The following is a 57,229-nucleotide window of genomic DNA, read 5'->3' on the forward strand; positions in this document are numbered from 1 at the left end:
CGTGCAGGGGCAGGGTTTTCTGCTCCTTTTCGCGGCCGATAAAGCGGTCGATCTTGCCGTCGCAGTCGCAGGTGATGTCGGCGATGATGGCCGAGCGGGTCGGCGCCTCATCCAGGCGATGGATCGGCAGCAGCGGAAACACCTGATCGATGGCCCACATATCGGGGATCGACTGGAATACGCTCACATTGGCGTAGTAGATGTCCGACAGCACTTCCGGCAGGGCTTCAAGGTCTGCCGGTACTTCCTCCGCCTCATCCAGAAGCGCGCGAATTTCCTGGGCGCCCTGCAGGAACAGGTTCTCCGCATTGGCGCGCTCGCGCAGGCTCACCTGGCCGTGCAGATAGAGGGAGCGCACTTCGTCGCGATAGTAGAGGGCGTCGTTGTAGCTCTCCTGCAGGTTTTTGGGGGTGATATTGCGCACCGCGTCCTGCAGATTGAGCAGCATCTGGTGGTCACCTTCGCTGATCTTGGTGTGCTCCAGCTCTACTGGTTCGAAGCGGGTGGTGTCGAGTACATCGAACAGCAGCACCGAGGAGTAAGCTACGGTGGCGCGGCCGGATTCGGTGATGATGACCGGGTGCGCCACGTCCTCGCTGTCGAGGGTGCCCATAATGGCTTCCACCACATCCACGCAATACTCGTCCAGGGAGTAGTTCTTGGAGTGGGTGTAGTTGCTCTTGGTGCCGTCGTAGTCCACTGCCAGGCCGCCGCCCAGATCCAGATAGCCCATGGGTGCGCCTTCTTCCACCAGGTCGGCGTAGTAGCGGCAGGCTTCCAGCACGCCGGTGCGGATATCGCGAATATTCGGCACCTGCGAGCCCAGGTGGTAGTGCAGCAGCTTGAGGCAGTCGAGCATATCGTGGCTGCGCAGCTGGTCGACCATGGCGATCAGGTCGTTACTGCCCAGGCCAAAAATACTGCGGTCGCCACTGGTGGCATTCCAGTAGCCGCCCACTTTAGAGGCGAGTTTTACCCGCGCGCCGATATTGGGGCGCACCTGTTCGCGCTCCGCGCAGCGGATAATGGTCTCCACTTCCGAGGGCGTTTCCACCACGAAGAAAACCTGTACGCCCAGGCGCTGTGCCTGCAGGCCGAGGTTGATAAATTCCTCGTCCTTGTAGCCGTTGCACACAATCAGGGATTCGGTGTTATCCAGAATGGACAGCGCAGCAATCAGCTCGGCTTTACTGCCGGCTTCCAGGCCGTGGTTAAAGCGGCGGCCGGCACTGGCGATCTCTTCGATCACCTGGCACTGCTGGTTGACCTTGATGGGGAAAACACCGCGGAATACGTTGCCGTAGCCACAACCTTCGATGGCGCGGGCAAAGGATTCATTAATTCGGGCGATCTGGGCATCGAGCAGATTTTCGATGCGCAGCAATAGCGGCATACCGAGGCCGCGCTCGGTAGCGCCGCGGGCGATTTCCATTAAAGAGACACTGTGGGATTCGCCGTTGGGGCCCTCTGTGAGGACAGAGACTTCACCGTTTTCATTTAAATCGAAATAGCCGGCGCCCCAGTTGCGGATGCCGTAGAGCTCGGCCGAATCTTCGCAGGTCCAGTTTTTTACTTGTTGCTGTTTCATGGCGCCTTTCCGTTGATCTGTGGCGGGCGCGAATCTTGGGCCCAGCAGTGCCGGAAAGCAATAACTATAGATAAAAAAACGCTATTTTTTCCCGGCTAAAAACTAAATATTTATTCGGTTTTCGCAGATTTTAGTGCTTTTTGCAATGAAGGTTTTCAGTGCCGATTTTGGGGAGAATTAAAAAAGCGGTCCTGAGACCGCTGAAGCTAGGGGGGGATGGAAGAGGGGGGTAGGGTTAAAACAATCCGGGGTTGGGCACAACACGGTAGCCGCGTCGCAAATCATCCCACCGGTAGTAGGTGTCGTACGCTACGTAGTAGTTGTAGCCACCGAGAACCACCGTGAGCGCGGAAGCCGGCAAACTGTGTACTATGGCACCGTGGGGCGGGCGGGTTACCACGTAGCCGTGGGAAGCCGGGCGGTAAAAAATCCCATCGCTATAGTAGAAGCCGGCGGCGCCTATGCTGACACTGACAAAATTATGGGGCAGGTGGCGCCAGCGATAGCCGTAGCCATAGTGCGCTGGACGCCAGTGTGGGCGGTGCCCACGATGGCCGCGGCGATAGTGAGGCCTGTGTGTCGCACGGTGCTCATGTTTGTGCCCCTTGCGATGGCCGCGGCTGTAACCATCGGCATAGCCGTCTTTATAGGCATGGCGAACTTCGCGGCGATGTCTGCGTTCTTCTCTGCGCTGTTTACGTGCTTCCCTGCGCTGTTTACGCTCTTCTCGACGGTGTTCTCTCTCGTGCTTGCGACTGTGATGCTTATCGTGATGTCTGTCGTGGCCGCGCTCCATGTGACGTTGTTCGCGATGGGCTCTACCCTGTCCGTGGTGATCCTGCTCCATTGCCCGCTGATGTTCCCGGTGCACTTCAGATAAGGCCGGGGTTGCTAACAACAGCAGGCCCGCGGTGGCGATGGCAGTAGTGAGGTGTCTCATGGCAGCGCTCCCGAGCACGGATGGCTCTTTCGATGTCGTTAAAGTCTTTTGTGAATCTTGGCGGGCAGTTTGCCCTGGCGGGTATGAACACTTCCTGAACTCTGCGGGACAGCTTGAGTCGGGATAAAAGGGGGCTGTGATGGGGTGTTGGAGCTGACTGGCAATCCGGCTTGTGAGACTTGAATAAGGGGTTATAGCCTGCCGTAGTTGCCGAAGGAAAAACCTGAAGATAGCGGCACTTTCACTATGTTGAGACGCCCCGTCTCAGCGAGTATGATGCCGCGCTGATTCATAGTGAGCCGTATAGAGATGCAAGTCTTTCACCACGTAGCCAGCCTGCGCGAGGCATTGGCCAAAGCCCGTGCAGACGGCAAGACCGTGGGCTTCGTGCCCACCATGGGCAATCTGCACGATGCCCATATCGAACTGGTCAAGTTGGCCCAACAGCACTGTGACCTGGTAGTGGTGTCTATCTTCGTCAACCGTCTTCAGTTCGGTCTGAACGAAGACTGGGACAAGTACCCGCGCACTATGGAGCGGGATATGGCCAGGCTGCGTGAGGCCGAGTGCGATTTTCTATTCCACCCGGATGAGAATGAAATTTACCCCAACGGTATGGATCAGCAGACCCGTGTGGTTTGCCCGGCCATGACCGATGTGCTCTGTGGCGCTAGCCGCCCCGGTCACTTCGAGGGGGTTACAACGGTGGTATCCAAGTTGTTCAATATTGTGCAGCCTGATAAGGCCATCTTCGGTATCAAGGATTTCCAGCAGTTGGCAGTTATCCGCCGTATGGTGGAGGACTTGTGCATGCCGGTGGAGATCGTGGCCGCGCCGGTACATCGCGAAAACGATGGCCTGGCGATGAGTTCGCGCAACGGTTATATCACTGCCGATGAGCGCCCCAAGGTGGCGGTACTCAACCAGTCACTGAATTGGGTTAAAGATGAAATTGTGGCTGGGCGCCGGGATTTTGCCGAGCTGGAAAAAGAGGCGAGTCAGCGCATCGAAGAGACTGGTTTTCGCGTTGACTACTTCTCCATCTGCTACAGCAAGGATCTACAGCCGGCGGCCGATGACGATAAACAAATTACGATTCTGGGCGCGATGTACACCAGCGCGGCGCGCCTGATCGACAACGTATCCCTGGAACTCTGAGGGGCATCCAACCATGCAAATTGAAATGTTGAAGTGCAAACTGCATATGGCCGCGGTGACCCAGGCCGAACTCTGGTATGACGGCTCCTGCGCGATTGACCAAGACCTGGTGGAGCTGGCCGGTCTGCGCGAATTTGAAAAAATTGATATTTACAATGTGAGCAATGGCGAGCGTTTTCACACCTATGTGATCCTGGCCGAGCGCGGCTCCGGTATTATCTCCATGAACGGTGCCGCTGCCCGCCGTGTACAGGTCGGTGACCGTATTATTATCGCCTCCTATGCACAGATGACTGAGGCCGAGGCTGATAATCACAAGCCCAAGCTGGTCTACCTGGATGAAAATAATAAGGTGGAACGCAGCACCAATACCATTCCTGTGCAGCTCGCTGAAGCTTAATTTCCCGGCTACAGGGCTTATAGCCCTGTAGTATTCTGCCCACCTAATGAATTTTCATGCCTCTGCGTTTTCACTCTAATGCTAGAAAAGCTTTCAGTAGATTATTGATCCGAGAGTAATAACACTTCCTGCTGGAATCTTTTTTCCAGGTACGATTCATCTAGCGTGTAGTGCCACAAGCCCTGCTTTTGCCCATTATGAAATGCGATTTCTCCGATTCTGCCCGGGTTGTATTTGAGCGGTTGGGGGAGTTGGTATTGGGCGATGGGATCCTGATAGGCTTCTTCTAGAGAGATTATCTCCCACCCTCCTTGCCTTAAGCGTTGCACTAAATCCCCGATAAAAAGCGCGGAAATATCCATCTCGTGCAAGAGCAATATATGTTTGGGCGAGCGATCAAGATGCTTGATTGCCAGCTCGTCATAATAATTGATGCTCTGCATCAGCACATCCACATACATTTCAGCAAGCTTTTGTAGGTTAACGGGTTTATCTTCTTTTAAAGCCTTCTGGAATAGCTCTTCGATATACCAGTCGTAATTATTCAGCGTTATATAGGCATTTTGGTACTTATTTTCTTTTAGCAGATTTCTTAGACCGTCCCGTTTTTCGACGGTTTCCCCTTCACGCAGGTAGGGAAAGCGAAAGTAGGGCTTAAAGTTGTCAAATTGCTGAAGTAATTGGTGTGCCTGTAAAAACTCCTGCTGGTACGTGGATAGCTCTGTTTCAAGGAAGTTTGGGTGGCTGTGGGTGTGGTTTCCAATAATGTGCCCGGCTTCGTCGTAGAGTCGCATCCTTTCCAGTCCTTCCTGGTCCAGAAATTGTGTGGTCGAAAAGAACGCTACCTGGCCAATCTGATGTTTTTCCAGGTTCTCAATGAGTGTTTTGGCTCGGGTTGGCCCATCAAAATAACCGGCGGCTTCATGGAGAGCATCATCAAAAGTAATGGCCAGTTGTTTGGCATTAAGCGCGGGGCTGATAATCAGGCAGATGATCAAAAGCAATATTGAAAGTCGCATTGTTTCTGTCTCGAATAAGTTTATTTATGGATTTCTCGGTATGCCTGGGGAATCTGTCCCGTGATCCCGACTTTCTGACTTAATTCGTTTTTCATGCAAGCCGAAAAACTGTGTATTGTGAATTTCAATGATCCATGAACTTGTTATCCTATTGTGTCCATTTTAGGTGAAGGTGTATATGGCAAAAATATTGGTAAGCTCATGTCTTCTGGGATGTGCGGTGCGCTATAACGGTAGCGATGTTGAGGTTAATAGCCAAGATTTTAATTGGCTTGTGGATACCCAGGAGATTGTTCCCCTCTGTCCAGAGGTGTCGGCAGGTTTACCTATCCCCAGGGCGCCGGCAGAGATTTGCGGCGGTAGCGGAACTGAGGTTTTAGCGGGCACGGCCAGAGTTATAGGAAGCGACAGGGAGGATCTAACTGATCAATTTATATTGGGAGCGGATTTAGCCCTGCGCCTGTGTCGTGATCAGGATATCAAGTTCGCGGTACTTACAGAAAACAGCCCCTCCTGTGGCTCGAATTTTATTTACGATGGCAGTTTTTCTGGAGTGAAGAAAAAAGGGATTGGAATAGTGGCTGCCCGTTTAAGAGAGTCGGGAGTGTTGGTTTTTAGCCAGCATAGGGTTGGAAGGCTCAGAGACTTAGTTGAGATTTCACGCTCGATATAGTTTTCAACTTGTAAGTGCTTTTTTGGCTTGGGAGAAAAGGATTAGGTAATGAGTTATAAAGTTATTAATTTCAGAGAAAAGCTAGCAAAGTGCTCGGGCCATTGGTCTCCTAAGGTCGTCGCGGAGATGAATGATTACCAGTTCAAGCTGGTCAAGATACAAGGAGAGTTTACCTGGCATGATCATCCCGATACGGATGAGGTTTTTATCGTTGTCTCAGGACAAATGGAAATTGAGTTTCGGGATAACACGATCTGTTTGGGCCCTGGGGAGATGACTGTGGTGCCCAAAGGCGTGGAGCACAAGCCAAGGGCTGAGCAGGAGTGCGAGATTTTATTGGTCGAGCCCAGAGGTGTTGTGAATACTGGTGATGCCGGGGGTGAACTGACCGCGGATAATAATATCTGGATTTAATACCCGGTAAATTGCCCGGCGCTTATTCGATAATTTTTGTTGTTAATTAACCCTCTGGCATTTTGTTGTTTCAGCCGTCTCCGGTGAAAAAGGGATAGGCGAATGTTCTTGTACTGGTGTGAACTTTTCCTAGTTTTCAGCTCTGCCAGAGGTGGGGGGATTGTTTCACCTCGGCAATACTATAAAGTGAGCCAAATAAAGCCAAATAAAGCCTAATAAGCTCAGATTTCTCTAGGCCACCATGCCACGCTAATAATAAAGGAGAAGAAGATGTCAGAAGTGCATACCCGCCCCATACCCGCTGAGTTTGCCGCCAATGCCCTGATTGGCGCAGAAGATTACGAGAGAATGTATCATCAGTCGGTGCAAAACCCGGAGGCCTTCTGGGCGCAACAGGCAAAGGATTTTCTGCAGTGGGAAAAACCCTTTACCCAAGTGCTGGAGGAGGATATGCACCGAGGGCATACGGCCTGGTTTGTCGATGGTCAGCTCAATGTCACGGTGAACTGTATCGATCGACACCTGGCTAGCCGCAGTGATCAAACAGCTATCTTATGGGAGGGGGACGACCCGGCGGATAGTGTGGCAATCACCTACCGCACCCTGTATGACAATGTATGTCGCCTGGGAAACCTGCTGAAATCCCGCGGGGTTAAAAAAGGGGATCGGGTTTGTATTTATATGCCTATGATTCCCGAGGCGGCCTACGCCATGCTGGCCTGCGCTCGCATTGGCGCGGTGCACTCGGTGGTGTTTGGCGGCTTCTCTCCGAGCTCACTGAAGGATCGCATACTCGATTCCGATTGCCGCCTGGTGATCACTGCCGATGAGGCAATTCGCGGTGGCAAGCACATCCCTCTCAAAGCCAATGTGGACAAGGCCTTGTCCGAGTGTCCCAACGTACACACGGCCATTGTGGTGAAACATATCGGTGCCCCGGTGGACTGGGATAGTAAGCGCGATATCTGGTATGCGGATTCCATTGCGGAAATGGATGGCGAATGTGAGCCGGAAATCGTCAACGCCGAGGACCCACTATTTATCCTCTATACCTCCGGTTCCACCGGCAAGCCCAAGGGTGTACTGCATACCACAGCAGGCTACCTGCTCATGGCCACCATGACCTTCAAGTATGTGTTCGATTACCGCGAGGGCGAGGTTTTCTGGTGTACCGCCGATGTCGGTTGGGTTACCGGACACAGTTATATCGTTTACGGCCCCCTGGCCGCAGGGGCTACCACGCTGATGTTTGAAGGTGTGCCGACTTATCCCGATGCCTCGCGTTTCTGGCAGGTTGTGGATAAACACCAGGTCAACAGCTTCTACACCGCACCCACGGCAATCCGCGCGTTAATGGGAGCCGGAGATGAGTTTGTCACAGGTACTGAGCGCAGCTCCCTGCGACTGTTGGGAACAGTGGGTGAGCCGATTAACCCGGAAGCCTGGGAGTGGTATTACAAGGTGGTTGGCGAGGAGCGCTGCCCGATCGTGGATACCTGGTGGCAGACAGAAACCGGCGCCCACATGATTACCCCGTTGCCCGGTGCAATGGCACTTAAACCGGGTTCCGCAACAAAACCCTTCTTTGGTGTGCAGCCGGTATTACTGGATAGTGATGGCAAAGAAATTGAGGGGCCGGGAGAAGGCTCGCTTGCGATTAAGCGGAGCTGGCCGTCGATGATTCGCGGAGTTTACGGTGACCAGCAGCGCATGATTGATACCTATTTCTCCACCTATCCCGGTTATTACTTTACTGGCGATGGTGCGCGTAGGGATGCTGATGGTTATTACTGGATTACCGGACGTATCGACGATGTACTGAATGTTTCTGGCCATCGCCTCGGCACCGCGGAGATTGAAAGCGCCCTGGTGTCGCACCCGGATACCGCGGAAGCTGCTGTGGTGGGTTATCCCCACGACATTAAGGGGCAGGGCATCTATGCGTTTGTCACTCTCAAAACAGGGCGCGAGCCCAGTGACACATTGCGGCAGGAGTTGATTGGACTCTGCGCCAACGAGATAGGACCTATCGCCAAACCCGATGTGATTCAGTGGGCGCCGGGCCTGCCTAAAACTCGCTCCGGAAAAATCATGCGGCGTATCCTGCGCAAGATAGCTTGTAACGATTTGGACAACCTCGGGGATACTTCCACTTTAGCGGACCCTGCGGTGGTTGACGACCTGCTGGCACATCGCGAAAATCGCTGACCTGAATTTAGCGCAGTAACTTTTTCCTCGATCGTGTGATTATCGAGGCCATAGAGAAGCCGGGCATTGCCCGGCTTTTTTACTGCTATTTGAATCTCAGCGTTGTTATTTCAGGTAAATAAACTGACTCAAGGAGAATGAGCTTGGAGCAGGTAAAGTATCTTTGTGAGCACTATCGCTTCGCCGCTGACCAGCGTCTCAAAGTGTTTAATTTCTTTGTGATTCTGACCATGTTTGTGGAGGGGGGAATTTTTACCGCGGTAGAGAAAAATTTTCACCCGCTGATACTGGCTTTGCTCGGCGGTTTTGTAATGATTCTGGTAACCGTTTTTTGGCTGATGGATATACGTAGCCGGGAGCTGCTCAGATTGGCGGTGCCTGCCCTGCAAAACCTGGAGCAGGAATTTCCCGAAGAGGCCCGCATTTTTTCCAACGATGCTATCCGCCGTGGAGAAATAGCACGTTACACTTTTGCCTACCGTGTACTGTTGATCGGCCAGCTAGCCTTTGGTTTTGGTGTGGCGACTTATGGATTGTATCACTGGTATATAGGCCCCTAACCGCGTAGCTTCTCGAATGGCAGCCCGGCAACAGGCTTTGCAGGGCTGTCATTCCCTCTAACTTTCTTTGTGTCTCCTCGCGCAGTAAATCCCGTCACGATTCTTCCTCTATCAAGGCCGAACGCTCTCCCCTGAGCTATCTTGCAAGTTGGCGGTGAAGCCACCAAGAGAGAGGAAAGACTTGCCCATGTTGGATCACATCAGAATACCGGTAGGGGATTTTGCCCGCTCCCGTGAATTTTATCGCCAAGCCCTGGCGTGTCTCGGATATGAACTGGTGATGGAGTTTGATCATTCGGCAGGATTTGGCTGGGCGGACAAGCCGGAGTTCTGGATTAGCGATGACGGTCCAAGCAATGCCCAGCTGCATATCGCCTTTCGCGCGGAAGAGCGTGAGGTGGTGAGAGATTTCTATCGAGCCGCGCTGGCGGCGGGCGGTACCGATAATGGCGTACCGGATATTTATGAAGAGTATCACCCAGATTACTACGCCGCCTATGTACTGGACCCCGATGGCAATAATCTAGAGGTGGTCTGTCACTTACCGGGTGATTTACAAGAATAATTCAATCCGCCGGCCCGCAGATAAATGTGAGAGAACACTATGGATGATATTGCCCGCGCTAAGTACCTACCTATTGCTCTGGTTGCTGTCGGCTTGATATTTATTTTTGCGATCTACCCGATGATGATGTGGGTGTGGCCTTCAGGTTGGGGCTGGTCACCACGTCAGCCTGAATATGAACAAATGATTATGGGGATCTACGCCACTTTGGGAGTCTTCCTGATTCGTGCGGCAAAAAATCCCGTGGCAAATGCCAGCTTAATTTGGTTTACCGTTTGGTCCAGCCTGGTGCATGCCACCATTATGCTGTTACAGGCACTTTATGATCACACCGAAAGAGCCAATTTGATGGGGGATATTCCAGCCCTTTATTTTGTGGCGCTATTGCTTTGGTATCTGATGCCAAAACATCAATTCAAAAAAAATGATAACGCCTGAGTATGAATGTCACTACTGGTGAAACTCATTAATCCGAACGATCATTAATCCCGACTATAACAGCGATAATAAGGTCTAATTTCCCGCTGATTACACACGTCTATAAGCTCTGCCCCTGTAATAGAAACAGTTGTAGGGGCGAACTTGCCGATGAAATATCTTCCTTTATTTGCATTAACTATTGGCCTGATAGGCGGCGCCAATGCCGAGACATTGACTCGCGATAATGGTGCACCGGTGGGCGATAATCAAAACGCGCAAACTGCAGGGGAAAATGGTGGGAATCTTCTGCAGGATGTGCATTTGATTCAGAAATTGCAGCGCTTCGCCCGTGAACGTATTCCCGAGCGGGTAGTGCATGCGCGCGGTACCGGTGTTCACGGCGAATTTATAGCCACTGAAGATATCAGTGATCTGACCCGTGCGGCGGTATTTGAGCCGGGCAGTAAGACGCCGGTCTTCGTGCGCTTTTCAACCGTAATTCACTCTAAGGGCTCGCCAGAAACTCTGCGCGACCCCCGTGGTTTTGCCACCAAATTTTATACTGATGAGGGCAATTGGGACCTGGTGGGCAACAACCTGCCGGTATTTTTTATTCGTGATGCCATTAAATTTCCGGATATGGTGCATTCCCTGAAACCCTCTCCGGTAACCAATCAACAGGACCCGAATCGCTTCTTCGATTTCTTTAGCCATGTCCCGGAAGCGACCCATATGCTGAGCTGGGTTTACTCCGATTACGGTACCCCGGCGAATCTGCGTCAGATGGATGGTTGGGGAGTGCACGCCTACAAGTTGATCAACGATAAGGGCGAAGTGCACTACGTGAAATTCCATTGGAAAACGCGTCAGGGTATTAAAAACCTGACTGCGGAGGAAGCGGCGAAAATCCAGTCGAAAGATTTCAGCCATGCGACGCGAGATATGTACGCGGCCATTGAGAAAGGCGATTACCCCCAGTGGGATTTATATATCAAGGCACTGAAACCTTCTCAGCTGGATGGCTTTAATTACAACCCACTCGACGCGACTAAAATGTGGCTGGATGTGGAGGAAACCAAAATTGGCACCATGACGCTCAACCGTGTGCCCACTAATTTCTTCCAGGAAACTGAGCAGTCCGCATTTGCTCCAGCCAATATTGTGCCCGGCATTGAACCGTCTGAAGACCGTCTGCTGCAGGGCCGTGTTTTCTCCTACTCCGATACGCAAATGTATCGCCTGGGTGCGAATCACCAGCAGCTGCCGATCAATCGCCCCCGCGCAGTAGTGAATAACTGGAACCAAGATGGAGCCGCTAATTACGGCCAGCAGACTTCCGATGTGAACTATCAGCCGAGCCGTATCGATGCGCGCAGCGAAGATCCCAAAGGTCTGTACAGCAGTAAGCCGCTCACTGGCAGTACCCAGCAAAAGGCGATTGAGAAGAAGCTGCCGTTTGCACAGGCCGGTGTTTTCTACCGCAGCTTGAGTTCGGAAGAGCGTCAGAACCTGATCGAAAACCTAGCCGGTGACTTGGGTAAGGTGCGCGATGACAACACCAAGCACATTATGCTGAGCTACTTCTACCAGGCCGATAAAGACTATGGCCAGCGCCTGACCAAAGCGGTTGGTGGCAACCTGAGGCGAGTGAAAAAACTGGCCCAGTAATATTGAACTGTAGGTGGAGGTGGGCGGCAGCTGCCGTCCACCCAACTGAATAATAGGTGAACTCATGAGATCAATGCTGTTTGCAATCGTCCTTCTCGCCCAAGGGCTCACCCTGATGGCTCAGGCTGGGGAACCGGAAAAAAACGACTCTGACTTTACCGAACTCTCCCAGTATTTTTTTGCCGCGGCCAGGGTGGGAGATACCGAGGTATTACGAGAATTTTCGCAGGCGGGTTTTCCCTTGGATATCCACAACCCAAAAGGTTATACGGCGCTGATGATTGCCACTTATCACGGCAATACGGAGGCGGTGAATTACCTGTTGCAAAAGGGGGCCAATGCTTGCGCCCAGGATCGCCGTGGCAACACCGCGTTGATGGCGGCTATTTTCCGCGGTGAATTTGCTCTGGCAAGGACCCTGTTAAAATCGGATTGTGACACGCAACAGGTCAATAAAGCCGGCCACACGGCGGAGGATTTCGCCAGGGTATTTGGCCGCGACCAGGTGGTTCAGCTCTTACAGCAACAGCGCTCAAGTGGCGGCTAATCCTTTCGACAGAGTAGTTGGCTCTGGTTAGAGCCAACTACTCTCCTTTTCTCTCCTGCTGTTTTTGCCGTCGCCGCTGCACCCGTAGTCTTATTCTGTGTTTGTCCCGGCCCCTGCGAGCGCGTTAGCATAGCCAACAGATATTCAGTTGGTACCCGCTATGACCCAGAACCATCATCCCTATGAAGCCCTCACGCCGGACGTGGTGATTGACTGTGTCGAGAGCACCGGGCTTATTTCTGATGCGCGTATTTTCCCTTTAAACAGCTATGAAAACCGGGTCTACCAGGTGGGTATTGAGGGCGCCGAGCCGCTGATTGCCAAGTTTTACCGACCCGGTCGCTGGACTGATGAACAAATTCTGGAGGAGCACCGCTTCACCCTGGAACTGGCCGAGGCGGAGATTCCAGTGGTGGCACCGCTGGTGTTCGATGAACGGACCCTGATGGAATCAGCGGGCTTTCGCTTTGCCCTGTTTCCCCGCCGCGGTGGTCGCCAGTTGGAGCTGGATAATTTTGATCACCTGGAACAGGTGGGCACTATGCTCGGGCGCATCCACGCTGTAGGTGGCGCCAAGCCCTTTCTCCATCGCCCGACCCTGACGCTGCAGCACTTCGCGATCGACAGTCGCGAATTTATTCTCGACGGTGATTTTTTACCGAGGGAAAACCGCGAGGCCTATGCCTCGGTCACCGGGCATATCATTGAGCAGATTGCGCCGCTGTTTGAGCGGGATTGGGAGCTGCTGCGCCTGCACGGTGATTGTCACAGTGGCAACTTCCTCTGGCGTGATGAGACGCCCTGGTTTGTGGATCTGGACGACTGTCTAATGGGGCCGGCCATTCAGGATATCTGGATGCTGATCTCCGGTAATCGCGCCGAGCAAACCGCCTACCTGGATGCGGTGATCGAAGGCTACGAAACCTTCTATAGTTTTGATCCCCAGCAGTTGCAGCTGGTGGAGCCATTGCGCTGTTTACGCCAGATGCATCACGCCGCCTGGCTGGCGCGCCGCTGGCAGGACCCGGCTTTTCCCCAGGCATTCCCCTGGTTTAATACCCCCCGCTATTGGGCGGAACATATACTGGCATTGCGCGAGCAGCAATCGGCACTATTGGAGCCACCTCTGACACTGGGAGCGGTTTGAAATGGAAAAATCCATCCTGAATGCCTCAAGCACCGAGGCAAATTCGGATTTATTGTGGGAGAGAATCCGCATCGAAGTGGCGCAGCAGGTCGAGCGCGAGCCGATTCTGGCCAGCTTCCTGCACGCCACTATTCTCAACCACAGTTCGCTGGAGGCGGCGCTCAGTTTTCATCTGGCCAATAAGCTGGACAACGCGGTGGCACCGGCACTGCTCATTCGCGAGGTAATCGATGAAGCATTGGCTGCGGACCCCAGCATCGGCCACGCTGCGCGCGCGGATCTGAATGCCACTTACCTGCGCGATTCCGCCTGCAACTCCATGCATGAGCCCTTCCTGTATTTCAAAGGGTTTCACGCCCTGCAGGTGCACCGGGTGGCGCACTGGTTGTGGCAGCAACAGCGCCGCTCGTTGGCCATGTTTTTACAGCACCGGGTCTCGGTAGTCTTCAGTGTGGATATTCACCCCGCGGCAAAAGTGGGGGAGGGCATTTTGCTGGATCACGCCACCGGCATTGTGATTGGTGAGACCGCGGTGGTGGAGGACAATGTTTCCATTATGCAGTCGGTAACCCTGGGGGGAACCGGTAAGGAGAGTGGCGACCGCCACCCCAAGATTCGCTGTGGGGTTTTGATCGGTGCCGGCAGCAAGGTGTTGGGTAATATCGAAGTGGGCGAGTGCGCTCAAGTGGCCTCCGGCAGTGTGGTGTTAAAGCCGGTGCCGGCAAAGACCCTGGTGGCCGGCGTACCGGCCAAAGTGGTGGGACCGGCGACCTGCGCCCAGCCGGCAATGTCTATGGATCAATGCGCGCTTTCGCAAGTGGAAAAGTAGTGACCGCGACCCCGCCGTGTGCGGGGTTTTTCGTTCTTTAGGGAGTTGGATAAACGGAACTATCCTTGTACCCATGAAATACAGTCTCAGCGCCAAAAACCTTGTCTGTCGCAATCTAGAGGCTCACGCCAGTTATTGCGCGGGCCTGCTCAACCCCAATCACACCAAAGAGATCACTGGCATTGTGCGCAGTGATACCGGCCTTTTGTCGGGCCGCCTCAACCAGGCGGTTTCCAATACGGTGATGCCGCCGCGCATACTGCAGCGCTTCGCGCTGGATTATTTCGCCGAGCGCCACAGCCCTTTTACTCTGTGGCACAGTGCCTCCAAGCCCCTCGATGACGAGGCACTGGCGCAGCTGGGCTTGCAGCGTAAGCAGTCATTGGTGGCTATGGCCGCAGAAATAGAGCGCCTGGCAGTGCAGGGTGCCGCGCAGACTGTGGATGATCTGGTGGTGTCTACGGTCAATAAAGAGGCGCTGTCCGATTATGCCAAAGTGCAGGCAGCGGAGTGCGGCAGTGCCTTGGAGGCTGCGGAGTTGCAAAAGTTTTATATGGCATTGGCGGAGATTCCCGAGCAACGGCGTGCACGGCTCAGGTTTTTTTTGGCGCGTCTAAAGGGTACCCCGGTGGCGGCGGGTTGCCTGTTTGCCTCCGCCGATGCCCTGGGCCTCTACGATCTGGTGACTCTGCAGGAGTACCGGGGGCGTGGAATTGGCCGGGCACTATTTCACCACCTGCTGGAGCAGGCCCAGGCCAGCCATCACCGCAGCCTGGTGGCACTGGTGCCGGCGGAGCGCCAGCAGTTGCCACTGGATTGTGGCTTCTTTGCAGTGGGTGAGGTGGCGCGCTATGTCTACACGCCTTGAGCGGGGCTGACTTACAAATTGCCCCAACGATTCAGGAATCAAGCGCGCTCAATAGGAAAGGCGATCACCTCTTCAATCGTTTTATAGCCTCCGGCCAACATCAATAAACGATCTATTCCCAGTGCCACACCGGCGCACTCCGGCATACCCATCCGAAGTGCCTCCACCAATCGCTCCTCATAGGGATAGAGGTTGAGGCCGTGTTTTTGGCGGTAGGTGTGATCTGCCTGGAAGCGGCGCAGCTGCTCCGCGCTATCGGTCAGTTCCCAATAACCGTTGGCCAGCTCCAGTCCGCCTACATAGGCTTCGAAGCGTCGTGCCACCGGAGTACCGCTGTCGTCGGGCAGTACCTTGGCGAGCGCCGCCTGGTCCGCGGGAAAATCGTACAGCAGCGTAATCCCTTCACCCATGGTGGGTTCCAAGCGGTGGCTCATCAATAAGTCCAAACACTCGCTGCGATCAGCGGGGCTAAAAGCCAGGTCTATCTCTTTTTCGACACAACGAAGTAAGTCACTGTCGCTGGCGCTGTGAGGATCGAGCTGTAATTCGCGCTGGAACAAATCCCTATAGCTGAGTGACTGCACCTGCTGGATCTTCAGTATTCCGCTGAGTAGGTCAGCCACCTCTTTCATCAGGCGGCGATCATCCCAGCTGCAGCGGTACCACTCCAGCATGGTGAATTCCGGGTTGTGGCGGCTACCCGCTTCGCCCTGGCGGAATGCCTTACCCAGGTAGTAGCAGTCACCGAGACCCGCGGCTAACAGGCGCTTGAGACCAAACTCCGGGCTGGTGGCCAGGTAGGCGCTGTCACCGCCGCACTGTACAGGGATAGATTCGATATGCGGGTCGCTAGTGGCGCGGCGGGAAAGCACCGGCACTTCGGTTTCCAACACCTGGCGCTGGGTGAAGAACTGGCGGATTTCAGCCAGTAAAGCGGCGCGATGGCGCAGGGCTTCAATGGTGGCGCTAGGGCGCCAGAGATCAGTGGTCATGGGATGGGCTCAGGCTGTGGGCGGCCGGCGGCCGCCCACTTGAGGAGGGTAATCAGTCTTCTTTGGCGCGGCCCAGGTATTCACCGGTGCGGGTGTCGACCTTGATGGTCTCGCCGATTTCCAGGAACAGGGGCACTTTTACTACGGCGCCGGTCACTAGGGTGGCGGGCTTGGTGCCGCCCTGGGCGGTGTCGCCACGCAGACCCGGGTCTGTGTCAGTGATTTCCAGGATCACATGGTTGGGCGGGGTAACTGCCAGAGGAGAACCGTTATACAGAGTTACGGTGCAGAGGTCTTGTTCTTTCAGCCACTTGGCGGCATCGCCGACCGCATCGGTACTGGCCTGGTGCTGCTCGAAAGTTTCAGGCTCCATAAAGTGGAAGAACTCACCGTCGTTGTAGAGATATTCCATCTCGCGGTCCATCACGTCTGCGCCTTCCAGGCTTTCGCCGGAGCGGAAGGTACGCTCCCATACGCGGCCGGTTTTCAGGTTGCGCAGTTTGACTCGGTTGAACGCCTGGCCCTTGCCAGGTTTGACGAACTCGTTTTCCACGATAGAGCAGGGATCGCCGTCGAGCATTACCTTGAGGCCGCCCTTGAATTCGTTGGTAGAGTAATTAGCCATAGCAATTAGAGCCCTTATAAGTCATGTATCTCTATGATATTTAACGAGTTTTTCCCGCGCATACAACCGGCCTTGGCCCGGCTCAACCCAGGGAATCCCGTGCGCTTCCGCTAAAACTGGTAGCTGCAAACGACTCGTTTGGCCGCGGCGCAGAGACTTTACCGGCGACCCTGAAATGTTGGGGCGGGATTATACAGGAGGGCGGCGCCCTGAACGACTCCACGCGGGTATTTGTACCGCTGTAACGAGCGGTTGCGAAGGGCCTGGCTGGGGCTGGGTGCGGTCAAGCAGCAGTTCGCGGGCATCGGGCCCGCGAACTGATAAAAGTGGCGGTGACTGTGTCTCAGCCCAGGGGGTTATCGATGGTGTTATCGATATCCCGCAGCAGACGCCTGGCGTAGTAGGCAAAGGTGGCCTGGCTGCGCTTTTCCTGCAAGATCCAGTCGTGGGCCTCGCGGCCGAGTTCCGGTTTGATGTCCTGAATGGTGCCGGAGGATTCCGCCAGCATTTGCAAATGCGCGGCGCGCTCGCATTGCAGGGCCATGGAGCAGGCCTCTTCTACGGAACGGCAGGCGATGATCAGGCCGTGATGGGCGAGCAGAATCGCGCGCTTGTCACCGATCGCCTCGGCAATGAGTTCGCCCTCATTGTTGCCCACTGGTACACCGGGCCATTCCTTGAGGAAGGCGATATCGTCGTACAACATGCAGGCGTCCATATGGGAAATCTTCAGCGGGCGCTCCAGCATGGACAGGGCGGAAATATGAATTGGGTGAGAATGCACGATGCATTTTACATCCGGGCGTGCGCGGTAAATCCAGGTGTGAAAGCGGTTGGCCGGGTTGGCCATACCCTCTCCGGATATGACTTCCAGATCTTCGTTAACTTCCAGCAGGTTGGACGCGGTAATTTCATCAAACCCCAGCCCCAGGCGCTGGGTGTAATAATTTCCGGGTGTTTCCGCGCGGGCGGTAATTTGCCCGGCCAGACCGGAATCGTGTCCGTGGGCAAAAAGAATGCGGCAGGTCAGTGCGAGTTTTTCCCGTAGAGACCAGTCGGGCACACCCAGGTGCTCTTTCATGGATTCGCTGGCGCGCTCAATCAGCTCGCCTTTGTTCATTGATAGTGTTTCAGCCATATTTGACTCCATGACTTACGAAAGGAAGTTTCAGCAGTTGACGCCGATAGGCAGAACTCCCGCATGAAATTCCCATTCCATTGTTTTAATTATTCGCGGCAACAAACGCAGCTACTTCACTGTTGCGTTCACGTCCCTGTGTTGTGCCCAGCCACAATAATAAATGACTGGGCACACACGGCTTAGGCGGAAACCGCTTGGGGCTGGCTCTGGCTCGAGGTGCGGTAGGCAGTTTCGATGGAGTCGAAGAACTGTTGGCGGGCTTGCACCAGACGGCGCCCCGCGTCGAGCATTACGTCGAGTTGGGAGGCATCTTTGCTGCCGATCTCAACCATAATATCGCGGATGGTTTCCGCGTGGCCGTCATCGCATTCGATGTGCAGCAGGAAGAAAGTTAATTGCTCGTCGGCCACACCGCAGGCGCGGAAGCCGGCTACGATATCGCTGTAGAGGTCCGGCACCAATGCTTCTGCGCCCAGGCAGAGTGCGCCCAGGCCAGAGCTGGCACGCAGGTCGCGGCAGTGCTGGAACATGGTGTCGATCAGGTGCTGGGTGCCGGGCAGAATTTCTGCATTTTCCAGGCTCAGACCAAAATGCTCGAGAGTCTCGCGGTAAATCTCGGCGTGGGGTTTGGGGCTGTCGGGTTCCAGACCCAGTTCTTCCATCAGGTTTTCAGCCAACTCATGCACTTCTTTATTGCTGGGGAGGTTGGCCATCATCGCACAGAGGTAACGCACGAAGTAGCTGCTGTAGATTCCCTGTTGCACCAGGAAAATTTTCAGCTCTTCCATGGTTATGGAGCCATCGCGGCAGCGCTTGAGGAACGGATGAGCGCGGGTCTGCTCAATCAATAAATCTTTATTGGCCTCAAGTAATTCGAGCTGCATTTCCATCGAATTTTTCCTTTTTTGTAATTCCATTTTTATTGGACGGGGGAGATGCCCGGACTTATTTTTTTATTGAAATTCGAGTGCACTGATTTCAAGAAAGACAAGGTTGTTATCGCTTTGTCTTTGGCTAAATTAACACCCTATTAACCCTGTTGTGAATGGGGGAATTGTGAAGATTTTCCTAAGGAAATTTGTACGGCCAGTAATATTTTTACCTTGACGGTTAAATTTTTATTATTGTTATTTTTATAATTTTGGAGTGAGCTTTTACTTATGGGCAAGTCGGAGTTACCACTTCGCTTTCAAGTCAAGCGGTGCGCCTTTTCGAATAAGTAAAGAGTTATTTTTATTGATTTGTGGGTTATGGGGTACTCGCTCAATCATCGAATTTTTTTCATTGTTTATGTGACAAAGTTGAATAATTGCCGAGTAGAAAATCCCTGACTGAAATCCCCTTTTGCACACCCAGACATTGCAAGGCAGGTCTAGGTCCCGGTTGCAACCGATATTAGTTGGCTTATAAACCATTCTGACTGTGTGGTTTTATTGGTTCTAACCCGGGATCAGTGCTCCGTGGTTTTCTTCTTTCAGGAGGCCGCTATCAGCCCGGGTGGACCGATTACCCGGAGTGTCTGTGCCTGGGTCTGCTTCTGGTACAATTGCTACTTCTCTAGTGTTGCTCCCCTCTGTGCGAATTCCTATGGCGAAATCCCCAGCCGTCGACAGCGAATTGATCGACATCCACGAAGCCCGCCGTTGGCAGGATGAACTCTCTGACCTGGTCACAGCCCCTGAAGAGTTGATCGAATTACTGCAGCTCGATCCTGAGCAATTGCCCTGGGCGCAACAGGCCAGCGACAAGTTCGCCCTGCGAGTACCGCGTCCGTTTATCCGTCGCATGCGTCTAGCCGATCCGAATGATCCACTCCTGTTGCAGGTATTGCCCGGAGCTGCAGAGCTGGAAGTGGTTGCGGGCTTTAGTGCCGATCCATTGCAGGAAGCTGAGGCGAATCCGCTTCCTGGAGTGGTGCATAAATATCACGGTCGTCTGCTGTTTATCACGGCGGGGCAGTGCGCGGTAAATTGTCGTTACTGTTTCCGCCGGGAATTTCCCTACGGTGATAATCACCTGAATCGCAAACAGTGGTCTGCAGCACTGGAATATGTGCGCGCGCGCAGCGAGTTGCGGGAGGTGATACTGAGCGGTGGCGACCCACTGGTGTTGAACGACCGCCAACTTGGCTGGCTTGCCGGAGAGCTGGCGCAGATCCCACACCTAAACAAATTACGCATCCACAGTCGTGTGCCCATAGTGGCGCCGAGCCGGATTACCGATGAGATGCTGTCCTGGTTCGCTCAATCGCGCCTGAAACCGGTACTGGTTTTGCACTGCAACCACGCCAATGAAATTGATGCGGAGGTGCGCGCGGGTCTGGCTAGGCTGCGCAATGCGGGGGTGATTCTGCTAAATCAAGCGGTACTGCTGCGCGGCGTTAACGATAAGTGCGAAACCCTGGAATCATTGAGTGAAACGCTGTTCGATGCAGGGGTGTTGCCCTATTACCTGCACCAGCTGGATAGGGTCAACGGCGCTGCCCACTTTGAAGTCAGCGATAGCGCGGCAGTGGAAATCATTGAGCAAATGCGCAGGCGCCTGCCGGGTTATTTGGTTCCCAAGCTAGTGCGCGAGATACCAGGTGTTGCTTCAAAGTCCCCAATAGAAGCTAACAGCAAGATACCTCAAACCAATTAATAAAAATTCTGGGCGGCAGTGGGCGACAGAGGGCGACAGAGGACGGAAAAATGGCGCCAAATTGATCTAGGCTAAATATCTATTAGGGCCTATCTATATAGTGGCTGCCGCATTAGTTGTGCCGTACAGGCCCTAGATAAAAAGAGGTTGCCGACCCGCTGAGTGATTACTTATTCGCAAATTCATACTTTTGAGTGCGTTTTTTTACAGGGGGAATTGTGTGACTTTGGTCACGCGTACCATCCTGAAGTGCTCTTGTATGCCACCACAGGGGCCCCCTAAACTTACCGCATGGGGTTGCGGTGCGCTGCCCTGAAAAAATAGAGCAAATAATGAATAGCAACGACACTATCCGACTCCTTCTGATTCACGACATGCCCGCAGAGGCACAGCGCCTGGTGAGCATGTTGCACAATGCCGGCAGACCTAACCGCGCCCAGCATGTCGCCAACGAAGCGGTTTTTACCCGCCTGCTGCAAGACAAAACCTGGGACCTGGTAATCGCCTCAGAAAGTAGCACCCAGATTCCACCGGCGGTGGCCCTGCGCACAATCAGTAAACTGCAAAAAGATATCCCGGTGATCCTGCTGAGTGAGCGCACTGGCTCCCAGCCTGTAGTGGAGGGGCTGAAGCTTGGCGCACGGGACGTGGTAACAGTGGATGAGGACCAGCATCTATTGCTGGTGATCCAGCGCGAGATGAGTGCTCTCGCAAACCGCCGCCAGGCACGGATACATGACCGCCGCTATCACGCCACGCTCAAGCGCGCCAAAGAATTGCTCGACAGCTCTAAGGACGCTATCGCTTATGTCTCCGATGGTCTTTTGGTATACGCCAACGATTCATTTGCCGAACGCTTCGGCTATGAAAGTGGTGAGGAGGTCGAATACCAGCCACTGATCGATATGCTGTCGGAAAGTGAGCAGGAAGGGGCGCGGGAATTTCTCAAGCGATGCGCCATCGACAACAATGAGGTCGAGGCCAAAGAGTGGCGGTTTACCGCCAGAACAATGAATGGCGATCCCCTGCCCACCCGTGCCGAGGTGCTCAGCACCACCTATGAGGAAGAGCGCTGCCTGCAAGTGCGCATTGCCAGCCGTCGCGGCGATACCGAACAGCTGGAAGCCCAGCTCAGCGATATTAAAAACCGCGACCCGCTCACCGGTCTGTTCAATCGCCAGCACTTCTTGCAGCTATTGGACTCCACTATCAAGGCCTCCGCAGATTCGCGCCGCACCGGTGGCTTGATGTTTATTCAGGTGGATCGCTTTGCTGAAGAGGTGCAAAAAGTTGTGGGTGTGGCCGGTGCCGATGCGCTGCAGAAGGCCATGGCCGAGCTGTTACAGGGCTGTCAGCGCAGCGGCGATACCCTGGCGCGTTACAGCGACGAGAGTTTCTGCCTGCTGAGCCCGGATACCACGCCGGACAGTATCGAACTGCGCGCTAAAGACATACTCAAGCGAATTGCCGACACCATTTTCGATGCTGCCGGCAAGACTCAGCAGGTGACCGCTTCGATTGGGATTTCATTACTGAGCGAGGCCTCCAGTGGCTCCCAGCAGGTGCTGGAGCAGGCACAAACGGCCCATAAACTGGCCCTCGGTGAAGACAGTCAGGGCGGTGCCTTTGCCCTTTATGAGCCGGATACCGAAAACAGTGCCGATGCCGGCACTTATCACCGCGCCCGTGTGGTACAGGCGCTGGAAGCGGGCAGTCTCAAACTGCTGTACCAGCCGATCCTGAGCCTGCAGGGCACCGGCGAGCAGATGTATGAAGTATTGGTTCGCATGCTCGATGAAAAAGAGGAGCTGGCGCCGTTGGCTTTTCTGCAGGAGCTGGGCGATGCGGGCCTTTCGGCAAAAATGGATCGCTGGGTGATTCTCACTGCAATCAAGGCCGCGTCCGCCGCCAGGGCCGCGGGCAAAGAAGTGTCGCTGTTGCTGCACCTCACCACCGCCTCGCTACTCGACAACAGCCTGCCGGCCTGGCTGGGGGTGGCCTTCAAAGCTGCCAAACTGGTACCAAGTTCGGTCGTTTTCCAGTTGCGTCAGGAAGATATCACCAGCAATTTACACGCAGCTCGGGATTTCACCACCCAGGTTCAGCAACTCGGCTGCCGCGTATCTGTTTGTCACTTTGGCACGGGTTTGAATCCATTCAAGGCTTTGGAGCACGTGAAGGTAGATATTGCCAAGATAGATCCGTCATTTGTGCGTGAAGTGCAGGATGAGGGTGAGAGTAGCGATACCCTTGCGGGTTTGGTACAGCGCTTAGGCGAGGCGAACACCAAGGTGATCGTGCCCCATATCGAGCAGGCCAGCATGCTGCCCACTCTGTGGCAAACCGGCACCGATTATATCCAGGGCTATTATGTACAAGCTCCGGCGGAGGAGATGAACTTTGATTTCAGCCTGGATTAAACAGGCTTATTGAAGGGTGGAGAATAACCGCACAGCCCATAGGGCTGTGTGGTTTTTTTATACCTCTTAAACCTTGCAGTGGCTAAACCTTGTAGCGACTGCGTAGGGCGGCAATGGTATTGCGCGCCAGTGTGGCGTAGCCAGGAGCTGGAGCCGGTGCATTCTCTGGACCGCTGCTCTCGTTCCAGGCTCGCTGCACATGGTTGGCACCGGCCTTTTGCTTATAGATTCGCGCCAGGCTGGCGTTGTAACTCTTACTGGTGACGGTATCCACGTGATACCAGTGGGCTTTGGTACGGGAGTGGGATACATCCATCAGCAGGTAGCCGCGCTGGGTCACATTGACCCATTTCAGATGTGGAATCAAACCGTCCATGGCGATGGCGGCTACATCGGTCAGGTGGGACTTATCCAGAAAACTGGAGGTCACGCCTGGGGTGACAAACTCACCGCCCAGGGCGCCACGCCCGGTGAGGCGACCGTATTCGAGGATATTGAAGGGATTGCTGGCCAGGTCCCAGGCCCAGGAGCTGTGGATATCTCCGGTGAGCACCACAAAATTGTCGATATTGTGGTTGCTGATATGGTTGAACAAGCGTTCGCGGGAAGCGGTGTAGCCATCCCATTGGTCCATATTGATCGATAGATCTTTGGCCAGGGTCAGTTGCGCCATCATCACCTGCTGGCCCAGTACCCGCCAGCGCACCCCGTCTGCCTGGGATTGAGTCAGTCCATTGTGCAGCCACTGTTCCTGTTGCGCACCGAGGATACTGCGATCGGGGTCATCGGCGGTCTTCTGGTCGAACCAATTGGCCTGCTCGTCACGGGCGGCAATCCGCGTATCCAGCATCATCAAATCCATCAGGTTGCCGAAGCGGAAGCTGCGGTAGATGGCCTTGTCACCAAACAGGTCGAGGAGGCCGTTGTCGCGGATTGGCATCCACTCGAAGTAGACCTGATTTGCCACGGTGCGGCGCACTGCCCAGTCCCCCTCGCCGTCTTGTGGATCGTGGTTTTCCGCACCGCCGGCCCAAGAGTTGTTGGCGCTCTCGTGGTCATCCCATACACAAATAAAGGGATGTTGACGGTGCACTTCCTGCAGATCCGGATCGGAGCGGTATTGGGCGTAACGTTGGCGATAGTCCTGGATATCCACCATTTCCTTGGCGGGAATCGGCTCACGTCCAAGGCCGGTGCCTGTGCCGAAACCGCCTGGGCCGTATTCATAGATGTAGTCGCCCAGGTGCAGCACCACATCCAGATCGGCGCGCAGGGCGATCTCGCGGTAAACATTGAAATAACCCATGGGATAGTTGGAGCAGCTGGTCACAGCGAAGCGCAGGCGCTCAACATGGCCGGTGGGCAGGGTGCGGGTGCGGCCGATGGGTGAATCGATACCGTTGGAGTAGAAGCGGTAATAGTAACTAGTCCCCGCTTGCAGGCCGGAAGCGTCCACTTTGATGGTGTAGTCCACCTCTGGGCCGGTGAGGCCACTGCCGCTGTTGACCACCATCGCCATCTCCGGGTCCAGGGCGATCTGCCAGGTGTAGGGCACCATGGACTGGAAGGCGGGGTCATCGGAGGGGGTGATCCGAGTCCAGAGAATAACGCGATCCGCCAGGGGGTCGCCGCTGGCCACGCCGTGCTGGAAGGGTTGCAGGCCGGCACCATAGGCTTTCAACAGTGGCAGGGATGCCAGGCCGGCGCCGGAAAATTGTAGGAACCGCCTCCGGGACAATGACATGGGACTCTCCTTTATGTGCTTGTTTTAGAGGACCCGCAGTCTGAATAGGGAAAGTGAAGGCTTTGTTAATTACTGGGGAGATTTTTTCGATCTCAGCGGGGATTAGTCAGCAAATTCATCCGCCAGCGTAGAAGTTGAGACATGCGTCTATTTTTATCGCCGCGGCGAGCATGATCTTCGGTGGTGGGGCTCGCTCGATGCTGCCCGTGGCGGTCACCCAGCGGGGATCTGCCTCCCTATCGTTCCGCAAGCGCGCACTCTCGGGTATCCTGTGGCGCAAATTGAAAAGCTGAACCCAGGGAGTAAACCCATGTTGCCCCGTTTACTGTGCACCAGCCTGATCGTCGGCGGCTTCGCCGTGGCCTCAGGTTGTTCCAAGAATGAACCGACCAAGGTCGAAGCCGATAGCGCCAGCGCGCCGGTAAAAGCGGCCGCGGTAATTGAGAAGAAAAGCGTTGCAGACAAGGCGCCGCAGTCCGGTGTGGATTATCACTCCTTCGCCAATAGCAATGACTATCAGGTGCAGCACCTGGATCTGGACCTGACTGTCGACTTCTCCCGCAAGGTACTCGAGGGCGAAGCCAAGCTGGACTTCAAGCGCCTCAACGACAAGAACCTGCCGATGGTGCTGGATACCCGCGAGCTGGAAGTGGTCTCCGTTTCTGCCAATGGCGCGCCGGTGAAGTTCTCCATGGGTGAGAAAGACAGCCACCTGGGTACCCCGCTGAATATTGAGCTGCCGAAAGATGCCAACAGCATCACCATCCGCTACCGCACAGCACCGGGCGCCTCTGGCGTGCAGTGGTTGGAGCCCCAGCAAACCGCTGGCAAGAAGCATCCGTTCCTGTTTACCCAGGCTCAGGCAATTCACGCGCGCAGCTTTATCCCGCTGCAGGATTCCCCGAAAGTTCGTATCACCTACAACGCTACCGTTCGCACCCCGAAAGAACTGCGCGCTGTAATGAGTGCCAACAACGATCCGAAGGCGGCCAAAGATGGCGTCTACGAGTTTGAAATGCCCCAGCGCATTCCCTCCTACCTGATTGCCCTGGCGGTTGGCGACCTGCAGTTCAAGCCCATGGGCGAGCGCACCGGTGTCTACGCCGAGCCCTCTATGCTGGAATCTGCGGCAGCGGAGTTTGCCGACACCGAATCCATGCTGGAAGTGACCGAGAAGGCCTATGGTCCCTACCACTGGGATCGTTACGACCTGCTGATCCTGCCGCCCAGCTTCCCCTTCGGCGGTATGGAGAACCCACGCCTGAGTTTTATCACTCCGACGGTGATTGCCGGCGACAAGAGCCTAGTGGCCCTGATCGCCCACGAACTGGCGCACTCCTGGTCCGGCAACCTGGTGACCAACGCCAGCTGGCGTGACCTGTGGCTGAACGAAGGCTTCACCACCTACCTGACCAACCGCATTATGCAGTTTGTCTACGGTGACGAGCGCTACCAGATGGAAATGGCCCTGGGCTATGACGATCTGCAAGCGGACCTGGCCGACAAAGAGCCCCGCGATGAGATTATGGCGATCGACCTGCGCGGTCGCGATCCCGATGAAGTCTTCTCCAATATCCCCTACGAGAAAGGCTCCCTGTTCCTGTACGAGCTGGAGCAGAAAGTGGGCCGTGAAGCGTTCGACCGCTTCCTGATGGAGTACTTTAACCACTTCTCCTTCCAGAGCATCACCACCGAGGACTTCGTTAAGTACCTGGATAAGACCCTCCTGGTTGAGCATGCCGACAAGCTGGATCGCGAGCGCATTCACCAGTGGATCTTCGAGCCGGGTATCCCCGAAGGTGCGCCGCATCCGCAGTCTGATGCCTTTAGCAAGTTGGACCCGGTGCGCCAGCAGTGGCTGGATGGCAAATTGGCGGCGAAGGATATCGACACCAAGGGTTGGACTTTCCACCAGTGGAAGTACTTCCTCGACGGCATGCCAGAGAAGCTGACGGAAGCCCAGTTAAAAGAGCTGGACAGCGCCTTTGGCCTGACTCAATCCCGCAACAATGAAGTGGCCTTCAGCTGGCTGATGATTGCCGTGCGCAATGATTACGAGCCGGCCTTCGATCGCCTGGAGAACTTCCTTACCAGTATTGGCCGTAACAAATTCCTGCGCCCGCTGTATCGCAATATGGTTGAAACTGGCAAGCAGGATGTGGCCGCGCGTATTTTTGAGCGCGCCAAGTCGGGTTACCACCCGTTGACAGTAAAAGTGAACAGCCTGGTAATTTACGGTAAGAAAGAAGGCTAAAACCTCTGCTCAACTCCGGTGCCCTGTGCCGGGGTTCTAGCATTCTGTGGGGAGTGATCGAGCCGATGCAATGTCGGCTGTTTTAAGCGTAACTCCCCATACTCACCTCAGCGTTTCTGCAAATTTTCTGCGGTTAAATTCTGCCTGAAATGTGAGCTGTTAATATGCTTTTGGGCGGAGTCCGAGCCGGAAAAGAGCCGGTGTAATCTCCTGTGTAGCAAACTTCATCCATCTGGTACGAATTAATAATTTTTGCGCCAATTTTCTGGCACAAAAATCATTAAATTGCTGTTCAAATCGGGACCCTTTGCGTAATCTGCTGCTCGAATAAAATTCCAATTAGGCAAAGGGAGGTACCTATGTACAAGCGGATTTTATGGTTGGTTATTCTCGGCCTTTTTATCGTAGGTTGTGAATATGAGCCCGGTGCCTGTTCAGATAACAACAAGCCGCGTTCTTTTCCCTTCCCTCATGCGATGATATGACCTGTTTGGGGCGCCTCTAAGGCTGCCCCAATTCGGCTATTTGTCGGTCGTTGAGACCAAATAGGTACAGCGCGGCATCGAGCCCGAATAGGGTAATGGCCTGAGGCGCTTCTCTACGGACTTTGGGTTTTGGGTGGATAGCAATACCCAGGGCGCCCAGGTTCAACATGGGGATATCATTGGCGCCGTCCCCTACGGCAACCACCTGTCCCAGCGGCAGCCCCATATCCTTTGCAGTTTCCTCCAGCAATAACCGCTTGCGCATGCCGTCCACGATAGGTTCTATTACTTCACCGGTGAGTACGCCACCGGCGAATTCCAGTTCATTGGCGTGTATCAGGTCAACGGCAAGGCGTTCTTTCTGTAGGAAGTTCGCGAAGTAGGTGAATCCGCCGGATAAAATGACCGTCTTGCAGCCGAGTTTGCGCAGGCAGTGCAACAGGTTTTGTGCCCCTTCTTTTAGTGGCAGTTGCCTGGCGATTTCTGCCAGGCGCTGTTCGGAAAAACCCTTGAGTAACGCCATGCGTTTTTTGAAGCTGTCGCGGAAATCCAGCTCGCCGCGCATGGCGGCCGCGGTGATAGCCGCCACCTGGTCGCCGATTCCGGTAATCTTGGCCAGCTCGTCGATGACCTCGGCATCAATCAGGGTGGAATCCATATCGAAGCCAGCCAGCGCCGGTACCCTCTGACTGCTGCCTTCCTGCAAAACCAGATCGGCTCCAACTTCCTCGGCCAGTTGCAGGCAGGCAAATCGCGCAGGGGAAAACTCCAGTTCAGCACTGAACTGGAAGCGAATTACCGTGCACTCGTGCCGGTGGGCTAGAGTGTCGATGGCATCGATGTGCCATTGTTGCTCGGCACAAAAATCCAGCAGGCGCTGTAGTTGTAACAGGCTGGCTGCTGGGCTGAGGAAGGTCAGGCACCAGGGTGATTGCACAGCCGATGGTGCGGCATTGGGTAAGCTCAATTCACCGCTGGCGGTGCCCGAAAAAGGTACTGTTTCGTCGTATTCCAACCCTAGCTGTGCGTGCTTGCCGCTCTTGCTGCTCTTGCCGCTATAGGTGAGGTAGCGCACAGAGCAGTCCAGGGGTGACTGGGCAATTTGTGCCAGGGGCAGATGAAATTCTTGTGCTCTAGTTTCGACGCCCATGGCGCAGCTCCCCAATTTATTCAATAAGTGACGCATTATAGCTCTAGCCGGAATCTTCGCTAAAATCTGCGCCGCAGGATCTGCCTCGCTTATTTGTGACAAATAAAAAAACTCCCTGTGGAACTATTTTGTTGCTGGATCGACCAACGGCACAGGAAATTACACTGCGCACTATTGGCTCTTTGTGAGGATAAAATTGCGCCAGGGCCCTTGGCCGCGGAGAGTTCCAAAGACGCCAGCAGGTCCACGCATCTGCGCCAGTGTTTGTTGGCGACGTTTTTATCCGTCAGGATGATTGATAAAGACGCAAGGATAAGAAGCTCAAGATAAAAAGAAACAAGGCGAGGTATTAAGGCCGCGTGATGTCTGTATCGATGATTTCCTTTTTGCGCAGACTGCCAGAGCAGTTTGCGCATTTATCCAAGCGCGTCCGTCAGCGCCTGTTGGCGGCGGCAATCTGGTTGATCCTGGCCCTGTTCTGCAGCGTGGCTCTCGGTCACTACTATGGGCAGCGCCATGCCGATGCCGTGGAGAAAGACCGCGCTTCGGCGCAGGCGGCAGCGAGTTTTCTTGCAGGGCAGAGCCTGGAGCGTATCGTCGCTGACGATCGCATCAGTATGCAGTTATTGGCCCGACAATTGTTGGAGTTGCCTGCCATCAGCGGTGTTGCCGTTGAGGATGTGGAATCTAACAGTTTGGCGGAAGTCGGCGATCTAGAGAATGGCGAGACCATTAGCGTGCCGGTAGTGCTGCACGACAGTATCGCCGGCAATGTTACCGTTGCCCTGGTCCCTGGCGCGGATGTCACCTTCCCCTGGGCCAGCCTGTTGCTGACACTGGTTTTTGCATTGCCGTTTAGTGCAGTGGCGGCATTGATGGTGGGGGGCTTTTCCGCACCGGGCAGTTTGCCAGCTGAAGAACCTCTATCATCTGCCGATCTTTCCGAACAAAAACAGGACACCATAGGTTTGTACCTGCGTCCATTGAACTGGGCCCAGTTGACCAACCAACTGAGCCGCAGCGCGCTCGAAGGAATCCAGCGGGAGTTGGATGGGCGTATGCAGTTGCTGCGTCGGATCTACGGTGCCCATCCACTGAGTTGCGCTGGGCCGCAGATCGGCTTGGGATTTTCCGGCGCCGATGCGGCATTTCGCGCGGTCTGCTGTGGCTTGTTACTACGGGAGATGCAGAGCGTCAGCCGGGCCACCGGCCTGAAGCTGGCCCTGGCGGTGGCGCCTTGTGAGCCCAACACGCCGGACTTTTCCGCCGAGCAACTGCTCAATCAATCGCGCGGTTTGTTCCTGCATCCGGAGCTGCTGGAAGATACCTCCCTGGCCGGGCGCATTGAGCATCACGGCGCCGGCTGGTCCCTGGAAGTTACCGGCCTGACACCCTCCTATCAAAAGTTGCTCGACAACCAGTTGCAACAGCTGCTGGGCGTCTGACCCCTCACTTCCGATCACTGCGACGGGTTAATGACTAAATAGCCCCTCGCAGTTATTTTTTGGCGTTTGCTTTACGTTTACGTCAACGTAAACTCTTGTTAGGCTCTGTTGCGTCTCGAGGAAGTACTTATGAAAGCCAAAGCCAGCATTGTAGAGCCCCAGAGTTACAGTATTTCGGAGTTGGCGCGGGAATTTGATATCACCACCCGCGCCATCCGTTTCTATGAGGACAAGGGCCTGCTCAAGCCGGAGCGGCGAGGGCAGACCCGTATCTACAGTCCTGAGGAACGGGTGCGCCTGAAGCTGATTTTACGCGGTAAGCGCTTGGGTTTTTCCCTGGATGAAAGCCGCGAGATTATCGATATGTACGATCCTGCTCACGGCAACGTGGAGCAGTTGCAGCGCCTGCTGGAGCGCATTGCCCAGAAGCGTGCACAGTTGCAGCAACAGCTGAGGGATATCGAAAGCCTGATGGGGGAACTGGACGACGCGGAGACCCGCGCACAAGCGGCCTTGGTAAAAAGTCGCAAAGAAGAAAACCCCTAGCCCACAGCTTAAAAATTTCGGCAGGCGCTTGCGAAAGCCTGTGACCCGCAGAGGTTTAGCGTGTCACCCGATGTGTCGAGTGGTTGCAGGTGCCACCAGTTTAAAAGACTTTTCTAATAATTATTGGAGCCATTATGAATACCTCCTATCCAACCCTGAATTTCGGCCTCGGTGAAGACATCGATATGCTCCGCGATATGGTCTACAAGTTCTGCCAGGCGGAGCTGGCCCTGCGCGCGGCGCAGATCGATGAAGACAACCTGTTCCCCGCTGATATGTGGAAAAAATTCGGTGAGCTGGGTCTGCTGGGCATGACCGTGGAAGAGGAGTTCGGCGGTTCCAATATGGGTTACCTGGCACACGCTGTGGCCATGGAAGAAATTTCCCGCGCCTCCGCTTCTGTAGGCTTGTCCTACGGTGCCCACTCCAACCTGTGTGTAAACCAAATTCGCAAAAATGGTACCCGCGAGCAGAAGCTCAAGTACCTGCCCAAGCTGTGCTCCGGTGAACATGTAGGCGCCTTGGCTATGAGCGAACCCAATTCTGGTTCCGATGTTGTGAGCCTACAGCTGCGCGCGGAAAAGCGCGGCGACCGCTTTATTTTGAATGGCAATAAAATGTGGATCACTAACGGCCCCGATGCCGATACCTATGTGATTTACGCGCGCACCGAGCCGGGCATCAGCTCCGGCGGTATTACTGCATTTATCGTCGAGCGCGGCTTCGCCGGTTTCTCCCAGGCGCAAAAACTCGACAAGCTGGGCATGCGCGGTTCCAACACCTGTGAGCTGGTGTTCGAAGACTGCGAAGTGCCGGAAGAAAATATCCTCGGTGAATTGAACGGCGGCGTGCGTGTTTTGATGAGCGGTCTCGACTACGAGCGCACCATTCTTTCCGGTGGTCCGGTAGGCATTATGCAGGCCTGCCTGGATATCGTGGTGCCCTATATCCACGAGCGCAAGCAGTTCGGCAAAGCCATCGGCGAATTCCAGCTGATGCAGGGCAAGATCGCCGATATGTATGCCGACCTGAATGCCAGTCGCTCCTACCTCTATGCCGTGGCCCGTGCCTGTGATCGCGGTGAGGACTCGCGCAAGGACGCCGCCGCAGTAATCCTATTTACTGCAGAGCGCGCAACCCAGATGGCCCTGCAGGCTATCCAGACTCTGGGCGGCAATGGCTACATCAACGAGTACGCCACCGGTCGCCTGCTGCGCGATGCCAAGCTCTACGAAATCGGCGCGGGCACTTCTGAAGTGCGTCGTATGCTGATTGGTCGCGAGCTGTTTAACGAGACCCGCTAAGGCTGGGCATTTCTTCTCGCTGCCGACGCCTGTCGGCGGCAGCTGTCTCCACGGACATTGCGGCGATAAGCGGCGCTCCGTGGAGGTCTTTTCTCCGGGAAAGTGAATCAGACTTTATGAATCAGTTGCAGAGCAAAATAAATACACGCGATGCCGCCTTTGGCGAAAACCGCGAGCAGATGCAGGCGCTGGTGGCAGACCTGCGTGAAAAAGTGGAAGCCATCGCCCAGGGTGGCGGCGAGCGCGCACGGGAAAAACACCTGGCGCGAGGAAAATTATTGCCACGGGACCGTATCGATGCGCTGCTCGATCCGGGTAGCCCCTTCCTGGAATTTTCCCAGCTGGCCGCTCACGAGGTTTACGGTGAGGATGTCCCAGCCGCGGGCATTATTACTGGCATCGGCACCGTTTCCGGTCAGCCCTGTGTGATAGTGGCCAACGATGCCACGGTAAAAGGTGGAACCTATTATCCCCTCACAGTAAAAAAACACCTGCGCGCGCAGACCATTGCCGAGCAGAACAATCTGCCGTGCATTTACCTGGTGGATTCCGGTGGTGCTAACCTGCCGCGCCAGGACGACGTTTTCCCGGACCGTGAGCACTTCGGTCGCATCTTCTTTAACCAAGCCAATCTCTCTGCACAGAATATTCCGCAGATTGCGGTGGTTATGGGGAGCTGTACTGCCGGCGGTGCCTATGTGCCAGCCATGGCAGACGAATCCATTATGGTGAAAGAACAGGCCACTATCTTCCTGGCGGGCCCGCCCCTGGTGAAAGCGGCTACCGGTGAAGAAGTTTCCGCGGAAGAACTCGGCGGTGCCGAGGTGCACTGTCGCACTTCCGGGGTTTCCGATCACTACGCCAATAACGATGTACACGCGCTGCAGTTAGCGCGTCGCTCTGTAGCGCGCCTGAACCGCATCAAGAATCCCGGCCTGGATATCCAAAAGCCGGTAGAGCCGATTTATCCACCGGAAGATATTTACGGTGTGGTGCCCAAGGATTCGCGCCAGCCGTTTGATGTGCGCGAGATTATCGCGCGGGTTGTGGACGGCTCCGAGTTCGATGAATTTAAAGCGTTGTACGGCACGACCCTCGTCACCGGTTTTGCTCGTATCCAGGGCTACCCGGTGGGAATTGTTGCCAACAACGGCATTCTGTTTGCGGAGAGTGCGCAGAAGGGCGCGCACTTTATTGAGCTGTGTGCGCAGCGCAAGATTCCATTGGTGTTCCTGCAAAATATCACCGGCTTTATGGTGGGCAAACAGTACGAGGCGGGCGGCATCGCCAAACACGGCGCCAAGATGGTGACCGCTGTCGCTACCGCCAAGGTGCCCAAAATCACCATCCTTATCGGCGGCTCTTTCGGCGCCGGTAACTACGGTATGTGTGGCCGCGCCTACGATCCCAACTTCCTGTTTATGTGGCCCAATGCGCGCATTTCGGTTATGGGCGGTGAGCAGGCCGCTGGCGTATTGGCCCAGGTGAAGCGCGATCAAATGGCGGCACGGGGTGAATCCTGGAGCGAAGAGGAAGAGCGCCAGTTTAAGCAGCCGATTGTGGATAACTACGAACACCAGGGGCACCCCTACTACGCCTCCGCGCGCTTGTGGGATGACGGCGTTATCGATCCGGCGGATACCCGCCGCGTGCTCGGCCTGTGCCTGGCGGCGGCCAGCCACAAAGAGCCGGAAGAGACCCAGTTTGGCGTGTTCCGCATGTAAGGAACCGTGGTTGCGGTGCCGCGGGCTACCCCAGTGCCGCTAGAGAGAAACGCCCCAATCGAGGAATAACAATGAGCGATAAATTGCTGTGCGAAGTGGATAGCGAGGGCGTGGCCACGGTCACCCTGAACCGGCCGGAAATCCACAACGCTTTTGATGATGAACTGATCCACGAGCTGGCCACCACCTTCGACACCCTGGCGCAAAACCCCGCTGTACGTGTGTTGGTACTGGCCTCCAATGGCAAGAGCTTTTCTGCCGGAGCCGACCTCAACTGGATGAAGCGCATGGCGACTTATTCAGAAGAGGAAAACCGCCGCGATGCCGCCGCGCTTGCCGCCATGCTGTACAAGCTCGACACTTTTCCTACGCCCACTATTGCGCGAGTACAGGGCGCTGCTTTTGGTGGCGCCGTGGGCCTGGTGAGCTGCTGCGATATGGCCGTAGCCTCTGAGCGCGCCAGCTTCAGTTTGTCTGAAGTCAAAATCGGCTTGCTGCCCGCCACCATCAGTCCCTATGTCATCAATGCGATCGGCACCCGCCACGCGCGCCGTTACTTTGTCACTGCGGAGCGCTTCTCCGCCGAGCGCGCGGAACAGATGGGCTTGGTATCCGAAGTTTGCGCCGAGGGCGACCTGGATCTGCATGTGCAGAAATTAGTGAATGCCATTGCCGACAACGGCCCCAAGGCGGTCGCCATGGCCAAGCAACTGGCCATGTCTATGTCCAACCGGGTTATCAACAATGAGCTGCAAGGGCAGACCAGTGCGCTGATCGCCGCCGTGCGCGTATCGCCGGAAGGGCAGGAAGGATTGAGTGCGTTTTTGGAAAAGCGCGCACCCAAGTGGATGAATGGTGGCGAAGGATAATTTTATGATTCGCAAACTGTTAATAGCTAATCGCGGCGAAATTGCCTGCCGTATTATCAAGACCGCCCGCCGCTTGGGGGTGGCCACCGTCGCTGTCTATTCCGATGCGGATGCCGATGCCCTGCACGTGCAGATGGCGGACGAAGCGGTACACCTGGGCCCGGCCCCGGCCAGGGATTCCTACCTGGATATCGACAAGGTATTGGGTGCTGCCAAGCAGACTGGTGCCGATGCCATCCATCCGGGTTACGGTTTCCTGTCGGAAAATGCCGAGTTTTGCCGCGCCTGCGATAGCGCCGGCATTATTTTTGTTGGCCCGCCCACCGGCGCGATTGAGGCGATGGGCTCCAAGTCCGCTGCCAAACGTATTATGGAAGAGGCCAATGTGCCCCTGGTGCCCGGTTACCACGGTACCAACCAAAATGAAGAGCTGTTGGAAGGCCATGCCAATCGCATCGGTTATCCGGTATTGCTGAAAGCCGCTGCCGGCGGTGGTGGTAAGGGCATGCGCCGTGTCGACAGCGCCGATGAATTCCACGAAGCATTAGCTGCAGCCAAGCGTGAGGCCATGAATGCCTTTAGCGATGACATCATGTTGCTGGAGCGCTATGTGGTGAGTCCCCGCCATGTGGAAATCCAGGTGTTCTGCGATCAGCAGGGCAACGGTGTCTACCTGTTTGAGCGGGATTGCTCGGTGCAGCGCCGCCATCAAAAAGTAGTGGAAGAGGCCCCCGCACCGGGCATGACTCCGGAGCTGCGCGCCCGCATGGGTGAAGCGGCCCTGCGCGCGGCCCATGCGATTGGTTACGTGGGTGCCGGTACGGTGGAATTCCTGCTGGATGCCAGCGGTGCCTTCTACTTTATGGAAATGAACACCCGCCTGCAGGTGGAGCACCCGGTAACGGAAATGATCACCGGACAAGATTTGGTGGCTTGGCAGCTGGCAGTCGCTGCCGGTGACCCCCTGCCCATGAGCCAGGATGCGCTGCAGATCAACGGCCACGCCATGGAAGTGCGTATCTACGCCGAGGACCCGGACAATGATTTCCTGCCGGCAACCGGCGTGTTGGTGCGTCATCAGCCCCCGGTGGAAGGCGAGGGCGTGCGGGTGGATACCGGTGTGCAGACCGGCGATGAAATCAGCGTGCATTACGACCCGATGATCGCCAAATTGATCTGCCACGGCCGCACCCGCAAAGAAGCCCTGGCCAAACTGGATCGCGCATTGCGTGATTACCAGATTGCCGGTGTGCGCCACAATATTGAATTCCTGCGCCGAGTGATCAATCACCAGGCATTTGCCAGCGGTTGTATTTCGACGCACTTTATCGAGGACTACGAGGCGGAAGTGCTGCATCAGGAGCAGACACTGACGCCGCTGAAGTGCGCCGCTATTGCCGGTTATTTGCAGCAGCGTGAAGAGCGCGATCTGCGCAACAGCACACCGCAGCGAGATCCTTTCTCCCCTTGGCATAATGGTGATAACTGGCGCAATGCTCTGGCTGGCAGTCGCACCCAGACGGTGGACTACCGCGGCCAGCACGCGCAAATTCGCTTTGTTGCGGAGGGCGATAGCCTGCGCTGGACTTGCGATGCCTTGCCTGAGGAACAAAACAGCGGTGAGATTCGCCTGCTGCCGGGACGCGACTTGATGTTGGTGGACGGCCGTCGCATGAGTTTCTCCGCCGTGGATACCCGCGATGGCGGTGCTGTATTTATCGATGGTACCCAGGTGGAATTCAAGTTGCTGCCACCGGATATCGGCGAGAGTAATGACCAGGCCCACGGCCTCGATGCCCCCATGAACGGCACCATTATTTCGCTACTGGTACAGCCGGGCTCCACAGTGGAAAAAGACCAGCCACTACTGGTAATGGAAGCCATGAAAATGGAACACACCCTGCGGGCTCCAGCATCCGGCACCGTGCAGCAGTTCTTCTGCGCCGAAGGTGAGCTGGTGGATGGCGGCAGCCTGCTGGTGGATTTTGCCGGGGAGGAGCAATAATGACTTTGCCCAAGCAAGTAAAAATCGTCGAAGTGGGCCCCCGCGATGGGCTGCAAAATGAAAAGCAGCCAATCTCTGTGGAGACCCGTATCGCGCTGGTAGACAAACTCAGTGCTAGTGGGCTGTCGGTTATTGAAGCCGGCAGCTTTGTCAGCCCCAAGTGGGTACCGCAAATGGCCGCCAGCGAGGAAGTGCTGGCGGGTATCCAGCGTAAAGACGGTGTTATCTACAGCGCGCTCACACCAAACTTAAAAGGCTATGAGCGCGCAGTGGAAGCCAAAGCGGATGAGGTCGCCGTATTCGGCGCGGCCTCGGAAGCCTTCACCCAGAAAAATATTAATTGCAGTATCGCTGAGAGTCTGGAGCGCTTCCGCCCACTGGTGGAAAAAGCCAAGCAAGACGGCATACCCGTGCGCGGATACGTATCCTGCGTACTTGGTTGCCCCTATGAAGGCGATATTGATCCCGCCAAAGTGGCAGAAGTTAGTGCCGCTCTATTGGAAATGGGTTGCTACGAAATTTCCCTAGGCGACACCATCGGTGTCGGCACCCCGGAAGCCGCCAAGCGTATGCTGGAACAGGTGATGGCCCGTGTACCTGTGGAAAAACTTGCGGTGCATTTCCACGATACCTACGGCCAGGCGTTGGCCAATATTTACGCGGCCTTACAAATGGGTGTCGCAGTAGTAGATTCCGCCGTAGCCGGCCTGGGTGGCTGCCCCTATGCCCGCGGCGCTTCCGGTAATGTTGCCAGTGAGGATGTGCTCTATATGCTCAACGGCATGGGTATTGAAACTGGCGTGGATTTACAGTTGCTGGCAGAGGCTGGGAACTTTATTTCTGAACAGCTGGGGCGGGAGACCAACTCCCGTGTGGCTAAGACTTTGGTGCCTGGTTGAGTCTTTACAGAAATCTCTCCCGGGCAATAGGCCCTGGAGAGGTTTTATTTGTACGTGTTAATTTCTTCTAGAGGAGTTTTTTACTGGACTTTCTGCCTCAGTAAATAGAAAGCTTTATAAATACCATTTCATATAGCCTGATATTTTTTGATTTGTCTTGACTAGCTTTCATACCCAATTTCTTCTATATAATCTTCAATAACATCACAGATTTTTTCCGCATCAGATGTCTTAATAGGTTGTCTTAGTACTACTACGTTATTCTGAGCGTCTTGTGCAATTTCAGTGCACATAGAGTCAAGAAATAAAAGAATATCCTTTGCTTCGTCTTCAGATTCAATGGAATCTTTTTGTAGTATGTTTAATACCTTTTGATTGGATAACTTTTGGGCGTAGTAAGACATGATGTCTTTGATTGGCTGGTGAATATTTTTCATGGGGCTATCCTCATGGTTCCGATTTTATCCATTCTAGCAGCAATAACTTTCAACTTATTTATCAGGTCCGGTATGGGCATTTTCTTGGTTACGGTTAAACTGGCATGCCCTGGACGATCATGTATGATTTTTAGTCCATCCATTGATAGTAATGACTCATCAATGGCATAAATGTCACACTCGGTGTGAAATCTAGATTTTGATTTAATTATTTTTTTGAATTTTTTCATGTTAGTGGCAAAAGATAGACCCACTTCATTGCTTGCTTCTATATATTCCATATCAGGGGAAAACTTGAAATCAATCTCGCGAACTGTTCCATCTGTGAGTGTTGAGTGCGAATGAGGGTCCACGACCCTGATCAATTTCTGTAATTTGGTTATTTGTTCTCTTACATTATCTACTTGAATTAATTCCATTTTCTCTTCCTTGAGGGGGGCTTTAGTTATTTTGATGGTGATAAATAGATAGATTCAATTTAAATCTCCTTTGTATGAATTGTAATTTTAGTTAGACCTTTTTTTCCATATGTCTGGCCACTAAAGTTTAAATTATTCGTATTTGTGGTTCCAAGGTGCCATCTATGAGTGCTGAAGTTATCTTATATGGTAGTGAAATTAGGGGGTTGGCGAGTATGAGGTTTTAAATCTTCTTAATGTTGATTTGCTTGGACAGTTAAACTGTTAAGTCTTAAAACTTAGAGGGTGAATTATTTGTTACCTTAGGCGCCAACACCCTAAACGACCGCATCATATCGTAATCCTCATGGGAGAGCAGATGGCAGTGCCATACATAGAGACCTGCGCGGTCAAAGCGCGCTATTACCCGGGTCACTTGGCCGGGAAGGGCGATCACTGTATCTTTGGGCCCACTTTCTTCTGGTTGTGGTGTAAGGGGTTTTCCCTGTAGGGATTCTATTTCCAGCCGTGCTCCCTGGAAGACCTCACCGGTGTGCATAAATTTCTGCGCTTTGGGAATAAGTTTTCCTTTAAAAGGCTGGCGATCCAGTACCTGGAATTCCACTAGGTGAATATGGATAGGGTGGGCCGATACTGTAGGGTTGTATATCTCCCAGATCTCAACGGCGTTGTGTTGGATTATTTCTGTAGTGGGGTCTTCAAAAAATAGGGAGCCCTCCTTTACTGGACCTAACATGAGTAGATTGCGGCCGTAGGGATCGTCCAACCGGTAGGAGGCAAGTTGTCGTGTGCGGCTGGCTTGGTTCAGCCGGTTAAGGGGCGCGCGCAAGGGAGTATCTAGGGTGAGATTTAAATCTCCAATAGTGTTTTTGATCTTTGATTGCTGTTTATCGGAAGAGGCGCTTATCGGTGTTGATGCAATATGGAATTGTAGGATCTGGCCTGTAGTATTTGGATCGGTAGCTGGTGTGATGCCACCGCGTCCATTGCTTAATACGCGTTTACCATCCGGGTTGTAGACAAGTGGAACTGAACTCTTTGGATCATTGGCCTCTACAAAGCCTTTAAAAGGGACATCCGGTCCAAAGTTCCGCAGTGTTAGCTTACGCCCTTTATAACCACTGAAATCTACTAAAACATCTGCTCGCTCTGCGGGTGCCAATATCAGTTCAGCCAATTTTACAGGATGATCGAGAAATCCGCCGTCACCGCCGACTTGTACAAAGGGGGTATTTTCGTCGATCCTGAGTATCAGTGTGCGGGTATCGGATGCGTTGAGTAACCGCAATCGATAGACGTGTGGAGTGACACTGACTTTGGGCCAGGTCATGCCGTTTACCAGTATAAAATTGCCAAAAAACTCGTCGAGATGAGAGGGATTGGGCCAATTGACTTTAACTGCTTCATGGGAAACTGGTGATGGAGGCTGGTCCCTCCAGCCAGGAAAATATAGTTGTCCATCGGAGCTAAACAAGCTGTCTGTAATAGCGGCAACAAAAGTGCGATCTTCTGCGGGGAGCAGCTTCTCCTGTATCAGGCGGTCTTCATTGTCATCGCCTACCAGGTAAAAACCGAATAGACCCGCGTAAACATTAAGGCGCGTCATGCCCAGGGTGTGGTCGTGATACCAGATAGTGGCGGCGTCCTGGGAGTTGTCGTATTCGTAAATCCTTTTCTCAAATAATGGTCCCGTCTCACGATAATTGCGGGTGTACCAAGCGAGGGGATTGCCGTCACTTTTCCACTCTGTATGCCCGCCGTGAAGGTGGATAACCATAGGTACAGCTTTTGGATCTTTTACATCGGCGAGGTGAATGGATCTATCTACAGGAAATAGATGCGGACCCGGTAGCTCATTGGCCCAATGTACAAATACCGGTTGGCCTTCTCGGGCGCGAATAGTCGGGCCGGGAGAGTGGATGCGACCTGCATATTCAAAACCCCAGGCTTTAGTCATTATGCGTTTGCCCTCCTTATCTCGCAGGCCCATCCAAACCTGGGTGGGCCGTGCTGGCAGTTTGATAGGAGTTGAGCCCTGGGGGCGGATTTCTAGTGGGACAGGTAGTTCGTTCTCGAACTTAACCACTGTGTCAGGATCGAGCAAGGTTACTGGGCTTGCTGGGCTGGTGCTAGCTTTCTCATGGGCAGCAGTTTGAAAACAAAGCAGTGATAGTAATAGGCATAAGTGGGTCAGCCTTAACATGATTAGTTCTCGATGGTTGAGCCAAATCGCATGTTAATGGGGTAAAATTGCCCTGCAGACGTAACTAACCTCTTGGCGTGAATAAATTCTTATTTCTAAGCACGCTGAGTATAGTTGGATATTCCCGGTATCTAGTAAATCTTTTATTCGAGGTTTAATCGATAGTGTCCAGTTATTGTATAAGAGAACAGAACGTCTTCCAGCACCGGGCCTGCGCCAATATTATGAGCAATCAAAAAACGATCTGTATTTTTAGATGGCTTTGGTGAGACGATTCCGATATGAGGGAGATTCCCTGGAAGCATCCAGGTAATAATATCTCCGGGTAGATAGTCACTCGACTTATCAGTAATGGGGATTGACATACCTTTGCGATGAAAGAAGGTCTGAAGGTTTGGTACCCGTCGGTGGTCAATATTCTTATCTGGTCTTAAAAGTCCCCAGATACGCTTCGAAGGATAGGCTTGGAAATTGCTTGAGATATCTTCATGTACCTCTTTCTGTAGATCAATGCCCAGCTTTCGAAAGGAGCGAATGACTACATCTGTACAGACACCAGTATCGGCTGGCACATCACCATTTGGATAGGGGATAGAGATATAAGAGGGGTCGTAGCGCACTGTGTGGTAAGTGCGCTCCAGGGCGGCTTCGGCTAAGGGAAGATTTTGTGCATAGCAATTGGATGAAATAATGCCGACAAAGAGAATTAATCTTCTCACTTTAAGTTTCCTTTTTTATTTCAAGTAGGTGGAATTATTTTTCCAAATATGGTGCCAGCCTTAACCTCGTTTGGTCGTATCCAATTAAACTTTTTTATGAGGTGGCGCTGTCTGCAAAGTTCGAGTAAACGACATAACTGAATAGGCCGACAACAAACCAAAAGAAGACGCTGGAGAAAAATATCTGCCCAAAGCTTGGTTCCTCTTTTTTAAGGGGGAGGAGCTTGCTGATATAGTATCCGGGAAAGTAGAAAAAAATCTCGAAAATTAATCGGGCTACCACATCAAATAAAAAATGAAAGGCAAATCTAATTATGCCTCCAACAACTTCTTCCATATTGCCTACTAATTATTGGTAAGAGAATGTAAACTTAGTGATCTATAAATTTTTTAGTTCTATTAATCGACCTCGATCAATTTGTTTGGATGATCCCAGACATACCAGTAGGTTGGCACATTACTTCCATCGGGTGCATGCCAATTACTTTCTTGCACCTGTCTCCCGCCCAGCTTCTGGTAGAAGGATTGAGCTTTAAAATTATCTTGATTGACTAAAAGGCACATACCTCTATCAGGAGCCTGCTCATAAGCCCAGCGAGCGCCTTCAACAAAGAGTGTTTTTCCAATTCCCATGGAATGGTAGCCTTTACGCACATGCAAATTGTCCAGGTGCGTCCCCCAATCAGGATGATTGTCTGCGTAGAGGCAGACAAAACCGGCGATATTGCCCTCAATCTCTGCTAACAGTACCTGCTGATTATGTTTTGGCTGCTCAAAACGATCCTCCCAAAGTCGCATCCTTTCCATTGGGGCCTTATTCTCAAGGTAGTGCCTGGAAAGCACTTTATGGTAATTTTCTTGCCAGCTGGCGCTATGTATACTTGCGATGGTGGGTGCATCTTGCCTATTCGCTATACGTATTTTCATGGCATTACCTGATTCCTTGATAAGTAAAAACCGTAAAGGCGATTATTTGACGATATGTTTTAATTACTCATCTCTGATGATTTTTCTGCAGGGGTTTTAAGTGATGAATTCCACATTTGAGGGGAATTCTTGCTTTAGATATTCGCAAAAAGAGATGACTTTGTTGGAGGGGAAGACAAACTCAGGAATCTTCCCTGGAGATAGTTGGTTGTAAGGGAGGGAGAAGTAGCCACGATCTTTGACAGAGTCAATAGCAATTTTTCTTATCGCAGATTTTTTGATGGAAAGATCACCGATAATCATAAACTCTCCATCAAATCTTACATAAGAAATTGGATCATCTATTATTGATCGCTGAAATTTGTCGCGATTAGTGCAAAAGTAGAGTAAGGCGGTGAAAATAAGTAGTAATTTCCAGGCAAATTCTGTTGCAGGAAAATTTAAAGTGACTAAATAGGTTGAAAACAAGATGCTCCAGAAAAGTAACCCCTTTAAATAGATGTGTTTATTGCTCATTCCCGGTGCTCTGTAATTTATTTACTGATGTCTTCCAGACTATTCTGCCAAAATAATTTATCTCAAATTAACACTGTACTTATCCCAATACCACTTAAAGAACGGAAGTTCAATCAGCAGGAAGCTGATTAGGGAAAAGCCAAACCAATTGGCGGTAAATAGCAGCATGTTAAACTTGAGCTCGGCATCTCCAAAAAGAATGCCGGCTATCAATAGTGCAATACCTGTTGCAAAGAGATCATTGATTATGACCTTGTTAAGGTTGGCCCCTGCATGCCTTGGATAAATATAGAGATAGGCTGCGCAGATGATAACGGTATTAACGATTAAAAGAATTACCTCGGGCTTCACAATGAAATCTCTCTGGTTGGGACAACTTCAGACGTGATTATACGGTAGGGTCACGGCAAAGTACCCTGCAGAATAGGGGTATAAGTGGTTAACCTTAAGTTTTATGATTTTAAATTTCTGAAAGAGCCGAGAATATTTTTTTGCTTTTTTCTTATCTGGAACTTACGTACCGTATCTCTTATCGCTCGCAGTCTTATCGGATAGAGGCCCTCCTAATAAGATAGTGGGGCAATGACTGGTTGTTTATTCTGGTGCTGTTGAAGGAAATAGCACATAGGATCTATCGAACTCAACCAGACTTCGGTCCTTGGTACCATTGTCGCACCAATAACTTCATAATCTGCTAACATCGGCGCAAATCCTGCTGTTAGACCGATTCTTATGAAACTCTTGCGTTGGCTCCTGTTAATTCTTCTGGTTTTATTGGTGATTTCCGCCTTGGCGGCGCCGGGCTTTATTGGTCCCAAGGTGGAAGAGATCTGGAAGCAGCAGCTGAGTAGGTTACAGGGGGGGAATTCCACCAGCTACCAGCGCGGTTGGTTTGGGGCTGAAACCAATACCGAGGTGGCGTTACAGAATGGCACCACTGAACTGCGCACGGAGATTCATCACGGTCCATTGCTGTTGACCTCCAGTGGACCACGCCTGGGGGTTATCTATAGTGAGACCCGTCTCGATCTGGAGCAACTAAACCCAGAGCTCCGAGCACAGCTCGAGGGTGTCTATGGCCGTTTACAGAGCAGCCCACTGGTTTTGGAGACCCTGGTTCTGGCGGATAACCGGGTGCTCAATACCCTGCGCCTGGAACCCTTTAAGAAATCTGATGCTACTGCACAGTGGGAATTTGAAGGTGGAGAGATCGCGGTTTCGACGGACTACAGTGGCGCGGTGTTGGATGGGGTGATCGACCTGGGTAGCCTGACCCAGCTGCGCGACGGTGTAGAGGTATTATTTACCGAACCACTCAAGGGGGAGTTCCAGTTAGAGCCCCGCCGTGGCGGCAAGGCGCAGCTTTATTTGTCACTGTTGCGTGCAGAATCAGACTCAGGCCCGGTGGAGCTGCGAGATATTATTCTGGAACTGGATGTAGAAATGCTCGCGGCGCAGACTCTTAAAGTGGTGAGCGATCTGCAGCTGCCTAGTGTCCAGTCTGCCACACCCATCACTTCCGCGCGCCAACAGATGACCTTACCGAAGATTACTGCCGCTGACCTAGGGCATTACCTGCGCGTGCTGCTGCCGGTGGCGGAGCGCAATTGGGCCAGTGATATGCGTCCGCCGCTGCGCCTGCAGCAGCAGCTGGCGGTGGAATCCCGCAATGGCCCGGTTCTGGTCGATGCAGATATTCATTGGCAGGGGATGAAACGCCCACCCCGTCATCGCAACGGCAGTGCCCTAAATCAGTGGTTGAAGCCCCTGGTAGGCACCATGACCCTGAGTGCGGCGGAATCGGCTCTGCTGCAATCGCCGTTGGTGGGCCAGGCGATGATGTTGCGGGAATACGGTTTGTTGATTGAGCATAATGATGAGTTGCAGATGCACCTGGAGGTCAATCGTGGACGCTTGGAAGTGAATGGCCAGCAGTTGCCACCGGACCTGTTCCTGATGGCGTTGACCGGGCAATTTTAATCAGTGGGTTTTGGGGAGAAGTTCTAACTTCTCCCTTTTGTTGTCCCATTTTTTCAAGACTGTAACTCGCCCATCAATAGCAGCGTTAGCCGGAGCAGCATTAGCCGGTATTGCGCATTCCCGCAGCAATGCCGGCAATTGTCACCATCAGGGCACTTTCCAACACCGCGTCGCTCTCCCGCTCGCGCAGGCGCGCCATAAGCTCGGCTTGTAGCAGGTGCAGTGGATCTGTGTAGGGGTCGCGTACGCGAATGGACCAGCGCATCACCGGGTTGTTGTCCAGTAGGCTTTCGCGGCCGGTGAGCTGTTGCAGGGCGCTTACTGTGTGGGCCAGGCGCTCACGCAGGCTTTCCCCGAGCTCGATCAGTTCCTCGCTGTCGGTGAGGCGCTCCTCATACCAGGAGGCGACGCGAGTGTCAGATTTGGCCAGGACCATTTCCAACATATCCACAACGCCCTGGAAGAAGGGCCACTCAGCACTCATCTGCCGCAATGTGTCGGCTTCGTCGGCCTGTTTCAGGGCGTGTTCCAGGGCCGTGCCCGTGCCGAGCCAGGCGGGTAGCATCAGGCGCATTTGGGTCCAGGCGAAAACCCAGGGAATGGCGCGCAGGGTTTCGACACCGCCGCCGGGTTTGCGCTTTGCAGGGCGGCTGCCCAGGGCCAGGCGGCGTAGTTCGGTCTCTGGGGTGACGGTACGCAAGTAGGCGACCAAGGCCGGATCGTCCCGCACCACCTCGCGGTAGCTCTGTACCGAGACTTCGGTGAGGCGCTCCATCTGGTGGCGCCATTCGGGGCGCGGCTGTGCCGGTGGCATCAGGGTGGCCTCCAGGGTGGCGGCCACATACTGCTCCAGGTTGTAGGCGGCCACTGACGGACGGCCGTATTTAAAGCGGATCATCTCCCCTTGCTCGGTCACGCGGATGCGCCCGGCCACTGAACCCGGTGGCTGCGATAACAGCGCCATTCGCGTGGGGGACCCGCCGCGGGAAATGGAACCGCCGCGGCCGTGGAATAGCGTCAGGGGGATGCCGTGGTTGCGGAATATCTTGGTGAGCGCTTCCTGGGTACTGAATTGCGCCCAGGCCGCACCGAGGAAACCGGCGTCCTTGGCGGAGTCCGAGTAGCCGATCATCACCTCCTGCCCCTCCAGCACGCGCTGCTTATATTGGGGAATATTGAGCAGGGTGCTCATGGTTTCGGCGGCATTATTGAGATCGTCGAGAGTTTCAAATAACGGCACCACTCGCATGGGTTGGTGCACACCGGCGATTTTTTGCAGCAGCATGACCGCCAGCACGTCGGAGGGCTTTTTCGCCATGGAAATCACATAGGCGCCGAACCCCTCGGGGCCCTGCTCGGCGACCACCTTGCAGGTCTCTAAAACCTCGCGCACATCCCTATCGCAAAAATCCGTATGGTAGAAATCCTCATCGACCAACGGGCGGCGGTTATCCAGTTCGGCCAGTAGGAAATCCAGCTTGCTCTGTTCGTCCCAGCTGGCGTAGTTGCCCAGCCCCAGGTAGCGGGTAATGGCATCGAGGGCATCTGCATGGCGGGTGGATTCCTGGCGGATATCCAGGCGCAGTAGCGTGATACCAAAGCAGTTGAGTCGGCGCAGGGTATCTTTGAGCTGGCCATCGGCGATGGCGGAGAGACCCACGGTGCGCAGGGAACGGTCGATTAGGCTGAGGGGCTCGAACAGCTGTTGAGTCGTGTTAAATACTTTACTGGTGATGATCTCACCGCCGTTGATACGCGCCTCCATCTGCGCGAGGGTATTGCGTAGGCGCTGGCGCACGCGGCGCAGTATCAGTCGGTAGGGCTCATGGCTTGGGCCGGTTTGCTCCAGTAACTCCTCACTGGCTTTGTGCATGGATAGGTCGGCCAGCAGGTTATCCACATCGCGCAAAAAAAGGTCGGCAGCCATCCAGCGGGCCAGCAGTAATACTTTGCGGGTTACCCCTGCGGTGACATTGGGATTGCCGTCGCGGTCGCCGCCCATCCAGGAGGCAAAGCGTATCGGCACCCAGTCGTCGGGCATGGGGGGAAGTTCCGCCAGGGCCAGCTCCGCCTCGATAGCGCGCATACTCTGGGGCACCGCCTGCCACAGAGACTGCTCGATGGTGGCGAAGCCCCACTTGGCCTCATCCACCGGCGTGGGTCTTTCGCGGCGGATCTCATCAGTACTCCAGGCGGAGAGTATTTGCTCGTGCAGGTGACGGCGCAGCTCGCGGCCTTCCTCCTGGGTGAGATCGGGTCTGTCCAGGGCGGCGAGGAGGTCGGCGATATGGTCGTATTTGCGGATCAGGGTGCGGCGGGTAACTTCGGTGGGGTGGGCGGTGAGGACTAGCTCTACCGAGAGTTCTCGGAGTGTTGTATGAATGTCGGCGGGGGATCGTTTGGCGCTCTTCAATTCCGCTAAAACCTGACGCAAACCGCGGTCTGTATCGGGATCACCGGAGAAGCGCTGGTGTTGTCGGTGTAGCCGCTCCCGGTGGCGTTGTTCGGCAATATTAGCCAGATTGAGAAATTGGCTGAAGGCGCGGGCCACTTCCAGCAATGTGTCATCGTCGAGGGGGTCCAGCAACTGGTGCAGGCGGTCCACCTGCATCTCTCCCGCACTGCGGCTCTCCACCGCGACCTGGCGAATGGTTTCCACGGTATTGAATAGCGTGTCACCGGCCTGCTCACGCAGCACCGAACCGAGCTCCTCGCCGAGTAGGCGGACATCCTCCCGTAGCGGGGTGTTTTGATCCTGACTCACAAGCCTTTTTCTCCCTAGCAATATCCGGTGAAAATACTGGGCTTATCTTCGCATAATTTGGGGGAGGCTGTACTGCCATTCAGAAAGAGTGGAAAGAATGAGTCTCTTTGAATCGCTTTGAAATACGGAAAATAAAGAGCTTGGCCGGCGTACAAAGTGGAATTTAAGAGAGCTTGTAATTACAAAAATATTATTCGGAAAAATTTTACCTGCTACCGAATTTCCTTCTCCACTCAATATTGCTGGGGATATATATTTGAGGTTTCGCTCAAGGGTAAATTAAAGCTGAGAAACCTATAAATATACTGCTAAAGAGTGAGTGGAATTTATAAGAGAGAGCTTGGGAATCGCGGACGCGCGTGGGATGAAAATACCCGCGTGCAATTTTGCGCGCGGGTCACTTTTTAAAAATGTATTTTTAATAGTGCATAGGGTCATAGGCAGGGCGGCGATCAGCCAGCCTCAGCCAGCCGCGGATGACTCGGTAAATGACCCAAATCCAGTTAACGGCGAGAATCACGTAACCGAGCCCGAAAATCCAAAAGGTCAGGGAGCCGACCACAGTCCACAGCAACCAGAACCAGAAGGTGCGAATCTGCCAGCGGAAGTGGGATTCCGCCAGGGTACCGCGCACATCGCTGCGTTTGAAGTAGTTAATCAGTACGCCGACAAAAAAAGGAACCGCGGTAAACAGACTGATGGCCTGGATCAAATAGACCATGATGGCCAGGTCGCGGCCACTCTGTTCGCGGGCCTCTTGGGAGCGCGTGGGGTACTGCTCAGACATAACCTTATTCTCTTGTGGACTCTGCAAAATAATGTGTGGCCTCTAGTGCGCAATTCAACTTGGCTGCGCTGGAATGGTGTTTTTATGCGACAGTCGGTGAATAGCCCAATATGTCGCCACACCCCATATTATTTTAGCGCCCACTCGGTGTGTACATTGCGCTCGCGCCAGGCCTTCAGCTGGCGCACCGATTCACGCATTAATTGCAGTAACTCGGTGCGCTGCTGACGGCAGTGTTCCCGTTCGCTATCGATAGAAAGATTCGCTGTGAGACTGCGCAGGCGAGTGGCCACGCTGTCGAGCCCCACTTCCGCCGCCGCACGGGCGACCTCCTGTGCCTGTTTCTCCGCATCTAACCAGTGGCGGCCAGTGAGGGCACTGGTGAGTGCGGTGATACGTTTGGGTAGGGTGGCGCTGCGGTCACTGAGAAGCTCGGCGAAGGACAGGTGGTCCAGGGTGTCCCGCTGGCGTAAAAGGGTATTGGTATTGAGCAGCTGCGCTGGACGCGTTTTTTGTTGTGGTGAGGTTCCCTGGATACGTCGAGCGGCCCATTGCATCAGTTGCATCAGCTGGCGATCGGCAATCGGGTGGGTCAGCACGCCGGTAAAACCCCGGGCCTGATAGCGCTCCTTGTCACCGGTCTTGGCTGATTGCAGCAGGGCGAAAACGGGTAAATCATTGCCTCGTTCGCGGCGAATTTCCCGCACCGCTTCCACGCCGTCCATTAGGGGCAGATGGGTGTCGGTTAGGATCAAGTCAAAGTTTTTCTGCAGGGCGGCGCTGCTACCGTCGATACCATTGCACTCCCTTTGTACATGGTGGCCCATGGCTTCCAGTGGTGCCTGCAGGGATTCATGCTTGTTATTTTCCACCAACAGAACGGCGAGACCACTGCCGGTATTGCCAAGCATTTCTTTGGGAAGCTTTAGCTCGACGGTTTCCACTTTGCCGAATTGGCGCAGGTCGTCCAAGGATTTGAGCGCGGCGTTTAACTGGCGCTTACCGATTTCCACCAGGGCTTTAATATTGTTGTCCTCACTGCGCGCAATCAGATTGAGGGTACCCATCAGCGTATCTAGGGGGTGATGCAATTGGTGGCGGACTATGGTGAGCAGATCGGATTTTTCCTGTCGCAATAATTCGAGGCTTTCTCGGGTTTCATCCAATTGTTTTTCCAGTGCGAGGAATTCACTATTACGGCTGTGCACCTGCTGAAACAAATTACTATTTTCCGCACTGATATTATCGACGCGCTCTGTACTTTCTCGACGCAGTTTGCTTAGTCTCAACTGTCTATTGAGTGTAAAAGCACAAACTATGAATAATACCGCCAGCGCTGCGGCGAGCCAGTAAATCGGAATTTGTTGTTGCAGGGCATTTAATTCAAAAGCTTGCGCAGTAGTGGAGATAAATACTGAGCCGCATAGTAGTGCCCGGGCTGGCAGAGCGTGAAAAAAAACACGACGAGAGGGCAATCCCCCAGAAGAAATGGCTTTTATCATCCTTATAACCACTTGTGTTAGGGCGGACTAAATCCTGCAGTCCGCAGTGTGATTTTCGCGGTAGGTTTTGATCGATACTCCCGAAAAGATCAGAGCGTTTGATACTGCAATATGGCACGGTGTACAAGAGATATTTTTTTAGTGTCGGCGGGATTGTCGGTGGAGAATCCAGTCATAGGTATGACTGTTATCGCTAATAGCCAAGCAATATTGCGCCAATAAATCGTAGTGGATTATTTTGGGTGAGGTTTGCAATGAAGAATTGCACGCTATTACATCGGCGTATTTGGCGGGAAATTATTGTGGTGCAGGCGTATTTTACCGAGGTAGGCAGCAGGTGCCCTTCGAGAAAATACGCGACAAATTAATGATGTTGCGATCGATTTAGGCAGCTTGGGGGAGGCGCTCCTGTAATAACTGCAGCATACGTTCCGAGGGTAGGAAAAGGCGGATACCGTCACAGTGAGCGAGCAGTTCCTGATAAAAATAGTCAAAATGAGTGCAGCCCAGTATCAGGATCTGCACGCCGCTTTTTACCAGTGCCGCTACCAGGTCATCGAGGGCGTGTTGTCGCACGATCATTTCGGCGGCGAGGCCGTCCTCGATATCTTCGACAATCTGGAGGTTGCCGATGCCAATCACCTTGGCGGTTGTGTTGCGCTCAAGGATCTCCCGCTCGATATTGGCGCAGCTCTGACAGTTGGCGGCGAGCAGGCCAAAGTTGCGGTAGCGCTGAGTGAGTTCGGCGTAAACCTCCAGGGGGGAAACCACCTCAATGGGGGAGGTGGCTTTGACCGCTTCCATATCTACTGCACCGGATAGGGAGTTACAGTAAATCATGGCGGCCTCGGCCCCTGCCTGGTGCAGCTGCTCTATGGCGCCGATCAACTGCTGGGTGAGGGCGCCGCGCTCCAGTGCCTGTAGCTGCGTCTGTGCTTGGGGAGAGGCAGATAGGGACAGGCCGATGCCGCGCAGCTGGCGCGCGGCGAGGAAATCCAGGCCAAAGCGGGTATCTGTGGGGGTGCCGGCGACCACGCCAATGGTCATGGAACTCTTTTCAATGGCGTTTTGCGTCAACACGGCGATTTTCCTCTCTCGTAATGCTCAGTCGAGTGTCAGCGTCCTCTTTAAGAGGCTCTCTTGCCCAGTAGGGGGCTGACGTTATTAATCCACACTCGGCGCAGCCAGTCGAGATAAATTCCATAAGGGCCGCCGAGGGCACCGGCGATCAACATGAACGTGATACTGGCGGTGGCAATCTCGTCCCAGCTGGCGCCGCCCAGATGCATATTGCCCATGTACAGGGGGAACTGGAAGCTCACGAATACAAAGGTGTCCACCAGATAGGCATTGATTGGGCCGCCGCCGCCAAAGCGGTTCACTACCCAGTTACGGTAGACACTGAAGGGACGGGCGATCAGGGTGTTGAACACCAGCGCCATCAGGCGCACTTTCAGGTGTTCACTCCAGCTCATACCGGCCAGTACCAGCTCGATGGGAATCGCCACAGCCCAGGAAAAACTGTTCATGGCGAAGATATCCAGCAGGAAATCCCAGCGGCGATTACTGGGCGCGTTGGGTTCGGCTTCGGGGCCGGATGGTGAAGATGGTGTTAATGCAGGCGCGGACATGGAGAAGACAACCTCTTGAACCTCGAATCGCTATCTCACGACGGCGGCAGGCCGGCGATTATATCTCCAAATTACGTAAAATCTAGCCTTGCATCTCGACTGATGAGATCTGTCGAGATAAACGTCCTACTATTTATTAGAAAATTAATCTAATTATCTTATTGGCTTAACATGTCGCCTGGCCAGGATGGCGCCCCAGAGGTTAATATGCAACTCTTTGCATAACCCCAACCGGAGCCACCATGTCCCTGCGCTATGCCGTACTCACCCTGCTGGATATAGAGCCCGGCAGCGGTTACGACCTCAAGCGCCGTTTCGAGCGCAGTGTTTCCCATTTCTGGAGCGCCAGCCACCAGCAGATGTATCGGGAACTGCACAAGCTACATGATGAGGGGCTTCTGGATTGCGAGGAGCAACCTCAGGAGGGCAAGCCGGACAAGAAGGTCTACAGCCTCACTGATAAGGGCCGCGCGGAGCTGCGCGACTGGGTAATTCAGCCAGCGGCGCCGCAGAAGATTCGCGAGCCCTTCTTAGTGCGTATGTTTGCCGGCCACCATTTGAGCCAAGAGGAACTGCGCTCGGCTCTCAATGATCAATTGCACAGACACCGAGGGCTGCTGGAAAACTACCGGGAACAAAACGAGCGGGTATTGAAAAGTGACCCAGCCCTGCAGGAGCGCTATTGGTTGGCCCACCAGACTCTGTTACTGGGTATAGAGGCGGAGAAGACCTGGATCAGTTGGGCGGAAAACATGCTGCAGGAACTGGAGCAAAAATGCGTTGAGGACAGTTAAAAAAACCGGGCGATGCCCGGTTTTTTGTGCCTGTGGCGAATTACTCAGTCGCTCAATGGCCTAGATAGAGACCTTCTCCACCACCAGGCTGCCGATAGAGTAGCCGGCGCCAAAGGAGCAGATGATTCCGCGCTCGCCTACTTGCAGGTCGTCGCTGTGTAGGTTGAAGGCAATGACCGAGCCGGCACTGGCGGTATTGGCGTAGCGATCCAACACTACTGGGGCGCGTTCTTCGCTAGCCTCATCACCCATCAGTTTCTTGGCGATTAGGTTATTCATGTTGATGTTGGCCTGGTGCAGCCAGTAACGGCTCACCTCGCGGGGATCGGTACCACTCTCGCGCAGGTGCTCCTCAATATGGGCGGCAGCCATGGGGCAGACTTCCTTGAACACCTTGCGGCCGTTCTGGCGGAACAGCTTGCCGGGGCCGAAGGGATCTACATCGGCGGCGCGCGCGGCATAGCCGAAGTTGGAGCGGATATTGTTGGAGTAGACAGTCTTGGCCTTGGTGCCGAGGATCTCCCAGGCGCTGTCTACGTTGCAGGTCTCGCGGCGCTCGATCACGCTGGCCACGGCTACATCCCCGAAGATGAAATGGCTGTCGCGATCGGTGAAGTCCACCTGGGGTGAGGCCAGTTCAGAGTTGATCACCAGCACGGTACGCGCGGCGCCGGAGCAGATGGCATCCACCGCGCGCTGCAGGGAGAAGGTTGCCGAGGAGCAGGCCACTTCCATATCGAAAGCGAAGCCGTCGATGCCGAGGGCACCCTGAATCTCGATGGCGATTGCCGGGTAGGCGCGCTGCATGTAGGAGGCGCCGACAATCACCAGATCTACATCGGAGGCCTGCTTGTTGGCTTTTTCCAGTGCCAGCTTGGCGGCTTTCAGGCCCATTTCTGCCTGCACACATAGGTCGTCGTCGTTGCGCTCAGGAATATAGGGGCGCATGCGCGCGGGATCGAGAATCCCTTCACGGGTCACCACATAGCGGCTCTTGATCCCGGAGGCTTTCTCGATAAATTCTGCCGAGGATTGCGGCTTGGGCTGCAGCTCGCCGGACTCTATCGCCAAGGCATGCTCCAGGTTGTACTGGGTGGCGTAGGTATTGTAGGCGTCTACCAGCTCTTCGTTGCTGATCGCTTCTGGAGGGGTCCACAGGCCGGTGCCGCTGATGACAATGCCCCGTGGCAACTTGTATTCACTCATCGCTGAATCCCTGGCTCGCAGCAAAACACCTGCGAGCAATTAGTCACTAAATAAAACCTTAGCAGTGCCGGCTTGTATGGGATTTTGGTGCCAGAACGGCAAGGCAAGTTATTGTGACGCTTCTGTGACTGTCGGTCTATCTGCGGTCGCGCCGAAGAGTCATGGCGTTCTGGCCAAAACAAAGGCGCTGACCTTGCGCGCGCCGGCTTCCTCGAGTCTCTGTGCCGCCGCCTCCAGGGTGGCGCCGGTGGTCAATACATCGTCCACCAGCCCGATATGCATTCCCTCAACAGATTCGCGCAGGGCGAAACTCTGCAGCAGGTTGCGCAGGCGCTGCTGTCGGCGCAATTGGGACTGGGTGCGAGTGGCGCCGGTTTTACATAGCAGGCGCGGTCGCACCGGCAGTTGCCATTGCCGGCCCAGTTCGGCCGCTATCAATTGTGCCTGGTTGTAACCACGCTGCCAGTAACGGCGCCAGTGCAAGGGAATGGGGACGAGCAGGTCTGGGGGCTCACTGCAGGGAGTCATCACGGTGGCGGCTAGCTGCGCCAGGCTATGACCGGCGGCCAAATCGCGCTGGTACTTGAAGCGCTGAATCAGCTGGTTCACCGGATAGGCATACTGCCAGGCAGCCTGCACCCGCTGGCAGTGGGGCGGCTGGCGCAAACAACTGGGGCAGAGACGCGCGCTGGAGGCCAATGGCAGTGCGCAGCTTTCACAAGCCAAGCCCAGGTAGGGCAGCTCCCGGGTGCAGCTGGTACAGATACCAAATTCACCGGCTCTATCGCCGCATAAAAGGCACCGTGCCAGGTGGCGGGTGAGTAGGGATGGCATCAAGCTGTAAACCATAAGAGGGCGTTTGAGTTGACAGCGAATAGTGCCTGGCTAAACTGGCCAGTCTGTTTGGTCGAGTTTGCCACTGCTGCCCATTGCAGTCACCCCGTCCGAATGCACAACAACAGCACAATAACTCCAGCAACAGAGAGAGTAAGCCTGTGACCGCCGCCCAGACCATGCCCGCCGCCGATATCCGCCACGACTGGACCCGCCAGCAGGTTCTGGATCTCTTCGCCATGCCGTTTAGCGATCTGATGTTTACCGCGCAGCAGGTTCACCGGACACACTTCGATCCCAATCGGGTTCAAGTCAGCACCCTCTGCTCCATCAAGACCGGCGCCTGCCCGGAAGACTGCGCCTACTGTCCGCAGAGCGCCCGTTACGATACCGGGCTGGAGTGGGAAAAGTTGATGAAGGTGGAAAAGGTGCTGGAGGAAGCCCGCGCGGCCAAGGCCGGTGGTGCCACCCGTTTTTGTATGGGCGCTGCCTGGCGCTCGCCCAAGAAAAAAGATATGCCTTACGTCACCCAGATGGTGCGCGAAGTGAAGGCGTTGGGGATGGAAACCTGTATGACTCTGGGCATGCTGAATGAGGACCAGGCGCAGGAGTTAGCTGATGCCGGGCTCGACTATTACAACCACAATCTGGATACCTCGCCGGAATACTACGGTGAGATTATTACCACCCGCACCTACCAGGATCGACTGCAGACCTTAGGGCGAGTGCGTGCTGCCGGTATGAAAGTCTGCGCCGGCGGTATCGTCGGTATGGGCGAGGGCGACAAGGACCGCGCCGGCCTGCTGATGCAACTGGCCAACCTGCCCGAGCACCCGGAGTCGGTGCCCATCAATATGTTGGTGAAAGTGGCCGGCACACCGCTGGAGCAAGAAAAGGACCTAGATCCCTTCGAATTTATTCGCTGCATCGCCGTAGCGCGCATCATGATGCCCAAGTCCCATGTGCGCCTGTCCGCCGGGCGCGAACAGATGAGCGATGAAATGCAGTCCATGGCTTTCCTCGCCGGCGCCAACTCCATCTTCTACGGCGAGAAGCTGCTGACCACCGCCAACCCCGAGGCCAACAAGGATATGCAGCTGTTCTCCCGCCTGGGTATCCAGCCGGAGGAGTATCAGCAGTACGCCGATGAGAGCGCAGTGGAAGCGGAGCTGAACGCACAAATTACCGAGCAGCAAAACGACGCTTTCTTTTACGATGCGGCCAAATGACCCTGGATAAAACCCTGCGTCAGCGTCTCGATGAGCGGCACCGGGACAACCTCTACCGCCAGATCAAAACCCTGGAAGCGGCGCCCAATCCCACCGCTGTAGTGGGTGGGCGAGAGTTGCTGACGTTCAGCAGCAATGATTATTTGGGGTTGGCAAGCCACTCAGAAGTTATTCGTGCCCAGCAGGCCGGTGCCGAGTTGGGCGCTGGTGCCACCGCCTCCCACCTGGTCAATGGTCATTTCCAGGTCCATCAACAGTTGCAGCAAAGCCTTGCCGAAGCCACCGGGCGCGAGGCCGCACTGGTTTTTTCCAGTGGTTATATGGCCAATGTGGGTACACTCTGTGCGCTGCTGGGCCGCGCTGACAATGTTATTTCCGACAAGCTCAACCACGCCTCGCTCATTGACGGTGCGCGATTGAGTGGCGCCAACAGCTTGCGCTTCGCCCACAGCGATCTGGGGGCTCTGCGTCGCCAGCTACAGCGGGCCGCCGACAGAGGCGGCAATACCCTTGTGGCGGTAGATGGCGTTTACAGTATGGACGGTGACCTGGCCCCACTGGCGGACATAGCCGCCCTGTGCCGGGAATTCAGCGCCTGGTTGATGGTGGATGAAGCCCACGGCTTTGGAGTGATGGGAAGTGAACAGCTGCCCCTCGCCGGCAGTGGCGCAGCCGCCGGACTCGGCCAGGATGCGCTGCCGGTGCTGATGGGCACCCTGGGCAAAGCCGCCGGCAATGCGGGTGCCTTTGTGGCCGGCTCGCAAGCTCTGATCGATTATTTGGTGCAGTTTGCACGGCCCTATATCTATACCACCGGTATGCCACCGGCGGTGGCGTCAGGCTGTAATGCGGCGATTAAACTGATGCGCAGTGAACCCGAATTGAATCGGCGTCTGCAGGCGAATATCACTTATTTCCGCCGGTGTGCGACGCAAGCGAATTTACCTTTGACGTATTCATCCAGTGCGATTCAGCCAATTGTGCTCGGCTGTGAAGAAACTGTGATGGCTGTGTCCGCACAGTTGGAGCAGCGTGGCTTTCTGGTGGGTGCTATTCGCCCACCCACCGTGCCTGCAGGTACCGCCCGCCTCAGAATCACCTTGAGTGCTTCCCATAGTTACAGCCAGATTGATGCCTTAATAGACGCATTGTCGGCGGAGCTTCAGGAAAAAATGGCGGTGCCTTCGTGACTGAGGTAGAGAGTCAAATAGAGAACCTGGTGTTTCTGCATGGCTGGGGCGGAGATAACGGGCCCTGGCAGCCGCTACTTGAAGCTGTACATGAACAGCTGGCACAGCCCCTGACTTGTATCGAGTTACCGGGGTGTGGTGAGCGCAGCAACGAGCCCTGGCCGCAACTAGAGACACTTTTACAGCAGCTGTATAAAGAGCTACCCAACAACTGTGTTCTGATTGGGCACTCCCTCGGCGGCATGTTGGCCCTACAGTTGGCGGCCAGGCCGGGACAAGAAAAAATTCTCGGTGTTGTCACCATCTCCGCCAATGCCTGTTTTGTGGAGCGGGACAATTGGCCGGGTATGCAGCGGCGTGTTTTCGAGAGATTTCGCAAAGCCTTTGTGCAGGACCCCTACGCAATTTGGGAGCGCTTTTGTGCCCTGCAATCCCATGGTGACAGTGCCATGCGCGACCTGCTCAAACAGCTGAAAGAGCGCAAGCCCAATATCAATGTCGAAGCCTGGACGCGGGCCCTGGACTGCCTGGCAGACCTGGATAATCGTCAACTACTGCAGACACTCGGAGTCCCCACGCTGCATCTATTTGGTAAGCAGGATGCCCTGGTGCCCCAAACTGCCGTAGAGGAAATTCAGGGCTGTGGTGCAGCGGTAGAAGTGTTTGAAGGCTGTGGCCATAAACCGTATTTATCCCAGCCGCGCCAAGTGGCGGAGCGATTGCGGCATTTTGTTGAGAATCTATCCCCGCTTGATAGAGAGATTTCCGAGCCTTTCGATAAATCCGCCGTGGCGCGCTCCTTTGGCCGCGCTGTCGCCAGCTATGACGACTGCGCGCATATACA

General features: G+C 54.4%; 54 protein-coding genes (2 of these 54 cut by a window edge). 30 read left to right on the forward strand and 24 right to left on the reverse strand.

The genetic code is table 11. The annotated features are described in order from the left end of the window. Both speA and FIU95_RS01445 read right to left on the reverse strand, forming a co-directional pair. Positions 1–1,588: the 5' portion of a biosynthetic arginine decarboxylase gene (gene speA / locus FIU95_RS01440; RefSeq protein WP_152450821.1), read on the reverse strand. Its footprint begins 335 nt before the window's first position; the window shows 1,588 of its 1,923 coding nt (coding positions 1–1,588); the start codon lies at positions 1,586–1,588; its stop codon lies beyond the left edge, outside the window. Between the two features lie 235 nt (positions 1,589–1,823). Further along, positions 1,824–2,528 (reverse strand): DUF6515 family protein, encoded by a 705-nt coding sequence (locus FIU95_RS01445; RefSeq protein WP_152450823.1) that lies wholly within the window; start codon positions 2,526–2,528, stop codon positions 1,824–1,826. A 309-nt stretch (positions 2,529–2,837) separates the two neighbouring features. Between FIU95_RS01445 and panC the strand changes: the two genes are divergently transcribed. Continuing rightward, positions 2,838–3,686: a pantoate--beta-alanine ligase gene (gene panC / locus FIU95_RS01450; protein WP_152456037.1), complete on the forward strand. Its 849-nt coding sequence runs from the start codon at positions 2,838–2,840 to the stop codon at positions 3,684–3,686. A 13-nt stretch (positions 3,687–3,699) separates the two neighbouring features. Next, positions 3,700–4,086 (forward strand): aspartate 1-decarboxylase, encoded by a 387-nt coding sequence (gene panD, locus FIU95_RS01455; protein ID WP_152450825.1) that lies wholly within the window; start codon positions 3,700–3,702, stop codon positions 4,084–4,086. 101 nt (positions 4,087–4,187) lie between these two features. On the opposite strand, the gene FIU95_RS01460 is transcribed toward panD, so the two are convergent. Further along, a complete protein-coding gene (locus FIU95_RS01460) occupies positions 4,188–5,105 on the reverse strand; it encodes a polysaccharide deacetylase family protein (protein WP_152450827.1) in 918 nt (305 codons plus the stop codon). Positions 5,106–5,283: 178 nt separating this feature from the next. Between FIU95_RS01460 and FIU95_RS01465 the strand changes: the two genes are divergently transcribed. The 11 genes from FIU95_RS01465 to FIU95_RS01515 all read left to right on the forward strand — a co-directional run bounded on the left by FIU95_RS01465 (position 5,284) and on the right by FIU95_RS01515 (position 15,004). Continuing rightward, positions 5,284–5,778 carry a DUF523 domain-containing protein gene (locus FIU95_RS01465; RefSeq protein ID WP_152450829.1) on the forward strand — a complete coding sequence of 165 codons (495 nt, stop codon included), beginning with the start codon at positions 5,284–5,286 and terminating at the stop codon, positions 5,776–5,778. A 48-nt stretch (positions 5,779–5,826) separates the two neighbouring features. Beyond that, a complete protein-coding gene (locus tag FIU95_RS01470) occupies positions 5,827–6,192 on the forward strand; it encodes a cupin domain-containing protein (protein WP_152450831.1) in 366 nt (121 codons plus the stop codon). 270 nt (positions 6,193–6,462) lie between these two features. After that, positions 6,463–8,400 carry an acetate--CoA ligase gene (acs, locus tag FIU95_RS01475; RefSeq protein ID WP_152450833.1) on the forward strand — a complete coding sequence of 646 codons (1,938 nt, stop codon included), beginning with the start codon at positions 6,463–6,465 and terminating at the stop codon, positions 8,398–8,400. 137 nt (positions 8,401–8,537) lie between these two features. After that, positions 8,538–8,960, forward strand: coding sequence for a hypothetical protein (locus FIU95_RS01480; protein ID WP_253868792.1), 423 nt, complete (start codon positions 8,538–8,540; stop codon positions 8,958–8,960). Positions 8,961–9,147: 187 nt separating this feature from the next. Next, complete coding sequence (locus FIU95_RS01485; protein WP_152450837.1) at positions 9,148–9,525, forward strand: VOC family protein; 378 nt, start codon at positions 9,148–9,150, stop codon at positions 9,523–9,525. A 39-nt stretch (positions 9,526–9,564) separates the two neighbouring features. Beyond that, the gene (locus tag FIU95_RS01490) at positions 9,565–9,963 is read left to right on the forward strand and encodes a DUF6632 domain-containing protein (protein ID WP_152450839.1); all 399 of its coding nucleotides are present in this window, start codon (positions 9,565–9,567) and stop codon (positions 9,961–9,963) included. A 150-nt stretch (positions 9,964–10,113) separates the two neighbouring features. After that, positions 10,114–11,613, forward strand: a complete 1,500-nt coding sequence (locus tag FIU95_RS01495; RefSeq protein WP_152450841.1) for a catalase — start codon at positions 10,114–10,116, stop codon at positions 11,611–11,613. Between the two features lie 64 nt (positions 11,614–11,677). Next, the gene (locus FIU95_RS01500) at positions 11,678–12,160 is read left to right on the forward strand and encodes an ankyrin repeat domain-containing protein (protein WP_152450843.1); all 483 of its coding nucleotides are present in this window, start codon (positions 11,678–11,680) and stop codon (positions 12,158–12,160) included. A 160-nt stretch (positions 12,161–12,320) separates the two neighbouring features. Beyond that, positions 12,321–13,307, forward strand: coding sequence for a serine/threonine protein kinase (locus FIU95_RS01505; protein ID WP_152450845.1), 987 nt, complete (start codon positions 12,321–12,323; stop codon positions 13,305–13,307). Position 13,308: 1 nt separating this feature from the next. Further along, positions 13,309–14,136 carry a serine O-acetyltransferase gene (cysE, locus tag FIU95_RS01510; RefSeq protein WP_152450847.1) on the forward strand — a complete coding sequence of 276 codons (828 nt, stop codon included), beginning with the start codon at positions 13,309–13,311 and terminating at the stop codon, positions 14,134–14,136. 73 nt (positions 14,137–14,209) lie between these two features. Next, on the forward strand, positions 14,210–15,004 hold the full coding sequence (locus tag FIU95_RS01515; protein ID WP_152450850.1) for a GNAT family N-acetyltransferase: 795 nt from the start codon (positions 14,210–14,212) through the stop codon (positions 15,002–15,004). A gap of 38 nt (positions 15,005–15,042) precedes the next feature. Here the strand turns inward: FIU95_RS01515 and epmA are convergent, their stop codons facing one another. The 4 genes from epmA to FIU95_RS01535 form a co-directional block, all read right to left on the reverse strand. Next, on the reverse strand, positions 15,043–15,996 hold the full coding sequence (gene epmA / locus FIU95_RS01520; RefSeq protein ID WP_152450852.1) for an EF-P lysine aminoacylase EpmA: 954 nt from the start codon (positions 15,994–15,996) through the stop codon (positions 15,043–15,045). A 52-nt stretch (positions 15,997–16,048) separates the two neighbouring features. After that, on the reverse strand, positions 16,049–16,621 hold the full coding sequence (gene efp, locus FIU95_RS01525) for an elongation factor P (RefSeq protein WP_152450854.1): 573 nt from the start codon (positions 16,619–16,621) through the stop codon (positions 16,049–16,051). A gap of 343 nt (positions 16,622–16,964) precedes the next feature. Then, the gene (locus FIU95_RS01530) at positions 16,965–17,759 is read right to left on the reverse strand and encodes an aldolase (RefSeq protein ID WP_152450856.1); all 795 of its coding nucleotides are present in this window, start codon (positions 17,757–17,759) and stop codon (positions 16,965–16,967) included. Between the two features lie 182 nt (positions 17,760–17,941). After that, on the reverse strand, positions 17,942–18,652 hold the full coding sequence (locus tag FIU95_RS01535; protein WP_152450858.1) for a TenA family transcriptional regulator: 711 nt from the start codon (positions 18,650–18,652) through the stop codon (positions 17,942–17,944). Between the two features lie 697 nt (positions 18,653–19,349). Between FIU95_RS01535 and epmB the strand changes: the two genes are divergently transcribed. Together epmB and FIU95_RS01545 are read left to right on the forward strand one after the other, a co-directional pair. Further along, entirely contained in the window at positions 19,350–20,402 is a 1,053-nt protein-coding gene (gene epmB / locus FIU95_RS01540) for an EF-P beta-lysylation protein EpmB (RefSeq protein ID WP_152450860.1), read from the forward strand. 332 nt (positions 20,403–20,734) lie between these two features. Continuing rightward, positions 20,735–22,822, forward strand: a complete 2,088-nt coding sequence (locus FIU95_RS01545; protein WP_152450862.1) for an EAL domain-containing protein — start codon at positions 20,735–20,737, stop codon at positions 22,820–22,822. Positions 22,823–22,904: 82 nt separating this feature from the next. Here the strand turns inward: FIU95_RS01545 and FIU95_RS01550 are convergent, their stop codons facing one another. Next, positions 22,905–24,566, reverse strand: coding sequence for an alkaline phosphatase (locus tag FIU95_RS01550; protein ID WP_152450864.1), 1,662 nt, complete (start codon positions 24,564–24,566; stop codon positions 22,905–22,907). Positions 24,567–24,700: 134 nt separating this feature from the next. Between FIU95_RS01550 and FIU95_RS21055 the strand changes: the two genes are divergently transcribed. The 3 genes from FIU95_RS21055 (at position 24,701) to FIU95_RS21595 (ending at position 27,305) form a co-directional block, all read left to right on the forward strand. Continuing rightward, positions 24,701–24,859, forward strand: coding sequence for a hypothetical protein (locus FIU95_RS21055; RefSeq protein ID WP_172975296.1), 159 nt, complete (start codon positions 24,701–24,703; stop codon positions 24,857–24,859). Positions 24,860–24,876: 17 nt separating this feature from the next. Next, positions 24,877–26,820, forward strand: a complete 1,944-nt coding sequence (locus tag FIU95_RS01555) for a M1 family metallopeptidase (RefSeq protein WP_152450866.1) — start codon at positions 24,877–24,879, stop codon at positions 26,818–26,820. Positions 26,821–27,179: 359 nt separating this feature from the next. Beyond that, entirely contained in the window at positions 27,180–27,305 is a 126-nt protein-coding gene (locus tag FIU95_RS21595) for a hypothetical protein (protein WP_256366400.1), read from the forward strand. A 16-nt stretch (positions 27,306–27,321) separates the two neighbouring features. Here the strand turns inward: FIU95_RS21595 and serB are convergent, their stop codons facing one another. Next, positions 27,322–28,455 (reverse strand): phosphoserine phosphatase SerB, encoded by a 1,134-nt coding sequence (serB, locus tag FIU95_RS01560; RefSeq protein WP_152450868.1) that lies wholly within the window; start codon positions 28,453–28,455, stop codon positions 27,322–27,324. Positions 28,456–28,841: 386 nt separating this feature from the next. On the opposite strand from serB, the gene FIU95_RS01565 reads away from it, so the two are divergent. The 7 genes from FIU95_RS01565 (at position 28,842) to FIU95_RS01595 (ending at position 37,247) form a co-directional block, all read left to right on the forward strand. Beyond that, complete coding sequence (locus FIU95_RS01565) at positions 28,842–29,900, forward strand: hypothetical protein (protein ID WP_152450870.1); 1,059 nt, start codon at positions 28,842–28,844, stop codon at positions 29,898–29,900. Positions 29,901–30,029: 129 nt separating this feature from the next. After that, positions 30,030–30,446 (forward strand): MerR family DNA-binding transcriptional regulator, encoded by a 417-nt coding sequence (locus tag FIU95_RS01570; RefSeq protein ID WP_152450872.1) that lies wholly within the window; start codon positions 30,030–30,032, stop codon positions 30,444–30,446. A 134-nt stretch (positions 30,447–30,580) separates the two neighbouring features. After that, positions 30,581–31,750 (forward strand): isovaleryl-CoA dehydrogenase, encoded by a 1,170-nt coding sequence (locus FIU95_RS01575; RefSeq protein WP_152450874.1) that lies wholly within the window; start codon positions 30,581–30,583, stop codon positions 31,748–31,750. Positions 31,751–31,866: 116 nt separating this feature from the next. After that, entirely contained in the window at positions 31,867–33,474 is a 1,608-nt protein-coding gene (locus FIU95_RS01580) for a carboxyl transferase domain-containing protein (RefSeq protein ID WP_152450876.1), read from the forward strand. 71 nt (positions 33,475–33,545) lie between these two features. Then, a complete protein-coding gene (locus FIU95_RS01585; RefSeq protein WP_152450878.1) occupies positions 33,546–34,343 on the forward strand; it encodes an enoyl-CoA hydratase/isomerase family protein in 798 nt (265 codons plus the stop codon). A gap of 4 nt (positions 34,344–34,347) precedes the next feature. Beyond that, the gene (locus FIU95_RS01590) at positions 34,348–36,348 is read left to right on the forward strand and encodes an acetyl/propionyl/methylcrotonyl-CoA carboxylase subunit alpha (protein ID WP_152450880.1); all 2,001 of its coding nucleotides are present in this window, start codon (positions 34,348–34,350) and stop codon (positions 36,346–36,348) included. Continuing rightward, positions 36,348–37,247, forward strand: a complete 900-nt coding sequence (locus FIU95_RS01595; RefSeq protein ID WP_152450882.1) for a hydroxymethylglutaryl-CoA lyase — start codon at positions 36,348–36,350, stop codon at positions 37,245–37,247. Before FIU95_RS01590 ends, FIU95_RS01595 begins: the two co-directional genes overlap by 1 nt. Positions 37,248–37,408: 161 nt before the next feature. On the opposite strand, the gene FIU95_RS01600 is transcribed toward FIU95_RS01595, so the two are convergent. The 8 genes from FIU95_RS01600 to FIU95_RS01635 all read right to left on the reverse strand — a co-directional run bounded on the left by FIU95_RS01600 (position 37,409) and on the right by FIU95_RS01635 (position 42,819). Next, entirely contained in the window at positions 37,409–37,684 is a 276-nt protein-coding gene (locus FIU95_RS01600) for a hypothetical protein (RefSeq protein WP_152450884.1), read from the reverse strand. Further along, a complete protein-coding gene (locus tag FIU95_RS01605) occupies positions 37,681–38,103 on the reverse strand; it encodes a hypothetical protein (protein ID WP_152450886.1) in 423 nt (140 codons plus the stop codon). Before FIU95_RS01605 ends, FIU95_RS01600 begins: the two co-directional genes overlap by 4 nt. Before the next feature lie 271 nt (positions 38,104–38,374). Continuing rightward, the gene (locus FIU95_RS01610) at positions 38,375–40,306 is read right to left on the reverse strand and encodes a multicopper oxidase family protein (RefSeq protein WP_152450888.1); all 1,932 of its coding nucleotides are present in this window, start codon (positions 40,304–40,306) and stop codon (positions 38,375–38,377) included. 143 nt (positions 40,307–40,449) lie between these two features. Further along, on the reverse strand, positions 40,450–41,025 hold the full coding sequence (locus FIU95_RS01615; RefSeq protein WP_216646291.1) for a DUF1287 domain-containing protein: 576 nt from the start codon (positions 41,023–41,025) through the stop codon (positions 40,450–40,452). A 94-nt stretch (positions 41,026–41,119) separates the two neighbouring features. Next, positions 41,120–41,362, reverse strand: a complete 243-nt coding sequence (locus FIU95_RS01620) for a hypothetical protein (protein WP_152450890.1) — start codon at positions 41,360–41,362, stop codon at positions 41,120–41,122. A 62-nt stretch (positions 41,363–41,424) separates the two neighbouring features. Then, positions 41,425–41,952: a GNAT family N-acetyltransferase gene (locus tag FIU95_RS01625; RefSeq protein WP_152450892.1), complete on the reverse strand. Its 528-nt coding sequence runs from the start codon at positions 41,950–41,952 to the stop codon at positions 41,425–41,427. A gap of 96 nt (positions 41,953–42,048) precedes the next feature. Further along, positions 42,049–42,468 (reverse strand): hypothetical protein, encoded by a 420-nt coding sequence (locus FIU95_RS01630; protein WP_152450894.1) that lies wholly within the window; start codon positions 42,466–42,468, stop codon positions 42,049–42,051. 57 nt (positions 42,469–42,525) lie between these two features. Then, a complete protein-coding gene (locus FIU95_RS01635) occupies positions 42,526–42,819 on the reverse strand; it encodes a hypothetical protein (RefSeq protein WP_152450896.1) in 294 nt (97 codons plus the stop codon). Between the two features lie 381 nt (positions 42,820–43,200). Here FIU95_RS01635 and FIU95_RS01640 point away from each other — a divergent pair, with 381 nt between their 5' ends. Beyond that, positions 43,201–44,448: a DUF945 family protein gene (locus tag FIU95_RS01640; RefSeq protein ID WP_152450898.1), complete on the forward strand. Its 1,248-nt coding sequence runs from the start codon at positions 43,201–43,203 to the stop codon at positions 44,446–44,448. A 100-nt stretch (positions 44,449–44,548) separates the two neighbouring features. On the opposite strand, the gene ppc is transcribed toward FIU95_RS01640, so the two are convergent. The 5 genes from ppc to alaE form a co-directional block, all read right to left on the reverse strand. Continuing rightward, complete coding sequence (gene ppc / locus FIU95_RS01645) at positions 44,549–47,212, reverse strand: phosphoenolpyruvate carboxylase (RefSeq protein WP_152450900.1); 2,664 nt, start codon at positions 47,210–47,212, stop codon at positions 44,549–44,551. 418 nt (positions 47,213–47,630) lie between these two features. Next, positions 47,631–47,999, reverse strand: a complete 369-nt coding sequence (locus FIU95_RS01650; protein WP_152450902.1) for a hypothetical protein — start codon at positions 47,997–47,999, stop codon at positions 47,631–47,633. A gap of 128 nt (positions 48,000–48,127) precedes the next feature. Beyond that, positions 48,128–49,501, reverse strand: a complete 1,374-nt coding sequence (locus tag FIU95_RS01655) for a response regulator (RefSeq protein WP_152450904.1) — start codon at positions 49,499–49,501, stop codon at positions 48,128–48,130. 384 nt (positions 49,502–49,885) lie between these two features. Further along, the gene (locus FIU95_RS01660) at positions 49,886–50,581 is read right to left on the reverse strand and encodes an aspartate/glutamate racemase family protein (protein ID WP_152450906.1); all 696 of its coding nucleotides are present in this window, start codon (positions 50,579–50,581) and stop codon (positions 49,886–49,888) included. 47 nt (positions 50,582–50,628) lie between these two features. Next, the gene (gene alaE, locus FIU95_RS01665; protein ID WP_152450908.1) at positions 50,629–51,132 is read right to left on the reverse strand and encodes an L-alanine exporter AlaE; all 504 of its coding nucleotides are present in this window, start codon (positions 51,130–51,132) and stop codon (positions 50,629–50,631) included. Positions 51,133–51,374: 242 nt separating this feature from the next. Between alaE and FIU95_RS01670 the strand changes: the two genes are divergently transcribed. Then, positions 51,375–51,926: a PadR family transcriptional regulator gene (locus FIU95_RS01670; RefSeq protein ID WP_152450910.1), complete on the forward strand. Its 552-nt coding sequence runs from the start codon at positions 51,375–51,377 to the stop codon at positions 51,924–51,926. Between the two features lie 60 nt (positions 51,927–51,986). Here FIU95_RS01670 and FIU95_RS01675 read toward each other — a convergent pair whose 3' ends face one another. After that, positions 51,987–53,132: a beta-ketoacyl-ACP synthase III gene (locus FIU95_RS01675; protein ID WP_216646292.1), complete on the reverse strand. Its 1,146-nt coding sequence runs from the start codon at positions 53,130–53,132 to the stop codon at positions 51,987–51,989. A 159-nt stretch (positions 53,133–53,291) separates the two neighbouring features. Next, positions 53,292–53,966 carry a ComF family protein gene (locus FIU95_RS01680; RefSeq protein ID WP_253869067.1) on the reverse strand — a complete coding sequence of 225 codons (675 nt, stop codon included), beginning with the start codon at positions 53,964–53,966 and terminating at the stop codon, positions 53,292–53,294. A gap of 179 nt (positions 53,967–54,145) precedes the next feature. On the opposite strand from FIU95_RS01680, the gene bioB reads away from it, so the two are divergent. The 3 genes in view from bioB to bioC are tightly spaced (each overlapping or abutting the next) and all read left to right on the forward strand, a layout consistent with a single transcriptional unit that may run on beyond the window. Next, a complete protein-coding gene (bioB, locus tag FIU95_RS01685; RefSeq protein WP_152456044.1) occupies positions 54,146–55,195 on the forward strand; it encodes a biotin synthase BioB in 1,050 nt (349 codons plus the stop codon). Next, positions 55,192–56,385, forward strand: a complete 1,194-nt coding sequence (gene bioF / locus FIU95_RS01690) for an 8-amino-7-oxononanoate synthase (protein ID WP_152450915.1) — start codon at positions 55,192–55,194, stop codon at positions 56,383–56,385. The genes bioB and bioF overlap by 4 nt, the downstream gene beginning before the upstream one ends. Next, positions 56,382–57,229 carry the 5' portion of a malonyl-ACP O-methyltransferase BioC gene (gene bioC, locus FIU95_RS01695; protein ID WP_152450918.1) on the forward strand. Its footprint extends 712 nt past the window's final position, so the window shows 848 of its 1,560 coding nt (coding positions 1–848); it begins with the start codon at positions 56,382–56,384; the stop codon falls past the right edge of the window. The genes bioF and bioC overlap by 4 nt, the downstream gene beginning before the upstream one ends.

Origin of the sequence: Microbulbifer sp. THAF38, assembly GCF_009363535.1 — a bacterium.
Lineage (GTDB): Bacteria > Pseudomonadota > Gammaproteobacteria > Pseudomonadales > Cellvibrionaceae > Microbulbifer.

Coding starts and splice junctions, on each gene's coding strand:
- FIU95_RS01445 (WP_152450823.1), bottom strand. CDS start 2,528: ATGAGACACCTCACTACTGCCATCGCCACCGCGGGCCTGCTGTTGTTA.
- panC (WP_152456037.1), top strand. CDS start 2,838: ATGCAAGTCTTTCACCACGTAGCCAGCCTGCGCGAGGCATTGGCCAAA.
- panD (WP_152450825.1), top strand. CDS start 3,700: ATGCAAATTGAAATGTTGAAGTGCAAACTGCATATGGCCGCGGTGACC.
- FIU95_RS01460 (WP_152450827.1), bottom strand. CDS start 5,105: ATGCGACTTTCAATATTGCTTTTGATCATCTGCCTGATTATCAGCCCC.
- FIU95_RS01465 (WP_152450829.1), top strand. CDS start 5,284: ATGGCAAAAATATTGGTAAGCTCATGTCTTCTGGGATGTGCGGTGCGC.
- FIU95_RS01470 (WP_152450831.1), top strand. CDS start 5,827: ATGAGTTATAAAGTTATTAATTTCAGAGAAAAGCTAGCAAAGTGCTCG.
- acs (WP_152450833.1), top strand. CDS start 6,463: ATGTCAGAAGTGCATACCCGCCCCATACCCGCTGAGTTTGCCGCCAAT.
- FIU95_RS01480 (WP_253868792.1), top strand. CDS start 8,538: ATGAGCTTGGAGCAGGTAAAGTATCTTTGTGAGCACTATCGCTTCGCC.
- FIU95_RS01485 (WP_152450837.1), top strand. CDS start 9,148: ATGTTGGATCACATCAGAATACCGGTAGGGGATTTTGCCCGCTCCCGT.
- FIU95_RS01490 (WP_152450839.1), top strand. CDS start 9,565: ATGGATGATATTGCCCGCGCTAAGTACCTACCTATTGCTCTGGTTGCT.
- FIU95_RS01495 (WP_152450841.1), top strand. CDS start 10,114: ATGAAATATCTTCCTTTATTTGCATTAACTATTGGCCTGATAGGCGGC.
- FIU95_RS01500 (WP_152450843.1), top strand. CDS start 11,678: ATGAGATCAATGCTGTTTGCAATCGTCCTTCTCGCCCAAGGGCTCACC.
- FIU95_RS01505 (WP_152450845.1), top strand. CDS start 12,321: ATGACCCAGAACCATCATCCCTATGAAGCCCTCACGCCGGACGTGGTG.
- cysE (WP_152450847.1), top strand. CDS start 13,309: ATGGAAAAATCCATCCTGAATGCCTCAAGCACCGAGGCAAATTCGGAT.
- FIU95_RS01515 (WP_152450850.1), top strand. CDS start 14,210: ATGAAATACAGTCTCAGCGCCAAAAACCTTGTCTGTCGCAATCTAGAG.
- epmA (WP_152450852.1), bottom strand. CDS start 15,996: ATGACCACTGATCTCTGGCGCCCTAGCGCCACCATTGAAGCCCTGCGC.
- efp (WP_152450854.1), bottom strand. CDS start 16,621: ATGGCTAATTACTCTACCAACGAATTCAAGGGCGGCCTCAAGGTAATG.
- FIU95_RS01530 (WP_152450856.1), bottom strand. CDS start 17,759: ATGGCTGAAACACTATCAATGAACAAAGGCGAGCTGATTGAGCGCGCC.
- FIU95_RS01535 (WP_152450858.1), bottom strand. CDS start 18,652: ATGGAAATGCAGCTCGAATTACTTGAGGCCAATAAAGATTTATTGATT.
- epmB (WP_152450860.1), top strand. CDS start 19,350: ATGGCGAAATCCCCAGCCGTCGACAGCGAATTGATCGACATCCACGAA.
- FIU95_RS01545 (WP_152450862.1), top strand. CDS start 20,735: ATGAATAGCAACGACACTATCCGACTCCTTCTGATTCACGACATGCCC.
- FIU95_RS01550 (WP_152450864.1), bottom strand. CDS start 24,566: ATGTCATTGTCCCGGAGGCGGTTCCTACAATTTTCCGGCGCCGGCCTG.
- FIU95_RS01555 (WP_152450866.1), top strand. CDS start 24,877: ATGTTGCCCCGTTTACTGTGCACCAGCCTGATCGTCGGCGGCTTCGCC.
- FIU95_RS21595 (WP_256366400.1), top strand. CDS start 27,180: ATGTACAAGCGGATTTTATGGTTGGTTATTCTCGGCCTTTTTATCGTA.
- serB (WP_152450868.1), bottom strand. CDS start 28,455: ATGGGCGTCGAAACTAGAGCACAAGAATTTCATCTGCCCCTGGCACAA.
- FIU95_RS01570 (WP_152450872.1), top strand. CDS start 30,030: ATGAAAGCCAAAGCCAGCATTGTAGAGCCCCAGAGTTACAGTATTTCG.
- FIU95_RS01575 (WP_152450874.1), top strand. CDS start 30,581: ATGAATACCTCCTATCCAACCCTGAATTTCGGCCTCGGTGAAGACATC.
- FIU95_RS01580 (WP_152450876.1), top strand. CDS start 31,867: ATGAATCAGTTGCAGAGCAAAATAAATACACGCGATGCCGCCTTTGGC.
- FIU95_RS01585 (WP_152450878.1), top strand. CDS start 33,546: ATGAGCGATAAATTGCTGTGCGAAGTGGATAGCGAGGGCGTGGCCACG.
- FIU95_RS01590 (WP_152450880.1), top strand. CDS start 34,348: ATGATTCGCAAACTGTTAATAGCTAATCGCGGCGAAATTGCCTGCCGT.
- FIU95_RS01595 (WP_152450882.1), top strand. CDS start 36,348: ATGACTTTGCCCAAGCAAGTAAAAATCGTCGAAGTGGGCCCCCGCGAT.
- FIU95_RS01600 (WP_152450884.1), bottom strand. CDS start 37,684: ATGAAAAATATTCACCAGCCAATCAAAGACATCATGTCTTACTACGCC.
- FIU95_RS01605 (WP_152450886.1), bottom strand. CDS start 38,103: ATGGAATTAATTCAAGTAGATAATGTAAGAGAACAAATAACCAAATTA.
- FIU95_RS01610 (WP_152450888.1), bottom strand. CDS start 40,306: ATGTTAAGGCTGACCCACTTATGCCTATTACTATCACTGCTTTGTTTT.
- FIU95_RS01620 (WP_152450890.1), bottom strand. CDS start 41,362: ATGGAAGAAGTTGTTGGAGGCATAATTAGATTTGCCTTTCATTTTTTA.
- FIU95_RS01625 (WP_152450892.1), bottom strand. CDS start 41,952: ATGAAAATACGTATAGCGAATAGGCAAGATGCACCCACCATCGCAAGT.
- FIU95_RS01630 (WP_152450894.1), bottom strand. CDS start 42,468: ATGAGCAATAAACACATCTATTTAAAGGGGTTACTTTTCTGGAGCATC.
- FIU95_RS01640 (WP_152450898.1), top strand. CDS start 43,201: ATGAAACTCTTGCGTTGGCTCCTGTTAATTCTTCTGGTTTTATTGGTG.
- FIU95_RS01650 (WP_152450902.1), bottom strand. CDS start 47,999: ATGTCTGAGCAGTACCCCACGCGCTCCCAAGAGGCCCGCGAACAGAGT.
- FIU95_RS01655 (WP_152450904.1), bottom strand. CDS start 49,501: ATGATAAAAGCCATTTCTTCTGGGGGATTGCCCTCTCGTCGTGTTTTT.
- alaE (WP_152450908.1), bottom strand. CDS start 51,132: ATGTCCGCGCCTGCATTAACACCATCTTCACCATCCGGCCCCGAAGCC.
- FIU95_RS01670 (WP_152450910.1), top strand. CDS start 51,375: ATGTCCCTGCGCTATGCCGTACTCACCCTGCTGGATATAGAGCCCGGC.
- FIU95_RS01675 (WP_216646292.1), bottom strand. CDS start 53,132: ATGAGTGAATACAAGTTGCCACGGGGCATTGTCATCAGCGGCACCGGC.
- FIU95_RS01680 (WP_253869067.1), bottom strand. CDS start 53,966: ATGCCATCCCTACTCACCCGCCACCTGGCACGGTGCCTTTTATGCGGC.
- bioB (WP_152456044.1), top strand. CDS start 54,146: ATGCCCGCCGCCGATATCCGCCACGACTGGACCCGCCAGCAGGTTCTG.
- bioF (WP_152450915.1), top strand. CDS start 55,192: ATGACCCTGGATAAAACCCTGCGTCAGCGTCTCGATGAGCGGCACCGG.